This is a genomic window from Williamsia sp. Y844 (assembly GCF_056786475.1).
Map to the genome: position 1 here is coordinate 2,561,954 of NZ_JBXCJB010000001.1, position 54,439 is coordinate 2,616,392.

Genomic DNA, 54,439 nt, shown 5'->3' on the forward strand with positions numbered 1-54,439 from the left:
GCCACCGCGGTCGACTACGCCAAACTGCGCGAGCAATACGGCGCGACAATCGGTTCGTATCAGGCGGTTGGGCATCTGTTGGCCGAAGGTCTGGCGCTGATCGAGGGCTCGATCAGTGTGCTGCGGCACGCGGCCTGGGCCGTCGACGAACTGCCGACCGACGAAGCACTGCAGGCTGCGCGAATCGCAAAGCTCTACTGTGCGCGCACGGCCCGGACGGTCTGTGAGACCTCGATACAGGTGCATGGCGGCATCGGCAATACGTGGGAGTGCGTGGTGCACCTCTACCTTCGCCGGGCGCTGAGCGCCACCGAACTGTTCCCAGTGAGTCTGGAGGAGATCCAAATTGGACTTTCGTGACACCACCGAAGAAGCTGCGTTCCGCGAGCGGATGCGCGCGTGGCTGCAGGAGCGCAAGGGGACGTTCGCGACCTCGGGTGACGAATACTTTTCGCGCATGGGCGAATGGCACCGGGCGTTGTACGAGGCCGGATTCTTCGGGCTGAGCTGGCCGGAAGAGTATGGCGGACAGGGGCTGCCTGCGGTCTACGACGTCATCCTCGATGAGGAACTGGCGCGCGCGGCCTTCCCCGCCCGGCCGAGCCTGGGTTATCTGGTCTTCGGCCTCGGTCACCACGGCAGCGAAGAGATCCGAAAGCGCTTCGTGCCCGGCATGATCAACGGCACCGAACGCTGGTGCCAGGGGTTCTCGGAGCCCGGTGCCGGTTCGGACCTTGCCTCGCTCACCACCACGGCCACTCTCGACGGTGACGAGTACGTCCTCCACGGCCACAAGATCTGGACCAGCTACTCGGACAACGCCGACTGGTGTTTGCTGCTGGCCCGGACCGACAAGAATGTGCCACGGCACAAAGGCATCTCGGGTTTCATCGTGCCGATGAACCAGCCAGGTATCGAGCAGCGACCGCTGAAGATGATCAGTGGTGTCACCACCGAATTCGGGCAGGTGCTCTTCGACGGTGCCCGTGTTCCGGCGGAGAACATGGTCGGCGCGCCCGGAGACGGCTGGAAGCTGGCGATGACGGTGGTCGGGCACGAGCGCGAACCATCCACCCTGGGTTTCGCAGCGCGATACAGCAAGCTGGTCAACCAGATCGCCAAGAAGTCGGAGGGTAAGCCCTCTGCTGACTTGACCTGGGCCGCAATCGAAACCGAGATGTTGCGACTGCATGTGCGGCGCCGGCTCTCGGAACAGCTCGATGGCGTCCAGCACAGCTCGGAAGGTTCGCTCGACAAGCTGTTGATGACGTGGGTCGAACAGGCCGTGGGGCATGCCGCGCTGGATGTGGTCGGTACAACCGATCCCGAACTGCTCGGCGCGTACCTCTACAGCCGGGCGCAGAGCGTCATGGGCGGCACGTCGCAGATTCAGAAGAACATCATCGCATCGCGAATTCTAGGATTGGGAGTTTGACCATGTACGACATGCCCGACGAGATCGACGTCCAGGCCGACGGGTCTCTGCGCATCATCACGCTGAACCGCCCGGACGCGCTCAACGCAGTGAATCATGATCTGCACGTGGGTCTTGCGCGGTTGTGGCCGCAGCTGAGCGCCGATCGTGGTGCGCGCGCTGCGGTTTTGACCGGAGCAGGCAAGGCGTTCTCGGCCGGCGGCGATTTCGCGTACCTCGCGGAGTTGGCCAAGGACGACGAACTACGTGCGCAGACCATCGCCGACGGCCGTGAGATCGTGCTCGGAATGGCGCGTTGCCGGGTTCCGGTTGTCGCGGCGGTCAATGGTCCCGCAGTGGGACTGGGCTGCAGTCTCACCTCGCTCAGCGACATCGTCTACATCGGCGAGAACGCCTATATGGCTGATCCACACGTGCAGGTGGGATTGGTTGCCGCGGACGGTGGCCCGGTCACTTGGCCGTTGCACACCAGTCTGCTGCTGGCCAAGGAATACGCGCTCACCGGCGCCCGGATCACCGCAGAGCGTGCCCGCGAGATGGGATTGGCGAATCACGTTGTCGCCGATCCTCTCACCGAGGCCTTGGCCTGCGCGAAGCGGATCTCTGAGCAACCGCAACAGGCCGTGGAAGCCACCAAGCGACTACTCAACTTGCACCTCGAGCGGGCAGTGCTTGCGACCCTCGACTTCGCGATGAGCGCTGAGCATCAGTCGTTCACCACCGACGACTTCCAGGCGAACATCGCACGGCTGACCGCCAAGAAGTAGTAGGCGGGTCGCTGCAGTCCCATCCAAACGAGCCACTTGTACGAAGACGAGCCACAAATATGTGGCTCGTCTTCGTGTAGGTGGCTCGTTTGCGGGAGGGGCGGTATCAGGCGAGTTTGGAGATGTACTTCTCGGCGAACGCCTCCAGCGGAGCGCGGTACTGCTCGGCAGGTGCGCGGAGATCATCGTGGTCACCGGAATGCGTGCGTTCCCAATTGGCCCAGGGGTTCACCATGATTGCGGCGATACCGAGGTCTTCGGCCTGTCGGTAGACATCCAGTGAGGGTTCTTCCCGCAGTCCGATGATGATCTCGAACGGCTCGTTCTCACGACCGTATTCGCGACGCAGACCGTTGATCCGGTCGATCCACGGCTTGGCCTCCTCCAACGTGTACGCGGTGCCCACCCACCCGTCGCAGTGCCGAGCGGCGCGGCGCAGGGCCGGGCCGGACTCGCCGCCACACAGAATGGGAACGGGCTCCGGCGGATGAGGTTCGATCATCATTTCAGGGATGTCGTAGTACTCGCCCTTCCATGAGACCCAACCGCCCTTCCACAGCACTCGCAACGCCTCGATCATCTCGTTGAGTCGCGGCCCACGATTGTCGAAATCCTGTCCGAGAAGCTCGAATTCCTGACGATTCCAGCCGGCGGACAGTCCGATCGAGACGCGACCGCCTGCGATTGCGGCGGCGGTGCCGACGACCTTGGCCACATCGATGATGGGACGCGCAGGTGCGATGTACACGTTGTTACCGAAGTGGAGATTGGTGGTGACCGCCGCCATCGCGCCGGTGAGAACCCACGGATCGGGCCACTCTGTCTCCGGGTGCCAGAACGGTTTTCCGTCAGGGGTGGCCGGATAGGGGGTCGTGGGCTCTCGTGGATAGACCAGATGGTCGGAGACGAGCATGCCGTGATAGCCCGATTCGTCCATCATCTTTGCCACGGAGGGCATTTCGATTGTGTTCATGAATGCAGTGCCGCACCAGAATTTCATTCTGATAGGTTATGCGAGGATGATTCCCAATGTCGCACAATCCAATTCTCAATTGTGTTAAATCCGATAGTCTGCACACATGACTGATGATTTGGGAGCCGGCGGCCTGAAGTTCAAACGCGAAGGACCGATCGGGTGGTGCACGATCGATCGTCCCGCGGCGCGCAACGCGTTCACCCCCGCGATGTACTACGGATTGAAACGAGCTGTCCGTCTGGTGAATTCGGACCCCGACCTGGCCGCGCTGATCATCACCGGCACCGGTGACGTGTTCGCGCCGGGCGGTGATCTGGGAGGTCGGGCCGAACCGGGTGACAATCTTCCCGAAGGCATCGGCCATGATGTCCTGCCGTTCTTGACGATTCGGGATAGTCGGGCGCCGGTCATCTCGGCGGTCAACGGCATTTGTCAGGCCGGCGGGCTCTTGGTGGCCATGATGTCCGACATCGCCGTTGCGAGCGATCGGGCGACGTTCCGGGTGCCGGAACTGCTCCGCGGAATCCCCGATGCCACCTATGCCGCAGCACTTCCCGCGCATGTGGGTCTGGCGGCAGCGCGTGATCTTCTCTTGTCCGCCCGCAAGTTCGACGCGGCGGAGGCCTTGCGCCTCGGCGTGATCTCCCGGGTCGTGCCTCACGAGGACCTGCGGTCGGCAGCGTTGACCGCGGCGCGTGAGATCTTGCAGACCGCTCCCGAGGCGCGGGCTCAGGTCAAGCGCATGCTCAACGAGCGCTACGGTCTCATCGACTATCAGACGATGTTCGGGGCACTCGAAACCTCGCCCGAGCCCCGAGAAGGCATGCGCGCCTTCATGGAGAAGCGCCAACCGAGCTGGATTCCGTCCAACATTCCCGAATAGCAGCAGAATTCGCGCCGGCTACCGTCATCTGCACCCTTTGCAACAGGAGCGGATGACGGTAGCCGGCGCGAATTTGGTTGTGGCCGGGGGTCAGGACCGGGGGATCAGCGTTTCGGAACGCTGGATCGTCCCGGTGATCCCGGTCGAATCTTGCTGTGCGAGCAGCAGTGCTGCCTGACCCATGGTCTCCGGAGGTTCAATGGCCTCCGGTGGGATCTTCTGTCCGCCACCGGCTGCGGCCCACCCTTCGGTGAGTACCACCCGGGACGGGCTCAGGCAGTTGACCGCGATGTTGTCCGGCAACAGGTCGGATGCGAGTCCGAGATAGAGCCGCTCCACTGCCGCCTTCGAGACCCAGTACGCGTTCGAGCCACGATCGATCATGTCGACACCGGTGGTGGTGACGGCGATCAGTGACCCGCCGCCCCGCGCCCGCAGATGCGGGATGACGGCCTGGGTCATCAGGAAAACGCCCGTCAGATTGACGTCGAGGCACAACTGCCACCGTTTGAGTGGTGTCTTCTCGATCGGTCCGAGCCAGAGCACTCCCGCGTTGGCGATCAGGATGTCGATGCCGCCGAACTCGGCGACGGTCTGATCGACCGCTACGCCGATCGACTCCTCGGAGGTGACGTCACAGGGCACCGGGATCGCCCGGCCGCCGGACGACGTGATCCGCTGCGCCACCGATCCGATGGTGCCCGGGACACGGCCTTCTGTCTCAGATCGTGCCGCAACGGCCACGGAGGCGCCCGCGTCTGCGAGCGCCACCGCGATGGCCGCACCGATGCCCCGGCTCGCGCCGGCCACGAATGCGACCTTTCCGTCGAGCGGCTTGCTGTCAGTCACTTCGGCGGGAACCGCAGTGCACCGTCGAGGCGGATGACATCACCGTTGAGATAGTCGTTTTCGACGATGGCAGCAACAAGTGCGGCGTACTCGGTGGAACGACCCATGCGCTTGGGGTGCGGAACCTGCGGGCCCCAGTAAGCCTCCAGTTGGTCGGCGGCCTTGCCGTACGCGGGGGTGTTGATCGTGCCGGGGGCGATGGCCATCACCCGGATGCCCAGCGGCGAGAGGTCGCGAGCGGCGACCAGCGTCATGCCGATCACGCCACCCTTGGCCGCGGCGTAGGGGAGCTGGCCGATCTGGCCCTCGTAACCGGCGATCGAGGCGGTGTTGATGATGACGCCACGGGTGCCCTCGTCAAGCGGCTCCTGCCGGGCGATCGCGGCCGCGGCGAGGCGGGTCACGTTGAAAGTCCAGGTCAGGTACGAGGCAATGGTCTTCGTGAAGGCCTCGAGCTCCATTGGGCTGCCGTCTTTGCCGACCAGCCGGCCGCCACCGGCCGGACCGCCATGGCAGTCCACGGAGACACGCAACGGGCCCAGGGATTCGGCTTCGGCGATGGCCGCGTTGACCGAGGCCTCATCGCTGGCGTCCGTGTGGACGTAGCGGATGCCCAGCTCGCTCTCGAGTGCTTTGCCCTTCTCGTCGGCCACATCGGCCACGACAACTTTCGCGCCTGCGGCATGCAGACGGCGGACGGTTGCCTCACCGAGTCCGCCGGTGCCTCCGACGACGATGGCGGAACTGCCACTGATTTCCATGGGGTTTCCCTTCTTGCAATTGACGATCTCAGTCTGAGAGAATCATGTTCTCATGAATATCACGATGATCTTGGAAATGGCAGCGTCGGCGGACGATCGGGCCGTCGTGACAGCCGGCGGTCGAACGAGTACCGCCGGGCAGATGTTGGACCTCGCACGCCGGGCGGCGACGGGATTCACCGAGTACCCGGCGGTTCTGTACTCCGGGATCAACCACTTGGCGTATCCGGTTGCCCTGTTCGGCGCCGCGATGGCCGGTGTCCCGTTCGTGCCGCTCAACTACCGGCTCGGAGAAGCGCAGTTGACTGCGCTCCACGAGCGACATCCCGGTGCGCTGGTGCTCGACCAGAATGATCTCGATTCCTGGATCGACTCCCTCGAAGGCAGCGTCCCCATGGACGACGCCGACCGGCCCGCTGCGCACTACGACGGAGATGCCGTCGCGGTGATCATCTACACCAGTGGCACCACTGCGGCACCCAAGGCCGCGATCCTGCGACACCGGCACCTGCTGGCCTACGTGCTCAACACGATCGAGTTCTCTTCTGCTGCGCCGGAGGACGCGACCGTTGTCGCCGTGCCGCCGTACCACATCGCGGGTCTGACCAATCTGCTGTCGAACCTCTACAGCGGACGGCGAATCGTCTACCTCGACGCCTTCGATCCGCGGGCGTGGATCGAGACGGTCCGGCGCGAGAAGGTCACCCACGCCATGGTCGTGCCGACAATGCTGGCGCGCATCGTGGACGCCACCACGGAAGCCGATGCCGGCCAACCGTTCCTGAAGAGTCTGGCCTACGGCGGCGCGCGTACTCCGCGGCCGGTCCTCGAGCGTGCGCTCGCGCTGTTCCCCGACACCAACTTCGTCAACGCCTACGGCTTGACCGAGACCGCCTCGTCGATCGCGGTTCTCGGGCCCGATGACCATCGGACCGCTTTCGCCTCGACCGACCCCGAGGTCAGGGATCGGCTCGGTTCCGTCGGTCAGCCGTTGCCTGGTATCGAGATCGCGATCCGCGACGAAGAGGGCAACCCGACGCCCGATGGCCAGACCGGACTGGTATTTGTTCGCGGCGAACAGATCTCGGGTGAGTACGGCGGGCGGAGTGTGCTGGATGACGAGGGCTGGTTCGCAACCCGAGATCTCGGTCATCTCGACTCGGGTGGCTATCTGTTCATCGAGGGACGTTCGGACGACACGATCATCCGCGGTGGTGAGAACATCGCACCCGCCGAGATCGAGGATGTCCTGCATGATCACCCCGGCATCAGCGAGGCCGCGGTCATCGGTGTGCCCGATCCCGAATGGGGACAACGCCTTGTCGCCGTTGTGGTCGGCACCGGTGACGCCGACGAAATCAAGCAGTTCGTCAGGGACCGGCTCCGCTCGTCCAAGACCCCGGACGTGATCGTGTTCCAGAACGAACTCCCACGTACCGAGACCGGAAAGCTATTGCGCCGCAACCTTGTGGCAGAACTGGAGAACAACAATGCCTGAAGCCGTCATCGTCTCGGCGTTACGCACCCCGATCGGCACCGCTGTCAAGGGAAGTCTGCGCGATACCGACGCCTACGTTCTGGCCGACCACGTGGTCAAAGCTGCGGCCAGCACCCTGGATCCGGAGCTGATCGACGATATCGTCCTCGCCGAGGGCCTTTACGGCGGCGGCGTCATCGCCCGCCACGCGGCGATCACCGCCGGTCTGACCGGGGTACCCGGACTTGCCGTCAACCGGCACTGCGCGGCCAGCCTGTCGGCTGTGACCACGGCTGCCGGAAGCATCAAGTCCGGCATGGACCAGCTGATCCTGGCCGGTGGCGTGAACTCCGCATCGACCTCGCCGAAGGCGCGTTTTCGCGTGGGAGAGGACTGGATCGACCCGTGGATGTCGCCGTCGCACCCCGACCGTCCGGACGCCCCGAACAGGGACATGTCGATCACCGTCGGCTGGAACGCGGCGCAGAAGGCCGGCGTCACCCGTGAAGAGATGGATGCCTGGGCATACCGTTCGCACATGAACGCCATCGCCGCCATCGACGAGGGCCGTTTCGACGACGAGATCGTGCCGATCGAGACGGTCCACGGACTCTTCTCGGTCGACGAGCACCCGCGTCGCGGTTCGACCATGGAAAAGCTTGCCTCCCTGAAGGTTCTGCATCCCGAGATCGAGGGATTCTCGATCACCGCGGGCAACTCCAGCGGCGGCAACGATGCGGCTGCGATCTTGACGGTCGCGAGCAGCGACCTCGGATTGCCTGCGCTGGCGACCGTACGTTCCTGGGCATCGGTGGGTATCGACCCGGCATTCACCGGTCTGGCCCCGGTCGAGGCAATCCCCAAAGCGCTTGCGCGAGCAGGCCTGAAGATCGAAGACGTCGATCTGTTCGAGATCAACGAGGCATTCGCGGCGATGTGTGTCGCCACGATCAAGCTGCTCGATCTCAACCCGGATCTGGTCAACACCAGCGGTAGCGGTTGCTCGTTGGGTCACCCGGTCGCTGCCAGTGGTGCCCGCATGCTGACCACGATCATTCACGAACTCCGCCGTCGTGGCGGCGGTATCGGTGTGGCGGCGATGTGTGCCGGTGGCGGTATGGGTTCTGCTGTTGTGGTCGAGGTCCACGCGTGAGTTTGTGGACTGACAATCACTGCCTCGCATGACAATCGATGAACTGATCGCCGCGGCGCGGGCCGGATCGGAGCGGGCAACGGGCAAGTTGCTCACTCTGGTCGAGGGCCCGCGCCGCGATGAGGTGCTGGGAGTGATCGGGTCGGCAAGGCCGCGTGTTGTCGGCCTGACCGGCCCGCCCGGCGCCGGAAAGTCGACCACCGTCGCGGCCCTGGTCACCGCCTATCGCCGGCGTGGTCTGAAGGTCGCGGTACTCGCGGTCGACCCGTCGTCACCCTATTCCGGTGGTGCGTTGCTCGGTGACCGCATCCGGATGGCCGCGCACATCAACGACACCGGAGTCCTGATCCGTTCGATGGCCACCCGCGGCCATCTTGGTGGGCTGTCGGCGGCGGTTCCGGCGGCGATCAGGCTCCTGGGTGCGATCTCCTACGATCTGATCGTCGTCGAGACGGTTGGGGTCGGACAATCCGAGGTCGAGGTGGCAGCGATCGCCGACCCGACCGTCGTTGTCCTCAATCCCGGTGCCGGAGATGCTATTCAGGCTGCAAAGGCCGGTCTGCTGGAGGTCGCCGACATACTGGTGGTGAACAAGGCCGACCGAGACGGCGCCGATCAGACCGTCCGTGACCTGCGGGCCGAATCGGGTGTCCCGATCCTCAAACTCGTTGCTGTGCGCGGCGAGGGGATCGATGAGCTGGTCGAGGCGATCGATGCCCACCACCGCGACGACAACGCCGGCCGGAAGTCGGCACGGGCCCGGGTGCAGATCCTGTCACTGGCCCAGACGTTGCTTCAGATGCATCCGGATCTGGGGCGTTTGGCCGACGCGGTGGCCGCGGGCCAGACCGACCCCTACGGCGCGGCAGAACAGTTGATCGCCGCGCCGGCGCAGGGTCAGCCCAGTCGCGCGATGATCTGAGGTAGATCGGCGGTGGTCCGTATCCCGGCGGATGCCGCGCAGATATAGGGGATCGCATTGACCGCGCGGTTGGCGGTATACCCGGGGGTCGTTGCGGCCATGTCTTCCAACGCGATCGGGAACTTGATGGTGATCTCGAGTGGTGCGTCGCCTTCGACGGTTACCCGCCAGCCGGTGTCGAGCAGATCCCAGTTCTGATCGAAGTCGGTGGTGCAGTACCAGTTGGCCCGGAACGTGATGAGCGCCTTGCCGTCGCGCATGCCGTTCGCGCTGATCCGCTGCGCTGCAACAGTTCCCTTGTTGATCGTGCCGGCCGCGATCTCGATGTCCTTGGTCGCAAGACCGATTTCGCCGGAGGCCTCTATCGAATCGAGGGTCAGGCCCAGCGCATCTGCAGTATGCCGCAGTGATGGCCCGAAGCTGGTCCGTGCGTGCTCGAGTCGGGCGTCATTGAACTCGCTGGGCGCCTGCCCAAACCCCATGATGCTGAACAACAGGTCCGGTGAGTTGCGTGAGGACAGTTCGGCATATTCATCGATGGTCAGCTTGTCGAGGCGTCGCTGGATGGAAGTCACCGTCAAGGGAAGGGCTTCGGTGATGAACCCGGGACTGCTACCGGTGCTGTGAATGGAGGCGTCGCCTGCGCGACATGCTTCCTCCACTGCGGCCCGCAGTTGCGAATCCATGGTCGCCGGATGGTGGAACTCGCCACGGGTGGTGACGATGTTGATACCTGCGGCAAGTAGCTTGCAGACCTCGTCGGCGTCGAGTGCGGCCGGCATGTACAACACGCAGTCCGGGGCAAGCGCGATCACGTCGGTGATGTCATTGGTCGCGGTGACCCCGATCGGGTCCAGGCCGGCGAGTTCGCCTGCATCTCGGCCGACCTTGTTCTCGCTGTGGACATGGACGCCGGCCAAGGACAATGCCGGGTGTTCGATGATCCCTCGTAGTGCTTTGGTGCCGATATTGCCGGTTGCCCACTGGACAACGCGGTTCGGTGCAGCATTGGTCGCCATGTATGTCCTCAGATCTGTTGTGCTTCTGCGTGTTTCGACCAAATGTGGTCAGGACTTGATGCGTACCATGGCTTCTTGTGCAAATGAGGCAACAAGCTGCCCGCTCTCGGTGAGGATGTCACCGCGGCCGAAGGTTCGGGCGTGCGCCACCAGTGGGCTGTGCTGACGCAGCAGCAGCCACTCGTCGGTACGGAACGGCCGGTGGAACCAGATGGTGTGTGAGGTGACCGCGGAATGGAATGCGGTGCCGTTGCCGATCTGGCTGTAGCCCTCCAGCGGGAGCAGGGCGGTACCGATCAGTGTCAGATCGGTGGCATACGCCGCCAGCGCGGGTGCGAGCGCGGGGTCCACTGTGGGTGTGCGCATCCAGAACTCGAACTCGGGAGCCGAGACCCCGGTGGAGTTCAGGTCGCCTGCGGTCCGGGTCTCCCACGGGATGAGGTTGAAGTCGATGTCGTGGTCGGCCGAGAGCAGGGGCGACGGTGCGCCGATTTCCTGGAGCTCCGGCCCGTCCTCGGACACGTGCATCGAGACCGCCGCCGACGCGATCACGCCGCGTGATTGGTGTGCGGTGATCAGGAGGCTGGCGAACGTACGTCCCTCTTGCTGACGCACCACGTCGTAGGTGACGGGCTCGTCCGCATGGCCTTCCTTGCTGAAGACGGAGTGGATCGATTTGATCGTCTTGCCTGGCGATGTCGCCAGAGCGGCCGAGATGAATTGACCGAGGAGCTGACCGCCGAAGAGACGGTGATATTCGAGATTCTGGTTCTGCCCTTCGAAGACCGCAGCGGTGTTTCCGGGGCCCTGCGCAGGGGTATCGGAATCGTTGGCGGGGGTCAGCGGGCGTAGTTCGAGACAGCTGAGAAGGTCACTCCACATATCGGCCATCTACCGATTGTAAGCAGAATTCTTCAACAGGAGAACAGCATTCTCACTTTTCGGAAGCTGAGAATCCCTTGGCGCAGAACTTCCAGACCTCGTCGGACGTGATCGGTTGCACCGTGGTGTCGTCGGTGGCACCACTCGATTGCGCGATGAACATGACGGTTTGCATCGTCATCGCGGCCGTTCGCTTGGGATGGGCGTCCGGACGCAACTCGCCGGCCTCGTGCGCGAGTTCCATCAACTCGGTGAACAGGGCGAGCAATGGTGCGTGCGCGATCTTGACCTCGGCGGGATGCGTCAGCAGCAGCTGGGGCGCGAAGTCGTTGAACAGTGGGCGTTTGGCGTTGGGGTCGGGGCGGCAGAGCTCGAAGAGCAGCTGAACAGCAACTTGTAGGCGTTCCAAGGGATCGGTCTGCCCGGCGGCGGCGGCCCGGATCTGATCGGCGGATCGGCCGAGTGCATCTTCGAACAGGGCGAGTAGGAGTTCGTGCTTGCCGTCGAACTGTAGGTAGAAGCTCCGCAGCGACTGACGTGATCGGTCGACAACTTCCTGGACCGTGAACTCCGTCGTGCCTTTCTCGGTGATGATCGCTTGTGCGGCGTCGAGAAACTTCTGGACGCGCTGCTCGGCGCGCAGCTTGGCGGTCTTGATCGAGCGTTCGACCGCGCGCTGCTTCCATGCCGGCTCTTCGCTGGGACTGGTCACGATCTGATCGCTCCTGGGCCTTTATCGGACGATGGTCCGCGGCGAAGTGTGGAGAACATGGCTGGCACTCTACCGGACCTGAGCCCGGAAAAGTCCGTTCGGGACGCAAGTCACCAACACTTCCGAGACCGATACTAACGGTATGTGAGAATGATATTCTCACTATGTCGTGGAAACACGACGGAGAAGGAGGCCTGTCGGCATGCTGTTGGAGTTCGACTCGGACCAACGTCTATGGCGCGACACCATCCGCGACGTGGTCGCGAAAGAGTGTTCACCCGCTTTCATTCGAAGTGTCGTCGACGGTGGGGTTGATCCCGCGCCGCTGTGGAAGCTCTACAACAAGCTCGGGTGGACGGAACTGACCGACCGCGCCGATGCTCTCGAACTGGCGATCGTCCTCGAGGAACTGGGCCGGGCGACCGACCCCACTCCATACCTGGCCACGATGACGCAGTTCGCTCCACTTGCGCCCGGCCACGAGCTCGACGGCGGAGCCGGAACAGCGGTCTTCGACGGCGTCAACGCTCGCCGTGACGGAGCCGGTTGGGTGCTCGACGGCACCGCCAAGCACATCCTCGACGGCGATCGCGCCGACCGGATCGCAGTGGCCACCCCGGCCGGAACGTTTGTTGTCCGGGGCGATCAGGTGGTTGCCACCCGTAGCGAGGTCTTCGATCCCGCGCTGCACATCGCCGAGGTCTCGTTCGCCGGAGTTCGGGTCCGGGGTGGTGATCGCGCCGATATCGATGTGTCCCTGGCGATGCCGGTGGCGCTGACCGGGCTCGCGCTGACGACAGTTGGTGCCTGCCAACGTGTTCTGGACATGGTGCTCGAGCATGTGAAATCCCGGCAGCAGTTCGGTGTCCCGATCGGTTCGTTCCAGGCCGTCAAACACAAGGCCGCGGACATGCATGTAGCCATCGAACGTGCGCGCGCTCTCGCCTATTTCGCCGCTCAGACCATCGCGGCCCGCGACGACAAGGCCGTTTCGGTGGCGGCATCGATGGCAAAGGCCTCGGCAGGCGAATGCCAGTCCCTGGTCTTCCGGCACGGCCTGCAGTTGTTCGGCGCAATGGGGTTCACGTGGGAGAACGACCTGCAGTTCGCGCTGAAACGGGCGAAGTCCGGCGAACTCTTACTCGGTGGTGCTGCGCAGCACCGTGCCCGCATCTTCGAGGAGCGACATGCAGTTGACATTTGATCCCGAACTGGAGGCTTTCCGGCAAGAGTTCGTAGCCTTCCTCGATGAGCATGTGCCGGCGGAGGCCGAGACCACCGAACGGTCACATTCGAGTGCGGACATGCCGCAGTGGGCTCGGCGCTGGCAGCGCGTGCAGTTCGAACACGGATGGCTGCTGCCCGGAAACCAGCCGGAGTTCGGCGGCCGGAACGCAACGATCCTGCAACAGTACGTCCATCTGCGCGAGCTGTCGCGCCGACGGATCTACCACAGCTTCAATCCTCAGGGCCTCGGCATCATCGCGGCGTCGATCCTGTCATTCGGTACCGACGAGCAGAAGAACCACTGGGCCGCAAGGATTCTGCGGGCCGAGATCACCGCTGCTCTCGGTATGAGTGAACCGGGCGCTGGTTCCGATCTGGCATCGCTGCGAACCCGCGCCGTACGCGATGGAGACCACTTCGTCGTCAACGGCCAGAAGATCTGGACGTCCGGCGCCCACCACGCCGACGTGCTCCTGACGTTCGTTCGGACCGATCCAGATGTGCCCAAGCACAAGGGGATCAGCGTTCTGCTGATACCGACCGACCTGCCCGGCGTCACGCGACGTCCGTTCGCCTCGGTCTGCCGTTCCGACGACACCGACTTCAACGAAGTCTTCTTCGATGACGTGCGGGTGCCTGCGGAGAACCTCATCGGTCCGCTCAATGGTGGTTGGGGTGTGGCATCCGGATCGTTGGGCCACGAGCGGAATCTGCTGTGGATGGGTTTCGCCGACCGCTTGCAAGATCTCATCGGCGACTTCGTACCCACCACCCCGCTGGACCGTGACCGCTACGCGACCCTGCTCATGGACGCCAAGGCCCTGAGCCTGCTCGGCTCGGCGGCGTTGGCCCGCACGGCGCGCGGTGAAGAGGATGTGGCCGCATTGTCGGTGCTGAAAGTGCTTGGATCCGAGGCGGTTCAGACGGCATCCGAGGTGGCGCTGAACGCGGCCGGGGTCGACGGTCTCATCCATCCCGCAGTCAGCTCACCCCATATGCCCTTGAACAATGACGATTTCAGCGGGAGCTGGTTCGACCGGTACGCGCGGAGCTTCGCAGGCACCATCGCAGGCGGTACATCTGAGGTGCAACGCAACATCATTGCCGAGCGTGTGCTCGGACTACCGAGGGGATGAGACCAATGACGTACATCGACTACGAGGTTGCCGACAAGATCGCGACCATCACGCTCAATCGTCCGGAGGCGGCGAACGCGCAGAACGCCGCTTTGCTCGACGAACTGGATGCGGCGTGGATGCGTGCGGCCAACGACCCCGAGGTCGTTGTCATCGTCCTGCGTGCCGAGGGCAAGCACTTCTCGGCCGGTCACGATCTCAAGGGTGGCGGTCCGATCCCGGACAAGATCACCCTGGAGTTGATCTATCAGAACGAAAGTCGCCGCTACCTGGAGTACTCACTACGGTGGCGCAACATCCCCAAGCCGTCGATCGCGGCGGTTCAGGGTCGTTGTATCTCCGGTGGTTTGCTGCTGTGCTGGCCGTGCGATCTGATCGTCGCCGCCGATGACGCGCAGTTCTCGGACCCGGTGGTGCTGATGGGTATCGGCGGGGTCGAATATCACGGTCACACATGGGAACTCGGCCCGCGTAAGGCCAAGGAGATCCTGTTCACCGGCCGTCCGGTCACCGCCGTGGAGGCGGAGCAGGTCGGCATGGTCAACAAGGTGGTGGCTCGTGCCGACCTCGATGACGAGACGATGAAACTGGCACGGCACATCGCGTCCATGCCGCCGTTCGGTCTGCGTCAGGCCAAGCGCGCGGTGAATCAGACGCTCGACGTGCAGGGCTTCTACGCGGCTATCCAGTCGGTGTTCGACATACATCAGACCGGGCACGGAAATGCGCTGAGTGTCAACGGATATCCGGTTCTGGCCCGCCTCGACGAAATGAAGGCGAAGATCACTTAAGAGCTTCACGATCATCGCAGGTGGGACCGGTCGAATCTCCTCGACAATACGGTTCTGTGGATTTCTTCGAATCCCTTCAGGGCCCTTCGAGAATGTCGTACGATCCATCCGAGAATGCAATTATCAGTCTCAGTCGTCGTAGCGGGTGAGTGGGCGCACATGCGAAATCGCAAGTGCCCATTGATCGGCCGGAGACTTCAGCTTTATTTCAGTGGCCGGAACCTCTGTCCACGAGAAAGGACTCACGCCATGCGTAATTCAATCGTCCGTAGGGCACTCACGGCGGGCGCTTGCGCTGCTGTTCTGGTCGGCCTCGTTGCCGGCTGTAGCGATGACAGCGACGACAGCTCGTCATCGTCCACCGCCGCGTCCTCGGCCGCCGCCACCTCGAGTGCCGCCGCAGCCACCGCCGACCCGGCAACCACCGAGGCGATCACCGTCGCGTACGAGACTTTCTTCAACGGAGCAGCTCCGATCGAAGAGCGAACCAAGTACGTCGAGAACGCCGCGGTCTTCGGACCGGTGCTGCAGGGCATGGTCGCAAACCCCCAGGCCGCGGGCACCACCGCCACCGTCCAGGAAGTCACCCTCGACAGCGAAGACAAGGCAACTGTCTTGTGGGATCTGAACATCGGCGGCGCACCCGTGCTCCCCGGCCAGAGCGGCGAGGCTGTGCTGGTCGACGGCACCTGGGTCGTTTCAGGCACCACCTTCTGCACGATCCTGGCCGTCCAGGGCTCCGGAGAAGCAATCCCGGGTTGCTGATCGGATAGCTGAAACAAGAAGGGCCGGTATCTCTTACGAGATACCGGCCCTTTTTTTGTGGTGTTGCTTCTACAGGTCGACGAGGCGGGGTGCGTGACCCTGCTTGCGAATGATGGCGCCGGCCTCACGGGTGAGTTCCCGTGCACTGCCGAAGAGACCGTCGAGGACCAGAGCACGTTTGATGTGGCGCTGCAGGTCGTGTTCTTCGGTGAATCCGATGCCGCCCAGGATTTGCTGGCAGTGTTTGCTCGCGGTCAGGGCTGCTTGTCCCGCAGCAGCTTTCGCCAAAATCGACCCCAGTTCGTCGGTATTCGATGGTCGAGCTCCGCTCCGCTGCGTCTCCGTGGCCACAGTCAGGGCCGCCTCGGCGCCCTCGATGGCGACGTAGGTTTCGGCGAGCTTGTGGCGGATCGACTGGAAGCCGGCAACAGGCTTTCCGAACTGGGTGCGACTGAGTGCGTGTTCGCGGGCCAGGGACAACATCGTCCGGCTGGTCCCGACCAGCCACCATCCGATCGCACGTTGGGCGGCGGCCAGCGTGGCGACGGGCAGCGGGGTCCCGCTGCACGATCCGACCACCTCCAGCGGCAACTCCGGATCGAGGGTGCTCGAGGTGGCAGTGCTCTTGCGATGCCAGACAACCCAGGAACCGCCCGCAAACGGCAGTGGGATGTATTCGCCGATTACGTCGTTGATCACCGACGCGTGCGCACCGGTCTCGCCGAGGAGCCGGAATACCATCGGCACAGCGACTTCCGGGATCTCGGCGAGCATCTCGTTCCAGCCGAGTGCGACCAGTGCCGCATCGAGCTCAGGGCCTGATGCGCCGGTCATCGCCTTGCGGAAAGTCTCTGTGAGCAAAAGGAGTTCGTCGTCGTCCATCTTCACTCCTTCCCGAGATCGAGTAGTCGTCGCGCGATGATGTTGCGCTGGATCTCCGCGGTGCCGCCGTAGATCGTCGCGGCACGCGAATAGAGGTATTCGATCCGCCATTCCGACTCCGAGAGCTCGATTGCCCCCGGCAGCAGGTCACGTGCGGTGTTGAACAGTTGCTGTTCGGCGGTGGCCAGCAGCACCTTGTCGACCGACGTCTCGGGCCCGAGTTGGGCTCCGTCGGCCAGTCGTTGCTGGGTCATCCGGGAACGGCAGCGAATCGTGTGCAGGGCCAGGTAGGCGGAGCCGAGTTCGGCGTCGTCTGCGGCGGTGGTGATGGGCGCGGACTGGGTTAGCAAGCGGTCCAGCCGGGTGAACAGATAGGCAATGCGGTGCCAGAAGCACGTTGACCGTTCATGGGGGAGGAGATCCATCGCCACACCCCAGCCGTCGCCGGGCTTGCCGAGCATCCGGTTGGCCGGGACAACGACATTGTCGAAATAGACCTCGGCGAACTCGTCGACCCCGTGCATCGTGCGCAGCGGCCGAACGGTGATACCGGGAGTGTCCATGTCGACGAAGAACGCGGTGATCCCGTTGTGGCCGGGACCCGTTCGCGTCAGCAGGACACAACGGGAGGCGTACTGGGCCAGGCTGGTCCAGACCTTTTGCCCGGAGATGACCCAATTATCGCCCTGTTGTTCGGCTTTGGTCGTCAGTGATGCGAGGTCGCTGCCCGAACCGGGCTCGGAGAATCCTTGGCACCATTGCTCGGCGCCGCTGAGCATCAACGGAACCATCTCTGCTGCCAGTTCCGGTGTCGCGTAAGACATCATCGTCGGCACCAGGACTTCGATCATGGAATACAGGCCCGGCTCGGCGAGATCGCGGATCGCGACCTCTTCGCCGAGGACCGCACGCAGTTCTGCGGGTCCACCGAGACCACCGACCGCGGCGGGCCACCCGTAGCGCATCCACCCCGCATCGAAAAGGGCCCGACGCACCCGATTCAACTGCTCGACCTGACCATCCAGAGAATGGTCGGGCCCAGGAGTCAGATCATTGGCGTCGAGCCATTCTCGAACAGCCGAGCGGAATTGCCCGGTGTCCATGTGACCGGTGTCGATGTGACCGCTGTTCATGCACCCGGACGTTCGAACGCGTGCGGGATACCCGAATCATGTTCGCCGCTGCGGCGGATGAACGTCATCTTGCGGGTACTGATACGCCAGCCGGCTTCCGTGCGGACATAGGTGTCGTTGTAGTAGCCGATGCGCATGTCGTGTGTGGCGTCATGAACGAAACACAGTGGCTGCGTGCCGGTTCCGGTATCGCCGTCGATCTCGAGCAGTGGCAGGCCGGTCATGAACAGGCCCTTGGGCGCTGCCGCGACCAGATCGGGGAACTGATCGAGGGGAAAGGCGTCGCCGAAGGCGCTGTAGGTGCCGTCGGGGGTGAAGACACTGACAACGCCTTCGACGTCGTTCTGGGTCATCTTCACCGCGTAGCGAGCCAGCAATTGCTGGAGCTCGAGCAGATCATCATTTGTTGACATAGATCTTGCCGCCTTTCATCACGAACTTCACGTTCTGAGTAACGGTGATGTCGTCCAGGGGATTTCCCGGCAGGCCGACGATGTCGGCGAGCAGCCCCTCTGCCAACCGGCCGCGGTCGGTGACGTTGATCAGATCGGCGGCCACGGTGGTGGCGGCGCGCAGTACGGCCAGTGGGCTCATGCCGCGGTCGACCAGGGCGACGAGCTCATCGGCGTTCTTGCCGTGGGGGATTGCGGGGGCATCGGTTCCGACGGCGATCTTCACGCCGGCGTCGTAGGCCTTTTTCACGGAGATGCGGGCCTGCGGGAACATGATCGCCGCTTTGTCTTTGAGTTCATCGGGGGCATGGGAGATGTCCATGCCGTCGATCAACCGGGTCGTTGGGACCAGGAACGTCCCGTTGTCGACCATCATCTGAATCGCTTCGTCATCAACGAGGAAGCCGTGTTCGATGCAGTCGATTCCGGCCTTGATGGCCTGCTTGACCGCTTCGGCGCCGTGGGTGTGCGAGGCGACCCGCAGCCCACGTCGATGGGCCTCGTCGACGATCGCGACGAGTTCGTCGAATGAATAGTGCTGGGCGCCAGCGGTTCCGGTGTGTGACATGACACCACCGGAGACACAGACCTTGATCAACTGGGCACCGTGCTTGATCTGGTACCGAACGGCCTTCTGGACCTCGGCGACACCGTTGGCGATGCCCTCTTCGATGGTCAGATCGAGGACGCCGGGCATGAACGCCGCGAACATCGTCGGATCCAGGTGTCCACCGGTGGGGGTGATCGCGTGCCCGGCGGGAATGATCCGCGGTCCGTCGACCCAGCCGGCGTCAATGGCCTTGCCGAGTGCGACGTCGAGCAGATAGCCGCCGGTTTTCACAAAGAGTCCGAGGTTGCGGACGGTGGTGAAACCGGCCCGCAACGTGCGGCGGGAGTTGCCCACCGCACGCAACATTCGTAGCGGCGGATCATCCTGGACCATGGATGCGACGGGCTTTTCGCCACGTCCTCCCATGAGCAGGTTGACTTCCATGTCCATGAAGCCAGGGACCAGGATCAGGTCACCGAGATCGGTGATTTCGCCTTCTGGAGTACCTCCTATTCCAACTATCCGTTCACCATCGATCCGGATGACTCCGGGTCGGACGATTTCGCCGGAATCGATGTCGAGAAGGCCCGCCGCTACGAGTGTTTGCATGTCAGAACACCGGCTGCTTCACGGTCTCGACCCAGGCCGCACCGCTGTCGAGCACGCGGGGCTGCTTCCAGACCTCGATCGGGAACGACACCATGATCAGCGACGACAACAGGTGCATGAGGGCGCGGACGTCCTCGGGCAGGTCATCGAGCTGGAACTTGTCGCAGTAATCAAGCGCGGCTTCGATGCGGTCCATGCCGGCGTCGTAGAACACCTGCATCTCGTCCATCGTGGAGTCGAGACGCTTGGCGTAACGCTCCTGCTCGGTGGCCAGAATCCAGTCCGAGAACTTCTCTAGATCAGCGAAGTCACTTGGTAGCTGTGGCATTTTTGTGCTCCCTTACTTCATCTTTGACCACCTTGTGGAGGTGGCGGAGGAGGATTTCCTGATCGCAGAGCGGGAAGTCGCTGACCGTCTTGGTTGCGAGCATCGTCTGCGTTGCTTCGAGGGTGTTGGCGTCCTGGAACGCGTACTCCTTGAAGGTCACCGCGGCGAGTTCCTGAGCCAGGCGCTCCCGTGGGGTCTTCGCGGGTACGAAGTAGAGATTGGCCTCGAAGACGTGCTGGTTCACCGCGGTGGGCCAGTAGTGGTACGTGAGGTACCAGCCCGGAGCCCAGAACAGCAGCGACATGTTCGGGAAGAACTCGAACTCGTCGATGCCCCAGGGCTTTGCCTTGCCGGGGTTGATGCCCGGGGGCAGCGGATCGAGGCCCTCGATGTCGGGACGATCCCATGGTCCGAACAGGCCACTTCGCAGAGCGCGCTCGATCGGCTTGACCATGTTCAGGTCCTTGGGCGGCGACATGCCTCCCCAGGTGGAGATCATCGAGTGCGGGGTGTCGATGTCGTAGTGCAGAGCCTCGAAGCCGTGGTGCAGCAACTTTTCGGCTTCTTCTTTGGTTGCCTGCTTCTGATGCAGCACCGGCGCGTGGTAGAACTCCGCGAACGCGTCGATGAACAGCTTCCAGTTGGCGTTGATCGTCGACTTGTAGCTGTAGACCGAGGTCATCTCGTGGTACGGGTAGCCCTCGACACCTTCGGCGAGCCGGCCGAGGTATTCCTTCAGCGGCTGGGCGTTGTCATCCATGTTGACCCAGATGAAACCTTCCCAGACGTCGCAGTTGACCGAGACCAGGCCGTAGTCGTTCTTGTCCAGGTCGAAGAACTCGCCCTCCTGCTGGACGAAGGTCAGGTCGCCTTCGAGGCTGTAGCGCCAGGCGTGGTACTTGCAGGTGAACTGGCGGCAGGTACCCGAGGTCTCTTCGTTCGGGAAGTCGTTCCAGACCAGCTTGTTGCCGCGGTGACGACAGACGTTGTGGAAGGCGCGGACCTTGCCCTCGGTATCGCGCACGATGATGAGCGAGGTTCCGAGAGCGGCGATCTCGCGGGTGAAGTAGTTGCCCTTCTTGGGGATGCGCTCCACGCGACCGATGTTGACCCACTTCTTCTTGAAGATGGCGTCAATTTCCCCCTGGTAGAACTCAGGGTCGGTCGAATCCGAGTAATCAACCGGTGCGGTGCCGAGCTCCGGCCAGTGCTCGGTCCAGCTGCCTGCAGCTGGTTTTTCAAAGTGGGCCATGATTTACCTTTCCTGTTCGAGCTGTACGTCAAAAGTGTTGATAGCCATTGCGAGCATCCGATACGACCCGACTGTGAAGACGAGATCCATCCGCTGCTTTTCGTCGAGGTGGTCGGATAGTTCCGCCCAGGTCTCGTCCGAGATTCGAGAGTGCTGATTTAGTTCATCGACTGAGCGCAGGGCCACGCTGTCGAAGTCATTGAGTCCCTCGCCGCGGGCTGCCGCGGAGATCTCCTCCTCGGTCAAACCTGCCTGTTTGCCGAGTTGAATATGGTGGTGCGCTTCGTAGTCGCAGTTCGCGACGTGTGCAATCCGCAGGACCATCAGTTCGCGAAGGCGCGCCGGCAGGGTCGAGTTGAACAAGATGTAAACATTGAAGCCGAGGTACGCCTGTGTCAGAGCTGGATGACGTACCAGTGTGGCGAGGATTGTTCCGGCGTTCTCCGGATTCCTACGCCACCTCGGCAGCATGCCTTTCAGGGCAGTGTCGACGGTCTCATCCCATTGGTCCGCGGGTAGCGGGGGCAGACGCATCCACCACCTCCTCTCATTCGGTCGGAGAATCACGTTCTCACTTTCGAATACCTAGATTTCCATGAACCGCCCGGTTAGTCAATCCTGCTGGAAAATTCCTCGACTTTGATGCCGTGGGCGACTGTGGCTCGCGGTTCGGTCTCATCCTGGGGTCCTTGACTTGGACACTTCTATGAGGGTCGCGGTTATCGGGCCGCTCACCTGGATAAACGAGCGGGCCGACCCTGAATCGTGCACGTATGCTGTCCGGTTTGCCGATGGTCACAGTTTCAGTAAGGTGTGACCTGCATCCTACAAAATCTTGATTCTTCAAATGGGAGAAGCTAGTTTCCTACTAGCGGAAGCGCCACAGCCCACAGCGTGCAATCCATCCGCCGTGGGCAGGGTCCACAACCCGTCTCGGATCTCCCCATCCGCAGACGGACGGACGTAGTCGAAAGGAACAATGTGAAACCACAACGCATGCTGATCGCCTTGATGGCGATCACGGTGCTCGTTGCCGGCTGTAGTGGCCGAGACAGCAGTGACACCGGGACCGAAGAAGGCGGTGGTGGCGGCACCACTGCGGCGGCCAGTGCGTCGAGCGACTTCGGCGACCTGTCCGACGTCTGCTCGTCGGGGCCGTCGAAGGGGTCCACCGCGCAGGGGGTCACGGACTCGGAGATCCAGGTCGGGGTCTTCTCCGATGTCGGCTTCACGAAGAATTCGGAGTTCGTCGACACGGCCAAGGTGTTCACCTCCTGGTGCAACGATCTTGGTGGTATCAACGGACGCAAGATCGTTGCCAACACCCGTGACAGCAAGCTCATGGAGGTGCGCCAGCAGATGATTGCCGCGTGCCGTGATGACTTCGCCCTCGTCGGCGGCGGCAGTGCGCTCGACGGACTCGGTGTCAAAGAACGCCTGGGTTGCACCCTTCCGAGCTTCCCGGGTCAGGTTGCCCAGATGCAGTCGGCAGGCGCTGACCTCGAGATCTCCGCCGATCCGAGCATGACAGCGGGCTATGACCCGTACTACGGCTTCCGGAACTGGCTCATCAATGAGGCGTACCCCGATTCCAAGGGCGCGGTCGGCATCATCAACGGCGACTCACCTGTGACAAAGGTACTTGGCGAGCAGGCGGTCGAATCCACCACCGCAGCCGGTGGCACATTCATCTACAACGATCTGTACCCGGCCATGGGTGTGTCGGACTGGACGCCTTACGCACAGTCGATGAAGAGCAAGGGCGTCAAAGGGCTCATCTACTACGGCGATTTCAAGCAACTCGCCAAGCTCGAGAGTGTGCTGACCAGCATCGACTACAAGCTCGACTGGATCGACACCAACAACAACGCCTACGGCGATCAGTTCGTCGAACTGGCAGGCTCCTCGGCCGCCGAGCAGAACAACTACCTCGATCTCGGGGGCAACGCGCCCTTCGGAAGCGATGTTCCGGCGATGCAGCAGTTCGAAGAACTGTGGGCCAAGTACTCTCCGGACACCGAGATGACCCTGCCTGCGATTCGTGCGATGTCATCCTGGTTGCTGTTCGCCAAGTCTGCCGCGGCCTGTGGTGACGATCTGACCCGTGCCTGCCTGGTGGAGAACGCGAAGAGCGAAACCGCTTGGACGGGTGGCGGATTGCACGCTCCGACGAATCTCTCGGCACCCGTTCCCCCGAACGGTTGCTTCAATGTCGAGAAGACAACAGCCGACGGCTGGGAGTCCGTGGACGTCGGTAGTGAGGGCGGAGAGTTCTATCGCTGCGTCGAACCGTACAAGTACACCAAGGATTACGGAGCCCCGATGACCCTGGCCGATGTGGGTAAGAGCATGAGTGATGTGAAGTAATGGACCAATTCCTCACCTTCGGAATCGTTGGACTGACGACCGCTGCGATCTATGCAGTGATCGGCAGTGGTCTGGTACTCACGTACACGACCACCGGCGTCTTCAACTTCGCGCATGGCGCGGCAGGCATGTTTGCCGCGTTCACGTTCTGGCAGATCTCCATCGGATGGGGTTTGCCGGTATGGCTCTCGCTGGTAATTATTCTCGGTGTCCTGGCACCGGGGTTTGCGATCCTTGTCGAACTGGCGATGCGCCCGGTCCAACGATTGGGTGAGGCAGAGAAAATGGTGATGACGATCGCTCTGTTGAGCGGTCTGATCGCCCTGGCACGGTGGATCTGGAATCCGAACGACGCCAAGTCGATTCCCCGGTTCTTCGCCGACCAGTCTCCGATACACATCGGTTCGGCCACCATCACCTGGCATCAGATGGTGACGATGCTGGTGGCGATTGCAGTGGCAATCGGCCTGCGGCTGTTGATGTTCAACACCCGTATCGGCACCGAGATGCGGGCAACCGTGGACGACAGGGGACTGGTCGGCCTCACCGGAGCAAATCCGGTGCGTGCCAACCGCGTGGCGTGGATCCTGGGCACCGAACTGGCCGCGATCGGCGGCATCTTGATCGCCTCGATGGTGGCCCTCGATGCGATGCAGCTGTCGTTGCTCATCATCAGCGCTTATGCCGCAGCAATTTTCGGGCGGCTCAAGAGTTTGCCGATGACCTTTGTCGGCGCAATCGTGGTCGGTTGCATGGAGGCGTACCTCGCCGGCTACCTGCCACAGAACGAGTACCTTCCGGGTCTGCGCCTCGCGGCGCCTGCGCTCCTGCTGCTGTTGGCCCTGCTGTTGTTCCCGCATGGCCGTCTGCGTGGTCGCGACCGGCGTCTGACCAAGGTTCCGTTGCCGACAGTGCGTGGCACCGTGATCTTCGGTGTGGCAATCGTCGTGTTCGCGGTGGTGCTGACGACCGTCCTCAGTGAGGGTGATCTGATCAGCTTCGGATTGATCTTCCCGATGAGTATCATCGCGCTCTCGTTTGTCCCGCTTGCGGGCTTTGCCGGTCAGATCTCGTTGTGCCAGTTGACGATGGCCGGTATCGGCGCGGCTGCGTGCGCCTACTTCGGAGGCAGCGGGCAGTGGTGGGCACTGATCGCCACGGTGTTGGTGTCGGCGATCGCGGGTGCGATCGTCGCCATCCCGGCGCTACGGCTCTCGGGGGTGTATCTGGCCCTGGGAACCGCCGCGTTCGCGGTCATCATGGATCGCTGGATCTTCACCCTCCCGGCGTTCAACGTCTTCGGTGCAGAGATCACGATCTTCGATCAGGGATCGGTCGAGTTGGTGGGGCCCAACCTGTTCGGGTTCCATTTCGACACCACGGCCAGGATCACGATCCTCTCGGCGATATTCCTCGCCCTGGCGACACTCGTCGTGGCACTGGTTCGCCGAAGCCGGTACGGGCGCAGGCTCATCGCGCAACGTGACAGCGAGGCGGCCTACGCCACGCTCGGCGGCAATCTGCTGACGGCGAAGGTTGCGGTCTTCGCACTCGGTGCCGGCATCGCCGGTCTCGGTGGCGCCCTGTACGGAATGCAACTGCAGTCGGTCACCGCCGATCAGTTCAACTTTGTTGCCGGACTGCCGTTGTTCCTGATCGCGACCATCGCGGGTCTGGGCTCGGTGGGTGCCGGGTTCTTCACCGGATTCATGCTGGCCGGTCCGTTTGTCGCAGTGGTGATGATCTGGCCCGATTCCGCCGACCTCGTCCAGGTGATCCCGGGTCTGGCGGGTATCGCCTTCGCAGGCGGAATCCTGAGTTCGGGTGCGATCCCGCAGATGCGCAAGCAGTGGGATCCGATCTTCGCCGATCGCATCGCGGTGTCGGCATTCCTGAGCTGGTTCGTGCTGCTCTGGGCACTGCGCCTCGGCGACGTGTTCGATGGCTGGATCTTCTTCTTCGGCATCGTCGCCGGAGTGATTGCCCTGCAGGTCTGGGCGGCGCTCAAGCCCGCTCCGATCATCGATCCGGACGATCCGGATTTCCCGAACTCGGACACTTTGGGCTCCGATGGGTCGATTGTTGATGAGGACATCCCGGTCGAGTGGTGGGGGCTCAAGCGCCCGTGGCGCGCCGAGGACGAGGAGGTGTTGGACCATGCCATTGCAACTCGAGGTTAGTGGTGTGACGGTGGCCTTTGGTGGCCACCGCGCGCTGGAAGACGTTGCGCTGTCTGCGGAGGCAGGCAAGATCACCGGCTTGATCGGGCCAAACGGCGCAGGTAAGAGCACGCTGTTCGACGTTGTCACCGGATTGCGCAAGCCGGTGACGGGCACCGTGGTGATGGATGGCCACGACGTGACGCGAGAAGGTCCCTCCAAGAGGGCCCGACGTGGTCTGGCCCGGACATTTCAGCGACTGGAACTGTTCGGCCGCTTGAGTGTTCGCGACAACCTGCTGGTTGCCGCGGAACTCGGTCCGCATCGTCGCAACGCGGCAGAGGTCGTCGACGAGATCATCGAGCGACTCGGTCTCAGTGACATCGCCGATGTGAGTTCGGACGAGTTGCCAACGGGCATGGGGCGTTTGGTGGAGGTGGCGCGAGCCCTTGCCGTCAAACCCAGCCTGTTGCTGCTGGACGAACCGGCGGCCGGTCAGGATCCCGAGGAAACGGAACGCTTTGCGCTCCTGCTCCGCACGATCGCCGACCGTGGCGCTGCGATCCTGCTGGTCGAACACGACATGGAACTGGTCATGGAAGTCTGTGACCAGGTGTTCGTGCTCGACCTCGGCAAGATCATCGCATCGGGTCCGCCCGACGTGATCCGTAAAGACGAGAAAGTTCTGGCGGCATACCTGGGGACGGAAGCATGACTCCAATGTTGGAACTGAGGGACGTCCGTGCGGCTTACGACGCCATCTCGGTGCTACACGGCATCAATCTGAGCGTCTCCGCCGGACAGGTCGTTGCGCTGCTCGGACCGAACGGCGCAGGCAAGACCACGACGCTGAACGTGGCGGCAGGCAATCACCCGGTCAAATCGGGGCAGCTGGTGCTCGGTGGTCGAGATGCCACCGGAATGGCACTTGGCGATGTGGCCCGTGCGGGTGTCTGCCTGATACCCGAAGGCCGCGGCGTCTTCCCGAACCTGACGGTCCGGGAGAACCTGCAGATGATGACCTTCACCGGGCGTTCGCGCGCGGAGATCGAAGAGATCGCGTTCAGTCGCTTCCCGATTCTGGGTAAGCGGGCAACGCAGACCGCCGGCACGATGTCCGGTGGTGAGCAGCAGATGCTGGCCCTGTCCCGGGGTCTGGCAACCGATCCCGCGGTGCTGTTGCTCGACGAGTTGTCGATGGGGCTGGCACCCCTGATCGTCGCCGAGCTCTATGAGCAGGTGGCGGAGATCGCCCGGCAGGGTGTCGCCGTACTGGTTGTCGAGCAGTTCGCGGCGGCCGTTCTCGATTATGCAGACCATGCCGCGGTGCTAGTCCGCGGACGGGTCGAACACCAGGGTCGTCCCGACCACGAATTCCGAAAACAACTGGCAGCCCTCTACCTAGGAAGTTCCTCATGACCTCATCCGAATCCCGCGCCGATCGCTTCACCCGCGAATTGTCCGAGCTGAAGATCGCCGATCCGGCGACCGGGCGGTCGCAGCTCTGGTTGCGCATCGGCCTCGCTTTGATGGTGATCGGCCCGGTGCTGGCGATCATCGCGTACTTCATCTCGCATGGCACCGCGAATCCGCTCGAGCAGCGCGACGCAATCGTCATCGCACTCATCGGTATCTCGCTGGCTGTCGTGGGCTCTGCGGTGTTCCTGCGTTACTCGCTCACAGAGTTCCTGCGATTCTGGTTGGCGCGGCAGGCATTTGACTTCAGTAACCTCTCCGAGCAGCTGTCTCCCAACGATAAGATTCTCGTCGAAAAGGATGTTCACGATGACTCAGCAAAGCACGCCGTTGCGCCCCGGTGACCAGCTGGCAAGTACCAGCTGCGCCACCCGCGTCGTGGTGGTGAAGGCGCCGGCAGGCGACGTGGCGGTTGCCTGCGGCGGAGCGCCGATGGTTCCGGCCGCCACCGCGGCAAAGATCGCCGGTGACGGCGGCTCTCCGGCAACACTTCTCGGAAAGCGCTATGTTGACGCAGGCGACACGATCGAACTGCTCTGCACGTCGGCAGGCACCGGATCGTTGAGCGTCGATGGCGCCGAGCTGAGTATCAAGAGCCCAAAGCCGCTGCCCGCCTCTGACTGATCGGGTATCTGAGCGCCAGAAGGTCGTCGTCGCGGGGGGTCGGAATCCGACCTCCCGCAGCGGCGAATCTTCTGCGTTCACGTCGCAGACGTGGTGACTCGATATGGATATCGGCTCGACACGGAATATCGGAAGGAATGCGTTGTGTCCACCGGAATGAACTTTGATTTGACCGAGGATCAGGAGCTGATCCGCAAGTCGGTATCCGAGCTGGCAAGTCGTTTTGATGACCAGTATTGGATGGAAAAGGATCTCGCGCACGAGTTTCCGAAAGAATTCTACAAAGCGATCGCCGATGGTGGCTGGCTGGGAATGACCATGCCGGAGGAGTACGGCGGTCATGGCCTCGGCATCACCGAGGCGACGCTGTTGCTGGAGGCGGTCTCCCGCTCCGGCGGTGCGATGAATGCGGCGAGCTCGATCCACCTCTCGATCTTCGGTATGCACCCGGTGGTCGTACACGGATCCGATGAGTTGAAGGCGCGCACGCTGCCCCGAATCGTCAACGGCGACCTGCACGTCTGCTTCGGTGTGACCGAACCCGGTGCCGGCCTGGACACTTCACGGATCACCACCTTCGCCAAGCGAGACGGTGACAGCTATGTCGTCAACGGTCGCAAAGTGTGGATCTCCAAGGCGATGGAGTCGGAGAAGATCCTGCTGCTGACCCGAACGACGAAGTACGAAGACGTCGAGAAGAAGACCGACGGCATGACGCTGTTCCTCACCGATCTCGACCGCAGCAAGGTGACGATCCGGCCGATCCCCAAGATGGGCCGAAACGCGGTGACCTCCAACGAGTTGTTCATCGACGATCTCCGGATCCCGATCGAGGACCGGGTCGGAGAAGAGGGCCAGGGCTTCAAGTACCTGCTCGACGGCCTCAATCCCGAGCGGATGCTCATCGCCTCGGAGGCCCTCGGTATCGGCCGTGTGGCCCTCGACAAGGCCGTCAAGTACGGCGGCGAGCGGATCGTGTTCAATCGGCCGATCGGCATGAACCAGGGCATCCAGTTCCCGCTGGCCGACGCGCTGGCCCACCTGGATGCCGCAGAACTGGTGCTGCGCAAGGCAACCTGGCTCTACGACAATAAAAAGCCCTGTGGCCGTGAGGCGAACACCGCAAAGTACCTTTGTGCTGAAGCCGGTTTCAATGCGGCCGACCGGGCCCTGCAGACGCACGGCGGTATGGGCTACTCGGAGGAGTACCACGTCGCGCGGTACTTCCGCGAGGCCCGGCTGATGAAGATCGCCCCGATCAGCCAGGAAATGATCCTGAACTATCTGGGTTCACATACTTTGGGAATGCCGAGGAGCTACTGATGAGTGTCAAGAGTGGGATGTTTGATCTGACCGGACGGTCGGCCCTGGTCACCGGCGCTGCCGGTGGTATCGGTTCGGCTGTGGCAGAGGCGTTTGCCGCTGCCGGTGCCGCCGTTCTGGTCACCGACATCAATGGCGAGGCGGCCACGTTGGTTGCCAAGCGCATCGTCGAAGCCGGTGGCAAGGCAGAGGGTTTCGAGCTGGATGTCAGTGATCGCGAAGGTGCCGATGCGGCTGCGTCGGCTGCGGCCGCGCTCGCCGACGGGGTCCTGCACATCGTTGTCAACAATGCCGGGGTCACCGCGCCTGCGATGTTCAAGGACACCACCGCAGAATCGTTCCAGCGCATGCTCGACATCCACCTCAAGGGTGCATTCAACTGCGCGCAGGCGGCATTGCGGTACCTCCCCACCGACGGCACCGGCCGAATCATCAACGTGACCTCGTCGGCCGGTATCACCGGCACGCTGGGGCAGGTCAACTACTCGGCGGCGAAGGCCGGAATCATCGGGCTGACGAAGTCACTCGCCCGCGAGTTGGCCCGCAAGCAGATCCTCGTCAACGCGCTGGCCCCGCTGGCCGCCACGCCGATGACCAAGACGATCCGCACCGACGAAAAGTTCGCAGAGACCATGCTCAACCGGATCCCGTTGCGGCGCTGGGCAGAACCGGAAGAGATCGCAGGCGCGTTCCTGTTCCTCGCCTCGGATGCCTCATCGTTTGTCACCGGCCAGGTTCTGCCGGTTGATGGCGGCATGGTGATGTGATGACAAACGCTGACCTTTCGGAAACACCTGACCAGCCGGGGACAGGTGAGTCGGTGGGCCCGCTCGCCGGTGTCACAGTGGTGACCCTCGAGCAGGCAATTTCGGCTCCGATGTGCACCCGCACCCTCGCAGATTTCGGGGCCCGGGTGATCAAGGTCGAGAATCCGAAAGGCGGCGACTTCGCCCGTCACTACGACGATGTGGTGAAAGGCCAAGCAGCTCACTTTGTCTGGGCCAATCGCGGCAAGGAATCGGTCACTCTGGATCTGAAGTCGGAGGCCGGGATCGATCTGCTACACCGGCTGCTGGATCAGGCCGACGCGCTGGTGTCGAATCTGGCGCCCGGAGCGACTGCACGGCTCGGCTTGTCGGGGGACGTGCTGGCGCAGCGTCATCCGAATCTGGTTGCGGTCGAGATCGACGGGTACGGCAGCGGTGGTCCGTTGTCACACAAGCGGGCCTACGACCTGCTGGTGCAGGCCGAGGCCGGCGTCTGCGCCGTGACCGGATTTCCGGGGCAACCGGCGAAACCCGGTCCGCCGGTGGCGGATGTCTCGACCGGGCTCTATGCCGCACTGTCGATCATCGCGCTGCTGTACTCGCGGGACCGGCGCATTGCGCAGGGCAAGGGTTCTGCCGAGGTCAAGGTGAGTCTCTTCGACACCGCGGCCGAGGTCATGGGTTATCAGCTGAACTACACCCGCCATTCAGGGATCGACCAGCAGCCGTTGGGCATGAGTTCGCCCGCGGTGTCGCCGTACGGTTCGTACCCAACCGCCGACGGGCAGACCGTGGTCCTGGGCACCACCAACGACAGCGAGTGGCAACGTCTGGCGCGCGAGATCATCGGGCGTGACGATCTCGCGGACGACCCCCGTTTCGCGAACAACAGTGGGCGGGTGGAGAACCGCGCGGTCCTCGAAGAGGCCGTAGGAGCATGGTGCGGCAAGCATGATCTGGTGGACATCCAGCGCATCGCGGACAAGGCAGGGATCGGTAACGCGCGGTACAACCTGCCCAGCGAGGTGATCGCGCACCCGCAGCTCTCCGAGCGTGATCGGTGGCGCGACATCGATACTCCGAACGGTCCGATCGCAGCGTTGCTGCCGCCTCCGATCATCTCGGGTTTCGATCCTCCGATGGGCGCGGTACCGGGGCTCGGTGAGCACACCGAGAAGATCCTGGCCGATGTCGGCGTCGGCGAGGCCGATCTGGTGGGATTACGGGCACAGGGCGCGGTCGGTCCGGCGTATGAACGCTGAGCCGGAACTGCTGTGCGCTGACCGCGACGGTGTCCGTACCCTCACCCTGAATCGACCGCGCCGCAAGAATGCGATCAGCAGGGAACTCTGGATTGCGTTGCGTGATGCGCTGATTGCCGCAGGCGATGACCGCAGCGTCCGGGCACTGGTCATCACCGGTGCAGGCGGGGCGTTCTGCTCGGGTGCCGATATCGCCACCCCGGATCCGACCCATCCCACGTACAAACTGCGGAACCTCACCGCGGTTGCCGAGCTGCTGCACAACCTCCCGATGCCGACGATCGCCAAGGTCGACGGGGTGGCTGTGGGTGCGGGCTGGAATCTGGCGCTCGGTTGCGATTTCGTGGTCGCGACACCTGGATCGACGTTTTCGCAGATTTTCGTCAAACGCGGACTGTCGATGGATCTCGGCGGTTCCTGGCTGCTGCCCAAACTCGTCGGCCTGCAACAGGCCAAGCGGCTGACGATGCTGGCCGACACGATCGATGCAGAAGAAGCCCGCGCGCTGAACCTCGTCACCTGGGTTGTCGCCGCATCCGAACTCGACGGATTCGTCGACGACCTCACCGGCCGACTCGCGGCCGGCCCGCCGATTGCGCTGGCACAGACCAAGGCTTTGCTGAACGAGGGCGCCGATCGCACATTGCACGACGCATTGGCCAACGAGGCCCGCGCGCAGGCGGCCAACTTTGCAACCCGCGATGCCCAGGAGGCGTTTGCTGCCTTCAGCGCGCGGCGAACACCGGAATTCACCGGCCAGTGGGCTGTGCCCAGGCCGTCATCGTCAGAACACCGAAGTGGAGAAAAGTAGATGCGCGAAGTAGTCATCGTCGAGGCGGTTCGTACCGCTGTCGGAAAGCGGAACGGTGGACTGGCCGGCGTCCATCCCGTCGATCTTTCGGGTCATGTACTCAATGCGTTGGCCGAACGCAGTGGGGTGAACCCTGAGATCATCGATGATGTTGTGTGGGGCTGTGTTTCGCAGGTCGGCGACCAGTCCAGCAACGTCGGTCGGTACTCGGTGCTCGCGGCGGGATGGCCCGAATCGATTCCTGGCGTCACGATCAACCGGGCGTGCGGATCGAGCCAGCAGGCGCTCGACTTCGCGGTGCAGGCGGTGATGTCGGGTCAGCAGGACGTGGTCGTGGCCGGTGGTGTCGAGGTGATGAGCCGGGTGCCGCTGGGCGCAGCTCGATCCACCGGTGCACCGTACGGGCCCAAAGCCCTTGGCCGCTATGAGGGTTTTGCCTTCAACCAAGGGATCTCGGCAGAGAAGATCGCCCAGAAGTGGGGTTTCGACCGGACCTCGGTCGACGAGTTCTCGGTGCTCTCACATGAGCGGGCCGCGGCGGCGCAGGATGCCGGGGCGTTCGAAAGCCAGATCGTCGCGACCCCGACCGAAGACGGTGTGGTCACCGCCGACGAAGGAATCCGTCGGGGGAGCACGGTCGAAAAGCTTGCGAATCTGAAGCCCGCGTTCTCCGAAGACGGGGTGATCCACGCCGGGAACTCTTCCCAGATCTCTGATGGCGCAGCCGCATTGCTGGTGATGACCCCGGAGAAGGCGCGCGAACTCGGCCTGAAGCCGTTGGTGCGGTACACCGCAGGCGCCGTTGTCGGCGACGATCCGGTGCTCATGCTCACCGGCCCGATCCCGGCGACCGCGAAGGTCCTCGACAAGGCGGGCGTGAAGCTCTCCGAGGTCGGCGTGTTCGAGGTGAACGAAGCGTTTGCCCCGGTACCGATGGCCTGGCTTGCGGAGACCGGAGCTGATCCGGCCCTGCTCAACCCGTTGGGTGGCGCGATTGCTCTGGGACACCCGCTCGGTGGCTCGGGGGCGATCCTGATGACCCGCATGATCAACCACATGCGTGACAACGGAATTCGGTACGGACTGCAGACCATGTGTGAGGGCGGCGGCACTGCCAATGCCACCCTCGTCGAATTGGTTTCGTGAGAGAGGAAGCGAAATGAGACGCGGAGTATTCACCGAGGACCACGAGGAATTCCGGGCGCTGGCGCGCGACTTCATCGGCAAGCGCATCGTTCCGGAGTATGCGGCCTGGGAAAAGGTCGGTCAGATGCCGCGCGAGATCTTCGCCGAGCTCGGATCGCTGGGACTGCTGGGTATCGCGATCCCCGAGGAGTTCGGGGGCGCCGGCCTGCGCGACTACCGCTACAACGTCATCCTCCAAGAGGAAGCGGCTCGAGCGCTGGTCACCCTGAGCACGGTCCGGACCCAGCTCGACGTCATCCTCCCGTACTTCCTCGAGTACGCCAATGACGACCAGCGGGCCCGCTGGTTCCCCGGGCTCGCCAAGGGCACCCTGTTGTCGGCGATCGCAATGACCGAACCCGGCACCGGCTCCGACCTCGCGGGCGTCAGCACCAACGCCGTCCTCGAGGGCGACGAGTACGTGCTGAACGGGGCGAAGACATTCATCACCGGGGGTTTGCTCGCCGACCTGGTGATCGTCCTGGCCCGGACATCGACCGATCCGGACAACCGTCGTGGCGGATTGTCACTGCTGGTCGTGGAAGACGGCATGCCCGGATTTGAGCGCGGCCGGGTGCTCGACAAGATGGGTTGCAAGGTCCAGGACACCGTCGAACTGTCGTTCGACAACGTCCGGGTGCCGGTGTCGAACCTGCTCGGTGAGGAAGGCAAGGCATTCGGTTACCTCGGCCGGAATCTGCCACAGGAGCGCATCACCGTGGCCGTCGGATCGATTGCCCAAGCGCGGGCGGCCGTGGCGACCACCATCGACTACGTGAAGGAACGCAAAGCGTTCGGCACGCCGGTTGCGTCCTTCCAGAACACCAAGTTCGAACTCGCGGCCATGTCGGCCGAGATCGAGGCCGGACAGGCGATGGTCGACCGGGCGGTCCTCGATCTCGTGGACGACGAACTGTCCGGTCCGGACGCCGCGAGGGTGAAACTCTTCTGCACCGAGGTCCAGGCAAGGGTCGTCGATCGGTGCCTGCAGCTCTTCGGTGGATACGGGTACATGACCGAATATCCGATCGCGAGACTCTATCTGGATGCCAGGGTCGCGCGCATTTATGCAGGTACGAGCGAAGTGATGAAGGTGATCATCGCGAAATCGCTCGGTCTGTGATCTGCAACCCAGATCAAATTTGATGAGACCCTTGTCACAAGGCGTAATCCAACCTACTATCTGTTCAGTTGGTTGGCTGTAGCGAAGGAGATCAGTGGCGCGCGATCGGCCGTATGAGGCACTTCTCGTCAAAGGCGAGGAGCGCAAGCGACAGATTCTCGACGTCGCTCAGCGGTTGCTCGCACGTAACGGGTGGCGAAACACGACTCTGTCGCAGATCGCCGCCGAAGCCGGCGTCAGCTCCGCCGGTTTGCTCCACCATTTCGAGTCCAAAGCACAGCTCCTGCATGCGGTGCTCGAAATGCGTGATGCCGACGACGACCAACATGCCGATCGCGCAGGCGATCTGTTGGATGGGATAGTGAGGGTCGCCGAGCGATTCGAACGATCTCCGGAGTTGATTGGAACGTTCGCGGTTCTCCAGATGGAGAACCTCGAACCTGATGCGCCGCTGCATGATCGCCTGCTCGCCAGGTATCACGCCGCAATTGACACCGTTGCCGCTGGTATCCGGCGCGGGCAGGTCGATGGTCGATACCGGACGGACTTCGATGCAGATTTGAAGGCCGTCGAAATAGTCGCCTTTCTCAACGGGATGGAAACATCATGGCTGCTGGATCAATCAATTCCACTGACGGAAGTGTTCAGGGATTACGCAAGATCGCTGGCGAAGGACTTCGCGCAGGTGACGAGTTCGTGAAGTACCGCCTGGTGGTCGTTGCGCCCACGGCAAACGAGGTCATCAAGTACGCGGGCGGTCTGGTGTTCGACCGCGGTATGGCCGGCTGGGACGTCACGGTGCTGGTGCAGGACGATCCGCACGCTCGGGCCCTGCAGATACTCGGCGCGCAGACGGTCGATTTCGAGTCGGCGTTCGAGTGGCGTGGATTGGGCTTCCATCCGCAGGCCGTGGTCACCGCAGGTTCGCTGTACGAGCGTGATGATCGGGTGCGCGAGGGTGTGCAGCAGATCCTCGAAGACGGTGAGACCGAGGTGACCCTGTGGGGAGACAGCCTGCCCTCGGAACTCGAAAGCCGGATCGGTACGGTCCGACATCGTCTCAGCGTCGCCGCCCGGGCCTTCAAGGCGCAGGCGCTCGCGGCAGCGTCTCTGCCTGCTGATGCCGTTGGACTCTCCGAGGTGTTCCGCTGCGGCAAGACCCATGCGTGGGAGGGTCTGTCGGATCTCGTTCCGGCCTGACGACGAACTTTCACCTGGGCCCTGACACGCATGTGTTGGGGCCCAGTCTTTTTTGCGTCTACCGGCACACTCTGTTCAGGCGAGATGCAGCGCCGGCGGCGCCTTGGTCCGTAACTTGTTGCCCAAGAACGTTTCTGTGCGCGCGACATCTGTTGCGGAGGCAGACGTGGCAGAGAGTGCGTGCCGCTTGAAAGCGCGGGCGGCGTTGCTGAGCTGATGTTCGACCGGAGTGACGTCGTCGCCGTCCGCCGCGGGCCGCTCCGGACCCCACAACATTGTGTTGGTGGCACCCTCGTCGAAGGATTGACGGACGGCCTCGCGTAGCCGGGTGTTACCGGCGCACAGGTCGCCGGCGATCACGACCTTCTGGGGCCAAGGCGTGTGGCGGCGTGATGCAAGTGCCGGCTCGAGATCCATCGCCAGAGCCGTGTGCACGTCGAGGATCCGGGTGCCGAGTATCTGCAGCGGTCGCGGATCGGCCTCCGGCGGAACCAAGACGGTGACGATCCAGCCCGCCATGATGTGGTCGAACAGCAGGCCACCGGCATGCTCGACGAGGTCGGCGGTGGTGGTGCCCAGGACGGCCAGCCGGTACGGCAGGTCGCGGCTTCGAGCTCGCAGGCGCTCCTGCTTCACCAGCCGGACAGCGTCGACGAGCTGATCGTTGGTGGCGAAGGCGGGAACCACCGTCATCGTTGCCCGCTCGGGTGTCGAGGACGGTATGGGCCGCCCGGCTGCTCCGCTCACGAGAATATTGTGGCCGGGAACCGCTTCGATGGTCGCGGTTTCGCCAATTCGATGTCCGATCTGCATGTGGTGGACACCGCCACTACTTTCCGGCTTTCCGAAAGTCCCAGCTGACGATCTTCTCCGGGACAACTCGAAGCCAGGCATGCCTTCCGTCGTAACCGAACCTGCCACCGGCGTACTTCGCGCCGAATGCTGCTTCCGGGGTATCGAGCTCCTCGACCGGCTCACCGGTCCTGGGGACCTCACCGACCGGGGTTGCGTAGCCGATGATCTCCACGCCACACAGATCGGAGAAGTCGTCACCCGAGTCCACGAGCACCGATACCCTCCGGTCGCGATCGATGTCGGTCCAACGCTGGCTCTTCACAAGAGAATTGAGCCACAGCACCTTGCCGTCCCAGACGTACCAGAGTGCTGACATGTGCGGGGCACCGTTCACGCCGCTCGTTGCCACCCGGCAGGTGCGGTTCTCGTTCAGGAATGTGTCGCGCTCCTCCGGTGTCATGGCGATGCGTCGCCCGCGTTTCTGCTCCCGCAACTGGTCGCTCAAGGTTTGCCCTCTCGTGGGTGTTTTTGTGGTGCAGCCGGTTCAAGAAAAGGTGACAACGACTTTGTCGGCGGCACCCGGGGTGGATGCGGTGGACAGGGCCTGCTCGACATCGGTGAAGTCGAACTGGTCGCTGACGATCACCGCGAACTTTTCCCAGTGGTCGGCGATCTCCGCTGCGACCTGGAAAATCTCATCGGGGTAGCCCATCGCGGTCACGATGTTGATCTCGGCGCCGAGGAGGAAGCCGAAGTCGATCTCGACGGGCGCTTTGTGCACGGCGACGATGCACACGGTGGCGTTCTGTTTGGCCGACTGCATCGCGATGTGCAGCACCTCGGGAACTCCGGCGGCATCGAGGTAGATGTCGGCACCGACGCGGGGTTTGCCGGTTGCGGTGGTACCCGGACCATGTAGTTCGAGTAGTCGAGTCCCGACGTCCTCGGTGGCGGAGTTGATCACCGCATCGGCGCCCACCGCGAGCGCCTTCTCCAGGCGCGACGGGAGAATGTCCGCCACCACAACGTGTTTCGCGCCGCTGAGTTTGAATCCGATCACTGCGCCGAGTCCGATGGGCCCGGCACCGAAGATCAGAACGGTGTCGCCGGGTTTGACGCCGGTGCGGTTCACCGCATGGCGGGCGACCGCCATCGGCTCATTGAGCGCGGCAACGTGGAACGGGACCTCGGGTGGCACGACCGCGAGATTGCCTCCGACTTCGGCCCGCTCGACCAGGACGTACTCCGACAAGGCGCCGACCGGTCCACCACCACCCATCATGCCGGTGCCGTCGGCCATCGGGTTGATCACGACGTGGTCGCCGACCGTCAGACCGGCAACCAGTTCTCCGACCTCGACGATCTCTCCGGCCGGTTCGTGCCCGAGTGGGGTTTTGCCCTGCAGCGGTGGGATGCCGCCGATCTCGATGTAGAACCCGTCCGAACCGCAGATTCCGCAGGCCCGCATCTTGATCAGGACATCTTCGGGTCCTGGACTGGGGATGGGTATGTCGATGATCGCGGTGGTACCGACGCCGGAAACGATGACCGACTTCACCGGGTGACCTTGACGAGTACCTTGCCGATCGCCTGACCATCGGCGACCAGACGCAATGCCGAGGCTGCCTCGCCAAGTGGGTAGGTCGCGCCGATGTGGGGGACCGCAGTGCCCTTGATCAGGAGTTCGGCGAGTTCGTCCTCATTGCGGCGGTACTCGTCCGGAGGCAGATCCTGGAACTGAAATCCCAGCACGTGCACCCCTTTGACGAGGATGAGGTTGAGCGGGATCCGCGGAATGGTGCCGGAGGCATAGCCGATCGTGACAAAACGTCCGCCTCGGCCCAGCGCCCGCAACGCGGGTTCGGACTGGTCGCCACCAACCGGGTCGATGACCGCGTCGGCGCCGCCCGGGACCAGTTCGCGGAGTGCGGTCCTCAGGTCGGCGCTTCGGTGGTTGATCACGTTGGTGGCGCCGTAATCCTTGGCGACGGAGAGCTTTTCGTCCGAGGATGCGACGGCGGTGACGGTGGCACCGATGGCGACGGCGAGTTGCACCGCCGCCAGTCCGACGCCACCACCGGCACCGAGAACGATCACGTGGTCACCCGATTTCACGCGGGCCACCGAGCGCAGCGTGTGGTACGCCGTGCGGTGCGCCACGCCGAATGCGGCCGCCACCTCGTCGGAGATCGACTCCGGGATCTTCTTGAGTCCGGCGGCTTTTGCACACACCTCTTCGGCGAAGGCGCCGACGATGCCTGTCCCGGTCACCCGGTCGCCGACGGCCACCGATGTGACATCGTCGGCAATCTCGGTGACCTCACCGGCGAATTCGCTGCCCGGCACGAACGGCGTGGGTACCTTGACCTGGTATTCCCCGGCGATCACGAGTACGTCCGGAAAGTTCGCTGCGGCGCAGGCAACTGCAACCCGGGCCTGACCGGCTTGCAATGTCGGCGCGGGAATATCCTGCACCTCAACGATTTCCGGAGGACCCAGTTCTCGACACACGGCGGCGCGCATATGGTTCTACCGTCCCTGCCAGTTCGGTTCGCGCTTTTCGATGAATGCCATGGCGCCTTCTTTGGCGTCGTTGCTGCTGAAGACGATCTTCTGGTGATGTGCCAGACGGGCCTTTGCGGCCGCGGCGTCCGACACCGAGAGACGGACCAGTTCCTTGCAAGCGGTCAGGCTCAGCGGAGCGTTGGCCGCGACACGCTCGGCATAGCCGATCGCTACGTCGAGCACATCTTCCTGTGGTGCAACAGCATTGACCAAACCGATCTCATAAGCACGCTGCGCCGTGATCAGATCGCCGGTCAGAGTCATCTCCAATGCGATGCCCATCGGGATACGGGTTCCGATCGTGGTGCCACCGCCACCGGGGAAGAGGCCGCGCTTGACCTCGGGTAGCCCGAACTTCGCGGCCGTCGACGACACGATGATGTCGCAACCCAGTAGCAGTTCGAGGCCACCGCCGATCGCGGTGCCGTTGGCGGCGCCGATCACCGGGATGGTGAGGTCGCCGGAGGCAAGGCGGGTGAAGCCTTCGGATGTGAAGTCGCCGCCCTCGGCGAATGCTCGCAGGTCCATACCGGCACAGAAGGCACGATCGCCGGTGCCGGTCAGGACGATGGCGCGGATCTCCGGATCGGCTTCGGCTTCCAGTGCGGCGCTGCCGATGCCGCGAAGCAGACTGCCGGTGAGCGCATTTCGGGCTTCGGGGCGGTTGAGCCGCAGGATCAGGACGGCTCCGCGCCGCTCTGCGATGAGCTCGTCGGTTGTTGTGCTCATGATTTGTAGTCGCTCGATTCTGCGAACTCGGCGGCCGAACGCATCAGGGTCTCGATGACGGGACCGTAGGCCTGCAGCTTGATGTCGTCACCGGCACGTTGGAAACCCTGCTCGAGGACGATGGCGAGCTTCCACTTCGCCAGCACCAGGTAGTAGTCCAGATCGTCGACCTGACGGCCCGACACCTTGGAGTAGTGGTTGATCATCTCATCGCGCGACGGCATCCCGGACAGATCGACGTAGCTGGCCGTGGCGGCCTCTGGTGCATTGGTGTCCTCGGGCCAGCCCTGAACCATCCAGGCCAGGTCCAGCTTCGGGTCGCCGACGGTACCCATCTCCCAGTCGACGATCGCGGCGAGCTGTGCCGGAGCGCCCTCTTTGTACATCACATTCGCAAACTGATAGTCGCCGTGCATGATTCCGGGGATGAAGTCGATCGGCTTGTGGGCGTTCAGCCAGGCGGTTGCCTCGGTCATACCCTCGAGTTCACGACCCTTGATCCGGTCGAAGAATCGGGTCCACCGGGACACCTGGCGCTCGTGGAAGCCGTCGGGCCTGCCCAGATCTCCGAGGCCCTGGGCCTTCCAATCGACCTTCGACAGCAGTGCGATGCCTTCGGCCAGCTGATATGCCAGGCCTTTTCGCAATTCGAGGTCGGAGGTGAACGGTTCTTTCCACTGCTTGTTGTCCATCGGCGACCAACCGTCGACGTAACCCATCAGGTAGAACGAGCGTCCGAGGACCGAGGTGTCGGAGCAGGCAGCGATTGCCTTGGTGTGCGGAACCTCGGTGCCGTCAAGGGCTTCGATGATGCGCCATTCCCGCATGATGCCCTCATCGCGGTTGGCCGGCGCGGCAGGCGGCGGCATCCGGATCACCGAAACATTGTCTCCGCGAGTGAGTTTGTAGATCTCGTTCTGCGTTCCGCCGGAGAGGAACTTGGCCTCGAGTGGTTCGCCCTTGCCGGGTAGCCCGGCCTCGTCCATCCAGTCTGCAAGTTTGATCAGGTCCATCAGAGGTTCCCCACTTCGAGTTCGAGATATTCGGCGTATTTTGCTTTGGCTGCAGCTTGTTTGCGCGGGATCCACTCGGTGGGCCACAGGTCGTCGGTGCCTTTGTAGTCGCGCAGGACCTGCTTGGCCACGGTCATCTTGTGGACCTCGGTGGGGCCGTCGGCCAGACCCATCACGGCCGCGCCGTGGACCATGGTCATGAACGGCATCTCGTTGGTTACACCGAGCGCGCCGTGTACTTGCATTGCGCGCCAAGCGATGTCGTGCAGGACCGTGGGCATGACCACCTTGGCGGTGGCAATGTCTTTGCGGACCTTCTTGTAGTCGTTGTACTTGTCGATCTTCCAGGCCGTGTTGAGGACGAACAGCCGGAACTGTGCCAACTGGGCGTACGAGTCGGCGATGTAGCCCTGGATGATCTGTTTGTCGGCCAGAAGGCTGCCCGCGGTTTCGCGGCTGAGCACGCGTTCGCACATCATGTCGACGGCCTTCTGCGCCAAGCCGATTGTCCGCATGGCGTGGTGGATCCGGCCACCGCCGAGGCGGGTCTGGGCGACAGCAAAGGCCTGGCCTTCGCCACCGAGTAGCGCGCTGTCGGGAACTCTGACGTCCTTGTAATGGATCAGGGCGTGGGTGCCCTCGTTGATCGGTTCGCCGTAGAGGCCGACGTTGCGTTCGATGATCACACCCGGTGTGTTGGTGGGGACCAGGAACATCGACATGCCCTTGTACGCGCTCACCTCGGGGTTGGTGACAACCATGACAATGAGGAACGAGGCAGTCTTCGCGTTGGATGAGAAGTACTTGTAGCCGTTGATGATCCAGTGATCGCCGTCTTTGACCGCGCTGCACTTGAACTGGGTCGGGTCTGCGCCGGCCTGCGGTTCGGTCATCGAGTAGCTCGAGAAGCATTCGCCGTCGAGCAGCGGTTGCATGTACTGCTTCTTCTGTTCCGGGGTGCCGTAGTGGGCGATGATCTCGGCGTTGCCGGTATCGGGGGCCTGGCAACCGAAGACGATCGGCGCCCACGATGAGCGGCCGAGGATCTCGTTGAGCAGTGCGAGCTGGAGCTGGCCGTAGCCCTGCCCGCCGAGATCGGGTCCGAGGTGGGTGGCCCACAGGCCCTTCTCTCGCACTTTTTCCTTCAGTGGATCGATCGCTGCGCGACGGCCCCCCTCGAGCGGTACGAACTGCATGTGCGGCCACGCGAGGTCGAGCGGTTCGACTTCCTCGCGGACGAATTCATCGGCCCAGTCCAGTTTTGCCTGGTACTCGGGGTCGGTCTCAAAATCCCATGCCATGGAGGCCTCCTCGTTCCATGTGAGAATATCATTCTGACGAGACGGAACACAATTCTTATTTGTGTGAAGATCGTTCCGAATAGGGTGTCCAAACGGAAGGCGGTTACCACCAATGAAGGCTGAAGACCTGTTTCACGTAGGAATCGTTACGCACGATCTGGAGGCGACCCAGGCGCAGTTGTCGTCGCTCCTCGGCTACGAGTGGGGCCCGGAGATCGGGGCTCCCATCGAGGTCACGCTGCCGACCGGTGACGTGACGGTGGATGTCAGGTGCGCCTACTCGATCACCACCCCGAGGCTGGAGGTGGTGCGCAGCATCCCGGGCACCTTCTGGGAACCGGTCGAAGGCGCAGGCATCCACCACGCCGGCTACTGGTCCGATGACGTGGACGCCGACGTCGCCGAACTCACCGAACACGGTTACGTCACCGAGGTGACCCGCAGCGGCCAGGACGGTTCGCTGTTCTTCGCATTCCTGCGCAGTGACACCGGCTTTCGGATGGAACTCGTGACCCGCCTGGCCGAGCCGTCGCTACAGCAGTGCTGGGCGGTGCGTTGATGGGCACTGTTGGTGTGGTGACAGGTGCCGGACGGGGCATGGGCCTGGACTGTGCGCGCCTGCTGACCGGAGTGGTCGACGCGCTGGTGCTCGTCGATCTCGATGAGGCGACGGTGACAGCCGCGGCGCACGAATTGGCATCGGCGGATGGTGCTGTCGTCGAACCGTATGTCCTCGACATCACCGATGCCGACGGTGTGCAACGGCTTGCCGATCGCGTTGCCGAACTCGGAACCCTGCGGGCGGTGGCCCACGTCGCGGGCATTTCCCCGACGATGGCGGACTGGCGCCGGATCTTCACGGTCGATCTGGTCGCGACCGCAAGACTTGCCGAGGTATTTCGGCCGCTGACCACGGCCGGGACAGCGTGGGTCTACTTTGCGTCGATGGCCCCTGCCATCGGCGGGGTCGAGATCGATGCCGCCACCGCGGAAATACTCGACCACCCGCTGGAGCGCGAGTTCCTGGATCGGATCCGGGAGAGCTTCGGGCCGACGATCGAGCATCCGGGCGCGGCCTACGCCGTGGCCAAACTCGGGGTGAAACGATTTGCGCAACAGGAGGCCGTGCGTTTGGGACCACTCGGCGGTCGCGTGAACTCGGTGTCCCCGGGGCTCATCGACACCCCGCAGGGCCGTCAGGAAGCGGCCGACAATCCTCGGATCTCCGAGTGGATCGGGACGACGCCGGTGGGTCGACTCGGGCAGGCGTCCGAGCTCGCATCGGTGGTCGCATTTGCATTGTCGGACGAAGCGAGCTTTCTCAGTGGTACCGATCTGCTGGTCGACGGCGGACTGTGTGCCGCTGTGCGCGGGCCCGGTTCGCGCTGACCAAACCAGTCGAAAACGATTGAAGGGCAACATCTTATGGCAAAGGGTATCTACTACGTCGAATCCAGGCCGGCGTCGCAGGCGGTCGAGGCCGAGTTCAACCACTGGTACAACGAGATCCATCTGCCAGAGATGGTCGCGATCGACGGCATCGTGTCGGTTCGCCGGTTCGCGCCGGTCATCGATGACGGACCTTACGTCGCGATCTATGAGTTGGAAGGCGACGACCTGCCGAGCATTCTCAAGGCGATGATGGCCGCGGCGCGGTCGGGTGCGCTGACATTGTCGGACCTGCAGCAGACGGATCCGCCCCCGACGATGCGACTGCTCGAGGTCACCACCGAGTACCCGACTGCAGGTGGGCACTAATCTCGTGGTGTGGACAAGCAGATGAGCGAGGATGCGGGCGACGATCTGGCGAGCAGGATCGCCGAGCGCACCTTGGCGAAGCGTGGTGCGAACTACGCCGCCGAGGTACGCCGGTTGCTTGACGCCGCTCTGGCCGTGATCGAGGAGCGGGGGACCGCTTCCCGGCCGCGGGTCGCCGACATCGTCGCGGCCGCCGGGCTGTCGAATGAGGCCTTCTATCGCCACTTCTCGTCCAAAGATGCATTGGTGGCGGCGTTGCTCGAGGATGGCACCCTGCGTCTGCGCCGGTATGTCGATCATCAGATGAGCAAGGAGTCGAGCCCGGAGGCCAAGGTGCGTCGCTGGGTCGAAGGTGTGCTCGCGCAGGCGATCGGTGACACCGCGGATTCCACCCGCGCGGTCTCCTGGAACGCCGGTGGCCTCGCCGGGGACAGTATGCAGGGCACGGTGTCGGCCAACGGCCCCATGGCGTCGTTGCTGACCGAACCGTTTGCCGAACTCGGCAGCACCGATCCCGATTTCGATGCGCTGCTCGCCGCCCATGCCACACTCGGCATGCTCGCCGACTACCTGTGGCGACGCGTCGAACCCACATCGGCAGACATCGACCGCATCTACGAGTTCTGTCTGCGGGCGGTCACCCCTGCGGCATAGGTCGCAGACTGCGCAGGAACAGTTCGACCGCGGCGCGGATGTGCCGGTCCTGCTCGGCGGTGTCCCGGACGATGCCGAACGATGCCAGTCGCGACTGGCCGCCGACCATGCCGAGGAAGAGTTCGGCGAGCACGCCCGGGTCGTCCGCCTCGATCGAACCGGTTGCGGAGTGCCGAACGAGTAGGTCGACAACAAACTGCTTGCGCGGCCAGAAGCCGTTTCCGTATGTACGACGGGCGATTTCGGGATAGCGCGAGGCGTGCGCGATGGCTATCTGCTCCAGCTTGATCATCGACGGATTCGTCGCGCGGCGGATGGCTGCGCGGGCAACGGCTGTCAGTGCCGCTTCGAGGTCGTCGGGATCGGGCTCCGGCGGCTCGGGCTCCGGCCAATCGCGTTGTTGCAGTGCCCACCCGAGTACCGACCGGAAGACATCCTCTTTGGTGGGAAACCGCGCGTAGAGCGAGGGCTTGGTGGTTCCGGCCGCGGCGGCGATCGCGTTCATCGACGTGCCCTCGTAGCCGTGCTGCAGGAACTCCTCCAGTGCGCACTCGCGAATCTTGCGATCGAGTGCACCTGCCTGCGCTTTTGTCGGACGACCGCCGCGGCTGCGGGTTGGGCCGCCGGGTGGTGTGCCGGGGTTGGTCGACGTCACCTGGGAAAGTCTGCCATCTCTGGCCTGGACAGGAAACTTTACCGGCGGGTATGGTTAATCATATCGGTTCCCGCACCCCTCACTTTCCACATTCCACGGAGGCAGCAATGTCAGTGACCACAAGTCCGCGAGATGTCGTCGAGCAACTCGATGCCCGTTTCCAGGAGCGCCGCGAGCAGGTTCCCGTCTTGAGGCAGCGTGCTGACGCCGAAGGCATCACGGAGATCCGGGCCCGAGAGGACCTCATCCCGCTGCTGTTCCCGCACACGACGTACAAGAGCTACCCGGAATCGCTTATCGCCAAGGGCAAGTGGTCACAGATGAATCGCTGGCTCGACTCGCTGTCGACCCGACGGGTGGCCGATGTCGACGTCGACGGGGTCGAAGACGTCGATGGCTGGATCGGCCGCCTGGAAGCCGCGGGACACATGGTGTCGAGTTCCAGTGGCACCAGCGGCAAGGGGTCCTTCCTCAACAAGACCCAGATCGACCTCGACACGAACTCGACCAACATGCTCGACTGTCTGACCGATCTCGGTATTCGGCCGCAGCAGATCTGGAACTTCATCCCGGTGGGTCCGGAGACCAGCCTCACCGCACACGTTGCGTTGAAAGACATGCTGGCCGCGGCCTACGGCAGGCCGGACGGTATCGCGATGCCACCGAGCGCCGCCCCGGCCGGACACCACAAGTACATGGCGCTGCTGCAGGCGATGCGCCGGGCCATGGCCGACGGCACCGCCGCGCCGGATGAGATCGCCGCATTCGAGGCGAAAGCCGCACAGCGCCAGCAGAAGAACGAAGACCGGTTGCACTACCTCGCCGAGCAGATCCTCGCCCGTCGCTCCGAACGTTTCTTCTTCAGCGCGCAGTTCCCGAATCTGTTCCGGCTGACCGAGATCCTGAAGGAGATCGGCGGCAAAGACGGTGACATCACCGGCGAGAACGCGTTGACCACCGGCGGCGGCCTCAAAGGTACGTCGCTGCCCGATGACTACCGGGAGCAGATCTACCGGCTGCTCAACATCGACCCGAGCCGCTTCCTGCACTACTACTCCATGCAAGAACTCAACCAACGTTTGCCGAAGTGTCCGGCCGGGCGGTACCACGTGCCCGCCGAGGTGGTCTTGTTCGTGCTCGACAAGAACGGTGAGTCGATGGCGCCGGTCTCGGACGGGCAGGTCGAGGGCCGCGCGGCGTTCTTCGACACCACGGTCGACGGACGTTGGGGCGGAACAATTTCCGGGGACAAGATCATCGCGGAACTCGATGGTTGTCCCTGTGGACGCGCAGGCACCACGGTCCTGGACCAGATCGCCCGCTACTCCGATCTCAAAGACGACGACAAGATCACCTGCGCAGGCACCATGGATGCCTACGTGCGCGGATTCATCGAGGACTGAGGACCGATCACGTGACCACCACATTGAGCCCGACCAAATCCAAGATCCGGGTGCCGCACTTCGTTCGGGGCAAGCTGATCTGGGGTGAGGACAACGAGTATCTCTCCAGGGACTTCGGCGTCCCGTTTGTCACACCCAAGATCGAGTTCAACGAACTGTTCGTGCCGCGCACCGAGCAGGGACCGGCCTTTGACATGCCGGTGTCGGAGATCATCGACTTTCTGGTCGAGACGGCCTCCCACCTGTCGCTGGAGAAGAACGAATACCTGCAGGAATCGCTGGAGATGACCCTGCAGGTCAGTGCTCTGCCCCGGCGCATCATCGAGAACACTTTTGCCAGGCCGGGACAGTTCCTCACCAGGGAGGCGATGGAATACCGGCTGAAGAAGACCTTCGGAAGCCTCGAGGTGCTCGACGGCTGGGTGGAGAACACCGATCCGAACGGAAGCGTCAGCCGCATCCGGGCTTTCCCGCCGAGGCTGGTGCACATGTTGGCAGGCAACTCGCCGAGTGCGGCGATGACGTCGATCGCGGACGCCGCTTTGACCAAGGCCGTCAACGTGTTCAAGATGCCGTCGGCCGATCCGTTCACCACCGTCGCGGTACTGCGCACCATGGCCGATATCGCACCCGATCATCCAGTGCTCCAATCCATGTCGGCGGTGTACTGGAGGGGCGGTGACGAGAAGGTGGAAAGCGTTCTCTACCGGTCGCAGTATTTCGACAAGCTGGTCGCCTGGGGTGGCGGCGCCGCGATCGAGAACGCGGCGAAATATGTGGGTCCCGGTTTCGGGCTCATCTCCTTTGATCCCAAGGTGTCGATGTCGGTCATCGGCAGGGAGGCATTCGAATCCGAGGACACCCTGCTCGAGGTTGCGGAGCTGGCCGCCAAGGACGTCACGATCTTCAATCAGGATGCCTGCCTTGCTGCCCGGCACATCTGCGTCGAAGGGGACATCGAGCAGGTTGATCGCTTCTGCGAGCTGCTCCACGAACGTCTCGGTGTGGACCGCGATTTCGCGTCGGCCGTCGGACCGAAACCGGCCTCCGATATCCGGGAGGCAGTCGAGGGGATGCGCTTCCTCGAGCCCGAATATCGGGTCTGGGGTGAATTCGACGGCCGCGGACTGGTTGTCCGGTCACCGGAGATGGTGGACTTCCATCCGACCAACAAGACGGTGAACGTCATCCCGGTGGACAACATGCGGGACGCTGCGGCGTTGGCCACGGTGGCCACGCAGACGGTTGGCGTGTTCCCGACGCACCGAAAGGCCGAGATCCGTGATGACCTGGCCACCGCGGGCGTGCAACGGCTGGTGAAGCTCGGAAGTGCCATGAAGGGCAGTATGGGTGGCCCCCATGACGGCATGTATCCGTTGCACCGATTCGTGAACTGGGTGGTGGACGACGATGCCTAGCGGGGTCGAGGGTTCCGGTACTGCGATGCCCGTGCGGATCCTGGGTAAGTCGGGCCTGAGGGTCAGTGAGTTGTGTCTGGGTGCAATGACATTCGGAACCGATTGGGGATTCGGTTCCGAGGAGCAGGCCTGCGCCGAGATCTACAACGTCTTCCGGGAGGCGGGCGGCAACTTCGTCGATACCGCAAACGTCTACACCAACGGGGCCAGCGAAGAGATCCTCGGACGTCTGGTTGCCTCCGAACGAGACAACGTGGTGCTCAGCACCAAATACACGCTGCCGACGGACAAAGACGACCCGAACTCGGGCGGCAGCCATCGAAAGAGCCTGCGTCGCAGCGTCGAGACAAGTCTGCGACGCCTCGACACCGACTACATCGATCTGTTGTGGGTGCACGCCTGGGATCAGTGCACCCCGGTCGAGGAGACCCTGCGTGGGCTCGATGACCTGGTGCGGTCGGGCAAGGTCCTCTCCATCGGCGTGACCAACACCCCGGCCTGGGTGGTCGCCCGCTCGGCGACGATCAGTGAACTGCGCGGATGGACATCGTTCTGCGCCATGCAGGTCGAATACTCGCTGGTTGCGCGGACACCCGACCGGGAGCTGCTGCCCATGGCGCGTGAGCTGGACATCGCGGTCTGTGCGTGGAGTCCGCTGGCGCGCGGGTTGTTGGCGGGCAAATCGTCGGACGACGGTCCGGCGAAGTTGTCGCCGTCGGGTCAGCGGGCCGTGTCGGTGGCAAAAGAGATCGCTGCCGAACTCGACACCACGCCCGCACGTGTGGCACTGGCGTGGGTGATGAGCCAGGGACTGATGCCGTCGATCGGGGCGAGAACCGTTGCGCAGCTGAGAGATAATCTGGGTGCGCTGGCGGTACGGTTGGAACAGGCGCACCTCGAACGGCTGGAGACGGCCACTCGGGTGCGGCTCGGATATCCGCACGATTTTCTCAACAAACGTCGTGCAGTCTTCACCCCGACCAGTTAGAAGGACCTGACAGACGTGCAAAAACTCGACCACTGGATCGGCGGCGCCAACGTGGCGCCGTCGGCAGGCGAATACCTTGGTGTCACAGATCCGGCGAGCGGCAACGAGGTTCGCCGGATCGCCGCCGGGAACACCGCAGACATCTCCCTCGCGGTCACCGCGGCCGAATCGGCTGCCGAGGCCTGGCGTCAGGTGCCGGGTCTGGCCCGCGCCCGGTTGTTCTCCGACCTCGCACGTGCGATGCGCGACAACGCAAAGGAACTCGCGCAGCTGGAGATCAGTGAGACCGGCAAACCCGAGTCGGTCGCACTGGGTGAGGTCGAGGGTTCGGCAACCTACTTCGACTTCTACGGCGGTCTGATCGGGATGCCGATCGGTGACACCCTCGACGTCGCACCGGACCAGCATGTCTACACGCGGCGTGAACCGTTTGGTGTTGTCGGTGTGATCACGCCGTGGAATGTGCCGCTCAACCAGGCGTCGCGAGCATGTGCTCCTGCGCTGGCTGCCGGGAACACGGTGGTGGTCAAGCCGTCTGAGTCCACATCGTCGACCACGGTGCGGCTGGCGCAGTTGGCGTCCGAGGTGGGTTTTGCGCCGGGTGTGTTCAATGTGGTGCTCGGCAACGGGCCCGATGCCGGTGCCTCGCTGGTGGAGCATCCGTCGGTGGCCAAAGTCGCTTTCACCGGGTCGGTTCCGACCGGCCGGGCGATCGGGAAGATCGCGGCCGAACGCATCATTCCGCTGACCCTCGAATTGGGTGGGAAGTCGGCCAACATCATCTTCGCCGATGCGGATCTCGATGCAGCCGTGGCCGGTTCGCTACAGGCCTTCACCGCCAATGCAGGTCAGGTCTGTTCGGCCGGTACCCGATTGCTTGTCCACCGCTCGGTCCATGACGAGGTGGTGCGGAGGCTGGTCGACCGCGCCGCGAACGTGCGAGTGGGCCGCGATATCGGCCCACTGATCACCCGAGATCAGTTCTCGCGGGTGCAGGAGTATTTCAAGGTCGCCGAATCCGATGGGGCGCACCCGGCCGCAGGCGGCACGGTGTCCACCGTTGCCGGCGAGACCGGCGGGTTCTACATCGACCCGACGATCTACACCGGTGTCGACAACTCGGCACGGATCGCCCGCGAAGAGATCTTCGGTCCCGTCGTCGTGGTGATCCCCTTTGACGACGATACCGAAGCCGTTGCGCTGGCCAATGATTCCGACTACGGGCTGGTTGCCGGGGTGTGGACCAAAGATGTCTCCCGCGCACTGACGGTGAGCGATCGTCTCCGGGTTGGTCAGGTATTCGTGAACACCTGGTCGACGGCATCCGTTCAGACACCGTTCGGCGGCTGGAAGAACAGCGGCTACGGCCGCGAGAAAGGCGTTGAGGCACTGCATCACTACAGTCAGGTCAAGTGCGTCACCATCAAACTCTGACCCTGCGCTTCCAACCCTCCCCTCGAGCGTGCCGAACGGCACGCTCGACGGGCGTTGGTCAGCGGAGGAACGTGCCGCCGTCGATGTTGACGACCTGGCCGTTGATCCAGGAACCCTCCTCGGACATCAGGTAGGCGATCATGCTCGAGATGTCGCGGGCTTCACCGAGTCTGGGACTGCGGGTTCCGCGGAGCATGCCCTGCAGCATCTTCGGATCGGCGCCCTGTTTGATCTCATCGGTCAGGATAAGACCGGGTGTGATCGCGTTGGCCCGGACACCGTCCTTGCCCCAGCCCGAAGCCACGTGGCGGGCAAGGGCATTGATGCCGGCCTTGGTTGCGGCGTAGGCGGGACGTTGGGGTTCTCCGGCGAACGATGCGACCGACGACGTGTAGACGAGCGATCCCCCGCCGCGTTTGAGGAGTTCAGGGATGCTGTGCCGGCTGACCAGCATGTGTCCACGGAGGTTGACGGCGATGGTGCGATCCCAGATCTCGAGGTCGATGTCCACAACGTTGGTGTCCTTGGAGACCGCGGCCATGTCTCCGGCATTGACGTGTACGGCGTCGAGTCCGCCGAAGGTGGCGACCGCAAACGCGATGAGCCCTTTCACCGAATCGTCGTCGGCGATGTCGAACTGCGCGGCAACCGCCTGGCCGCCAGCGGCGTTGATCGCGGCGGCGGTTGTGTCGGCACCTTCTGAGTTGAGGTCACCGACAACAACTTTCGCGCCCTCTCTGGCCAGCCGCTGTGCCGAGTCCGCTCCGAGTCCGGTGGCGGCCCCGGCTACCACGACGACCTTGTCCTGCAGTCCCTGCATCAGCTGGCTCCCTTATGAAATATTGATGTGAGAATCACGATCTAAGTAATCAGAATGCTATTCTCGTTGAATGAATGCAACCCCTGCGCCCGGAGCCGAACTCGCTGATCTGTTCTCGTTGGAGGGCAAAGTCGCCCTCGTGACAGGTGGAAGTCGCGGCCTGGGCCGCGAAATGGTGTTGGCCTTCGCCAGGGCCGGAGCCGACGTGGTCATCGCCAGTCGCAAGTTGCCCGCATGTGAGGAAGTGGCAAGGGACGTGGAGGCGCTGGGCCGAAAGGCATTGCCGGTGAGTGCTCACGTGGGCAAGTGGGAAGACGTCGACGCACTGGTGGAGACGGCGTACGCGCACTTCGGCAAGATCGACATCTTGGTCAACAACGCCGGTTTGTCGCCGGTGGCTCCGTCGTCGGAGGAGACGAGCGAGGAGCTCTTCGACAAGGTTGTTGCTGTGAACTTCAAGGGGCCGTTCCGACTTGGTTCATTGGTCGGCCGCCGGATGGCCGATGGCGACGGCGGATCGATCATCAACATCTCGTCGTCAGGCGCCCTCTTTCCGGCACCGAACTTCGGTCCTTACGCCGGGGCGAAGGCGGCGCTCAACACGTTGGCGGGCGTGTTCGGTCGCGAATACGGCCCAACTGTGCGGGTCAACACGATCTCGGCCGGACCGTTCCTGACAGATATCTCCAAAGGGTGGGGGGACGATGCGCGTACCGGTTTGCGCAGCGCGGCGGGGCGTCCGGGTGAAACGTCGGAGATCGTGACCACTGCGCTCTACCTGGCCAGCGCGGCGTCGAGCTTCACCACGTCGTCGTTGATCCGGGTCGATGGCGGGCTGTACTGACCTTTACGAGCTGCCCGGTCATCCTATAAAAGGGGCAGGTCAGCGACGCTGTTTTATCATTCCTCGTTAACCTTATAAGGATAAAGTTTCAAACTGCTCCGCTCCGGTGCTCCTCGGGGATAGGCTCCGCGCTACCGGGGGGTCACGATCGAGGAGGAACAGTTGAAACCGCATCGCATGCTCGTGGCCGTGTCGGCCGCCGCACTGCTTGTTGTTGCCGGATGTAGTAGCGACCGTGGAAGCGGCGACGGTGACGAGGGCGGAGGTGGTGGTGGAACCGCGTCTTCGGAAACCGTGTCGAGCGACTTCGGCTCCCTGACCGACGTCTGCGAGGACGGCTCGGCCACCGGATCGCCGACGCAGGGTGTCACCGACAGCGAAATCAAGGTCGGGGTGTTCTCCGATGTGGGCTTCACCAAGAATCCTGAGTTCGTCGACGCGGCAAAGGTGTTCACGTCCTGGTGCAACGACCTCGGTGGCATCAACGGTCGCACTCTGGTGGCGAACACCCGCGACTCGAAGCTGATGGAAACCCGTCAGCAGATGATCGCCGCCTGCCGCGAGGACTTCGCGCTCGTCGGTGGCGGCAGTGCGCTGGACGGGCTCGGGGTCAAGGAACGGCTGACCTGCGGGCTGCCCAGTTTCCCGGGCCAGACCGTACAGCCAACTGTGACCGGTTCGGAGTTGCAGGTCAGTGCTTCGCCCAGCCAGACCGTCGGCTACGACCCCTACTTCCAGTTCCGGACCTGGCTGATCAAAGATGCCTACCCGGATTCGGCCAATGCAATCGGAATCATCAACGGTGACTCGCCGTTGACCAAAGATATTGGCGCGCAGGCCATCGAATCCACCGAGGCTGCCGGTGGTACCTACGTCTACAACGACCTGTACCCCGCGATGGGTGTCTCGGACTGGACCCCGTACGCACAGTCGATCAAGAGCAAGAATGTCAAGGGACTCCAGTTCTACGGCGATTTCAAGCAGCTGGCCAAGCTCGAGAGTGTGTTGACCTCACTCGATTACAAGCTGGACTGGATCGATACGAACAACAACGCCTATGGACAGCAGTTCATCGAGCTGGCAGCTGATTCTCTGGACTTCCAGAACAACTACCTCGACATGGGTGGCGTGGCACCACTCGACAGTGACGAGCCGGCCATCACCCAGCTCAAGGCACTGTACGAGAAGTACGCCCCGGACGCGGAGATCACGTTGCCCGCCATCCGGGCAATGTCGGCATGGTTGCTGTTCGCGAAGTCCGCGGCCAGCTGTGGCGACGATTTGACACGTACCTGCGTATATAACGCCGCGAAGGCTGAAACCGCTTGGACCGGGGGCGGATTGACCGCACCGCAGAATCTGGCGCAGCCTGCTCCGCCGTCGCCCTGCTTCAACGTCGAACAGGCCACACCCGATGGCTGGGAGGCCGCAGATTTCAAGCCGGACAACGGTCTCTACCGCTGCGACATCCCCGCCTACAAGTACACGACCGACTACGGAACACCGATGACGCTGGCCGACGTCGGTAAGTCCATGGCCGACATCAAGTAGCGTACGAAAGCAAGCTGGGCGAACTCGGACTGATCACGGTGTGATCAGTCCGAGTTCGTCTGGTCCATGACCGAAGCCGGTGCATAGTTGGCCCAACCGTGGTCGGGCCAGTTGAACCATCCCGACGAGGCGAGGGTGCCACCGTCGGGGTGCAGAGTGGTTCCGGTGATGTACTCCGAGAGTCCGGAAGCCAGGAACACCACGCAGTTCGAGACATCGGTGACATGGCCGACCCGCCCCATCGGGATGGCGATCCGGGCGCCGATCGGGGTGGCCATCGCGGGTGTCCCGCCACCGCCCAGCCTGTCCAGGCTGGGTGTCGGCACAAAATCGGGGGCGATGTTGTTGACCCGGATCCGGTCCGGCGCAACCTCCACCGACAGAGTGCGAGCGAACTGCTCCACCGCGGCCTTGGCAGCCGAATACACCGCGAACCCGGGTGCCGCACGATGCGCTTCGATGGTGGTGATGTTGATGATGCTGCCGCCGCGACCGCCTGCCTGCATCCGGGGGATCGCCAACGAGCAGGCGTGGAACACGTGGTGAAGGTTGGTGCGCAGGAGTGCGTCCCAGCCTTTCGGTTTGCTTTCGGTGAAGGGACTCCGGAAGGTGCCGCCCACGATGTTCACCAGGGTGTCCAATTGTCCCCAGCGTTCATCCACAGCTGTGAACAAAGCGGCCAGCGTCTCGGGGTCGCGAGCATCACCGTGGTGCACGATTGCCTCGTGGCCACCGTCGGCGAGACTCTCACGCAACGCCTCGACGGCAGTGGGATCGATGTCGATGACGGCGATCCGAACACCGTTGGCGACGAGGTCGGCGGCGATACTCTCCCCGAGACCTCCGGCGCCGCCGGTGATCACGGCTACGGTTCCCTCGAGGCGGGCGCGTTCTTCGAACCAGGTCATGACAGGTATGTCGATCCGAAAGCGTCGAGGAACTCGCTTGTCTCGCTGTAGGACCCGGCCGGAGGGTGGGAGACAACGATCCAGGTGACACCGGCCTTCTCGAGCTCGGCAAAATTCTCGCGGTGACGGTCGGCGTCGACGGCGGGAGTTGTCAGTCCATCGGCCTGGTAGGAGTAGAGAACGTCGATCGGTTCGGTGCGCCCGGCGGCCGCGGCAGCCTCTCGCATCTCCGAGATCTTATCGCCCAGTTCCGAACTGGACCCCAGCGCCGGGGTGCGGGCGGTGGTGCTGAGTTCGGCTCCACCGGACATCGGCATCCAGCCCTGTGCCCGCTCTGCGACCCGG

At 63.3% G+C, this 54,439-nt stretch carries 59 protein-coding genes (2 of these 59 cut by a window edge); 35 read left to right on the forward strand and 24 right to left on the reverse strand.

What is annotated here, in order from left to right; translation table 11 throughout:
• The 3 genes in view from AC1TQG_RS11775 to AC1TQG_RS11785 are tightly spaced (at most 2 nt apart) and all read left to right on the forward strand, a layout consistent with a single transcriptional unit that may run on beyond the window.
• Nucleotides 1-360: the 3' portion of an acyl-CoA dehydrogenase family protein gene (locus AC1TQG_RS11775; RefSeq protein WP_482137084.1), read on the forward strand. The gene continues 546 nt to the left of window position 1, outside the view; only the last 360 of its 906 coding nucleotides appear in the window; the start codon falls outside the window, past its left edge; it ends in the stop codon at nucleotides 358-360.
• Nucleotides 347-1,435 carry an acyl-CoA dehydrogenase family protein gene (locus tag AC1TQG_RS11780; RefSeq protein ID WP_482137085.1) on the forward strand — a complete coding sequence of 363 codons (1,089 nt, stop codon included), beginning with the start codon at nucleotides 347-349 and terminating at the stop codon, nucleotides 1,433-1,435. Before AC1TQG_RS11775 ends, AC1TQG_RS11780 begins: the two co-directional genes overlap by 14 nt.
• Nucleotides 1,436-1,437: 2 nt before the next feature.
• Entirely contained in the window at nucleotides 1,438-2,202 is a 765-nt protein-coding gene (locus tag AC1TQG_RS11785) for an enoyl-CoA hydratase/isomerase family protein (protein WP_482137335.1), read from the forward strand.
• A gap of 106 nt (nucleotides 2,203-2,308) precedes the next feature.
• Here the strand turns inward: AC1TQG_RS11785 and AC1TQG_RS11790 are convergent, their stop codons facing one another.
• Nucleotides 2,309-3,202 carry a TIGR03619 family F420-dependent LLM class oxidoreductase gene (locus AC1TQG_RS11790; RefSeq protein ID WP_482137086.1) on the reverse strand — a complete coding sequence of 298 codons (894 nt, stop codon included), beginning with the start codon at nucleotides 3,200-3,202 and terminating at the stop codon, nucleotides 2,309-2,311.
• 79 nt (nucleotides 3,203-3,281) lie between these two features.
• Here AC1TQG_RS11790 and AC1TQG_RS11795 point away from each other — a divergent pair, with 79 nt between their 5' ends.
• Nucleotides 3,282-4,061 carry an enoyl-CoA hydratase/isomerase family protein gene (locus AC1TQG_RS11795; RefSeq protein WP_482137087.1) on the forward strand — a complete coding sequence of 260 codons (780 nt, stop codon included), beginning with the start codon at nucleotides 3,282-3,284 and terminating at the stop codon, nucleotides 4,059-4,061.
• A gap of 90 nt (nucleotides 4,062-4,151) precedes the next feature.
• Here the strand turns inward: AC1TQG_RS11795 and AC1TQG_RS11800 are convergent, their stop codons facing one another.
• Nucleotides 4,152-4,910: an SDR family NAD(P)-dependent oxidoreductase gene (locus AC1TQG_RS11800; RefSeq protein WP_482137088.1), complete on the reverse strand. Its 759-nt coding sequence runs from the start codon at nucleotides 4,908-4,910 to the stop codon at nucleotides 4,152-4,154.
• Nucleotides 4,907-5,671, reverse strand: coding sequence for an SDR family NAD(P)-dependent oxidoreductase (locus AC1TQG_RS11805; protein WP_482137089.1), 765 nt, complete (start codon nucleotides 5,669-5,671; stop codon nucleotides 4,907-4,909). Before AC1TQG_RS11805 ends, AC1TQG_RS11800 begins: the two co-directional genes overlap by 4 nt.
• Before the next feature lie 52 nt (nucleotides 5,672-5,723).
• Here AC1TQG_RS11805 and AC1TQG_RS11810 point away from each other — a divergent pair, with 52 nt between their 5' ends.
• From AC1TQG_RS11810 to meaB, 3 genes are read left to right on the forward strand one after another with little or no spacing between them, the layout of a single operon-like run.
• On the forward strand, nucleotides 5,724-7,169 hold the full coding sequence (locus AC1TQG_RS11810) for a class I adenylate-forming enzyme family protein (RefSeq protein ID WP_482137090.1): 1,446 nt from the start codon (nucleotides 5,724-5,726) through the stop codon (nucleotides 7,167-7,169).
• The gene (locus tag AC1TQG_RS11815; protein ID WP_482137091.1) at nucleotides 7,162-8,301 is read left to right on the forward strand and encodes a thiolase family protein; all 1,140 of its coding nucleotides are present in this window, start codon (nucleotides 7,162-7,164) and stop codon (nucleotides 8,299-8,301) included. Before AC1TQG_RS11810 ends, AC1TQG_RS11815 begins: the two co-directional genes overlap by 8 nt.
• A 28-nt stretch (nucleotides 8,302-8,329) precedes the next feature.
• Entirely contained in the window at nucleotides 8,330-9,223 is an 894-nt protein-coding gene (meaB, locus tag AC1TQG_RS11820; protein WP_482137092.1) for a methylmalonyl Co-A mutase-associated GTPase MeaB, read from the forward strand.
• On the opposite strand, the gene AC1TQG_RS11825 is transcribed toward meaB, so the two are convergent.
• Genes AC1TQG_RS11825 through AC1TQG_RS11835 form a run of 3 tightly spaced genes read right to left on the reverse strand, consistent with a single transcriptional unit; the run spans nucleotide 9,199 to nucleotide 11,836 of the window.
• Entirely contained in the window at nucleotides 9,199-10,242 is a 1,044-nt protein-coding gene (locus AC1TQG_RS11825; RefSeq protein ID WP_482137093.1) for an NAD(P)H-dependent amine dehydrogenase family protein, read from the reverse strand. The genes meaB and AC1TQG_RS11825 overlap by 25 nt on opposite strands.
• Nucleotides 10,243-10,290: 48 nt before the next feature.
• Nucleotides 10,291-11,133 carry an acyl-CoA thioesterase gene (locus AC1TQG_RS11830; RefSeq protein WP_482137094.1) on the reverse strand — a complete coding sequence of 281 codons (843 nt, stop codon included), beginning with the start codon at nucleotides 11,131-11,133 and terminating at the stop codon, nucleotides 10,291-10,293.
• A gap of 43 nt (nucleotides 11,134-11,176) precedes the next feature.
• Nucleotides 11,177-11,836, reverse strand: a complete 660-nt coding sequence (locus AC1TQG_RS11835) for a TetR/AcrR family transcriptional regulator (protein ID WP_482137095.1) — start codon at nucleotides 11,834-11,836, stop codon at nucleotides 11,177-11,179.
• 202 nt (nucleotides 11,837-12,038) lie between these two features.
• Between AC1TQG_RS11835 and AC1TQG_RS11840 the strand changes: the two genes are divergently transcribed.
• The 4 genes from AC1TQG_RS11840 (at nucleotide 12,039) to AC1TQG_RS11855 (ending at nucleotide 15,755) form a co-directional block, all read left to right on the forward strand.
• The gene (locus AC1TQG_RS11840; protein WP_482137096.1) at nucleotides 12,039-13,040 is read left to right on the forward strand and encodes an acyl-CoA dehydrogenase family protein; all 1,002 of its coding nucleotides are present in this window, start codon (nucleotides 12,039-12,041) and stop codon (nucleotides 13,038-13,040) included.
• On the forward strand, nucleotides 13,024-14,199 hold the full coding sequence (locus AC1TQG_RS11845; protein WP_482137097.1) for an acyl-CoA dehydrogenase family protein: 1,176 nt from the start codon (nucleotides 13,024-13,026) through the stop codon (nucleotides 14,197-14,199). Before AC1TQG_RS11840 ends, AC1TQG_RS11845 begins: the two co-directional genes overlap by 17 nt.
• 5 nt (nucleotides 14,200-14,204) lie before the next feature.
• On the forward strand, nucleotides 14,205-14,990 hold the full coding sequence (locus tag AC1TQG_RS11850) for an enoyl-CoA hydratase (RefSeq protein ID WP_482137098.1): 786 nt from the start codon (nucleotides 14,205-14,207) through the stop codon (nucleotides 14,988-14,990).
• A gap of 249 nt (nucleotides 14,991-15,239) precedes the next feature.
• Entirely contained in the window at nucleotides 15,240-15,755 is a 516-nt protein-coding gene (locus AC1TQG_RS11855) for an MTB12 C-terminal domain-containing protein (RefSeq protein WP_482137099.1), read from the forward strand.
• A gap of 69 nt (nucleotides 15,756-15,824) precedes the next feature.
• Here AC1TQG_RS11855 and AC1TQG_RS11860 read toward each other — a convergent pair whose 3' ends face one another.
• The 7 genes from AC1TQG_RS11860 to AC1TQG_RS11890 are packed head-to-tail and all read right to left on the reverse strand — an operon-like array spanning nucleotide 15,825 to nucleotide 21,495.
• Nucleotides 15,825-16,637 (reverse strand): acyl-CoA dehydrogenase family protein, encoded by an 813-nt coding sequence (locus tag AC1TQG_RS11860; protein WP_482137100.1) that lies wholly within the window; start codon nucleotides 16,635-16,637, stop codon nucleotides 15,825-15,827.
• A 2-nt stretch (nucleotides 16,638-16,639) separates the two neighbouring features.
• The gene (locus tag AC1TQG_RS11865; protein WP_482137336.1) at nucleotides 16,640-17,740 is read right to left on the reverse strand and encodes an acyl-CoA dehydrogenase family protein; all 1,101 of its coding nucleotides are present in this window, start codon (nucleotides 17,738-17,740) and stop codon (nucleotides 16,640-16,642) included.
• 26 nt (nucleotides 17,741-17,766) lie between these two features.
• Nucleotides 17,767-18,183, reverse strand: coding sequence for a nuclear transport factor 2 family protein (locus tag AC1TQG_RS11870; protein ID WP_482137101.1), 417 nt, complete (start codon nucleotides 18,181-18,183; stop codon nucleotides 17,767-17,769).
• Nucleotides 18,170-19,381 (reverse strand): metal-dependent hydrolase family protein, encoded by a 1,212-nt coding sequence (locus tag AC1TQG_RS11875; protein ID WP_482137102.1) that lies wholly within the window; start codon nucleotides 19,379-19,381, stop codon nucleotides 18,170-18,172. The genes AC1TQG_RS11870 and AC1TQG_RS11875 overlap by 14 nt, the downstream gene beginning before the upstream one ends.
• Nucleotide 19,382: 1 nt before the next feature.
• Nucleotides 19,383-19,709, reverse strand: coding sequence for a hypothetical protein (locus AC1TQG_RS11880; protein WP_482137103.1), 327 nt, complete (start codon nucleotides 19,707-19,709; stop codon nucleotides 19,383-19,385).
• Nucleotides 19,690-20,961, reverse strand: coding sequence for an aromatic ring-hydroxylating oxygenase subunit alpha (locus tag AC1TQG_RS11885; RefSeq protein ID WP_482137104.1), 1,272 nt, complete (start codon nucleotides 20,959-20,961; stop codon nucleotides 19,690-19,692). The genes AC1TQG_RS11880 and AC1TQG_RS11885 overlap by 20 nt, the downstream gene beginning before the upstream one ends.
• A 3-nt stretch (nucleotides 20,962-20,964) precedes the next feature.
• A complete protein-coding gene (locus AC1TQG_RS11890) occupies nucleotides 20,965-21,495 on the reverse strand; it encodes a carboxymuconolactone decarboxylase family protein (protein ID WP_482137105.1) in 531 nt (176 codons plus the stop codon).
• Nucleotides 21,496-21,957: 462 nt separating this feature from the next.
• Here AC1TQG_RS11890 and AC1TQG_RS11895 point away from each other — a divergent pair, with 462 nt between their 5' ends.
• The 14 genes from AC1TQG_RS11895 to AC1TQG_RS11960 all read left to right on the forward strand — a co-directional run bounded on the left by AC1TQG_RS11895 (nucleotide 21,958) and on the right by AC1TQG_RS11960 (nucleotide 35,258).
• Entirely contained in the window at nucleotides 21,958-23,328 is a 1,371-nt protein-coding gene (locus AC1TQG_RS11895) for an ABC transporter substrate-binding protein (protein ID WP_482137337.1), read from the forward strand.
• Entirely contained in the window at nucleotides 23,328-25,508 is a 2,181-nt protein-coding gene (locus AC1TQG_RS11900; protein ID WP_482137106.1) for a branched-chain amino acid ABC transporter permease, read from the forward strand. The genes AC1TQG_RS11895 and AC1TQG_RS11900 overlap by 1 nt, the downstream gene beginning before the upstream one ends.
• Nucleotides 25,486-26,202, forward strand: a complete 717-nt coding sequence (locus tag AC1TQG_RS11905; RefSeq protein ID WP_482137107.1) for an ABC transporter ATP-binding protein — start codon at nucleotides 25,486-25,488, stop codon at nucleotides 26,200-26,202. Before AC1TQG_RS11900 ends, AC1TQG_RS11905 begins: the two co-directional genes overlap by 23 nt.
• Nucleotides 26,199-26,906 (forward strand): ABC transporter ATP-binding protein, encoded by a 708-nt coding sequence (locus AC1TQG_RS11910; protein WP_482137108.1) that lies wholly within the window; start codon nucleotides 26,199-26,201, stop codon nucleotides 26,904-26,906. Before AC1TQG_RS11905 ends, AC1TQG_RS11910 begins: the two co-directional genes overlap by 4 nt.
• A complete protein-coding gene (locus AC1TQG_RS11915; RefSeq protein WP_482137109.1) occupies nucleotides 26,903-27,307 on the forward strand; it encodes a hypothetical protein in 405 nt (134 codons plus the stop codon). Before AC1TQG_RS11910 ends, AC1TQG_RS11915 begins: the two co-directional genes overlap by 4 nt.
• Nucleotides 27,273-27,587 (forward strand): hypothetical protein, encoded by a 315-nt coding sequence (locus tag AC1TQG_RS11920; RefSeq protein WP_482137110.1) that lies wholly within the window; start codon nucleotides 27,273-27,275, stop codon nucleotides 27,585-27,587. The genes AC1TQG_RS11915 and AC1TQG_RS11920 overlap by 35 nt, the downstream gene beginning before the upstream one ends.
• A 156-nt stretch (nucleotides 27,588-27,743) precedes the next feature.
• Entirely contained in the window at nucleotides 27,744-28,910 is a 1,167-nt protein-coding gene (locus AC1TQG_RS11925) for an acyl-CoA dehydrogenase family protein (RefSeq protein ID WP_482137338.1), read from the forward strand.
• Nucleotides 28,910-29,677: an SDR family NAD(P)-dependent oxidoreductase gene (locus AC1TQG_RS11930; protein ID WP_482137111.1), complete on the forward strand. Its 768-nt coding sequence runs from the start codon at nucleotides 28,910-28,912 to the stop codon at nucleotides 29,675-29,677. Before AC1TQG_RS11925 ends, AC1TQG_RS11930 begins: the two co-directional genes overlap by 1 nt.
• Nucleotides 29,677-30,939: a CaiB/BaiF CoA transferase family protein gene (locus tag AC1TQG_RS11935; RefSeq protein ID WP_482137112.1), complete on the forward strand. Its 1,263-nt coding sequence runs from the start codon at nucleotides 29,677-29,679 to the stop codon at nucleotides 30,937-30,939. Before AC1TQG_RS11930 ends, AC1TQG_RS11935 begins: the two co-directional genes overlap by 1 nt.
• Nucleotides 30,929-31,750, forward strand: a complete 822-nt coding sequence (locus tag AC1TQG_RS11940; protein ID WP_482137113.1) for an enoyl-CoA hydratase/isomerase family protein — start codon at nucleotides 30,929-30,931, stop codon at nucleotides 31,748-31,750. Before AC1TQG_RS11935 ends, AC1TQG_RS11940 begins: the two co-directional genes overlap by 11 nt.
• Nucleotides 31,751-32,896, forward strand: a complete 1,146-nt coding sequence (locus AC1TQG_RS11945; RefSeq protein ID WP_482137114.1) for a thiolase family protein — start codon at nucleotides 31,751-31,753, stop codon at nucleotides 32,894-32,896. It begins immediately after the preceding gene.
• Between the two features lie 13 nt (nucleotides 32,897-32,909).
• A complete protein-coding gene (locus tag AC1TQG_RS11950; RefSeq protein ID WP_482137115.1) occupies nucleotides 32,910-34,058 on the forward strand; it encodes an acyl-CoA dehydrogenase family protein in 1,149 nt (382 codons plus the stop codon).
• Nucleotides 34,059-34,152: 94 nt separating this feature from the next.
• Nucleotides 34,153-34,758, forward strand: a complete 606-nt coding sequence (locus AC1TQG_RS11955; RefSeq protein WP_482137116.1) for a TetR/AcrR family transcriptional regulator — start codon at nucleotides 34,153-34,155, stop codon at nucleotides 34,756-34,758.
• Nucleotides 34,755-35,258, forward strand: coding sequence for a hypothetical protein (locus tag AC1TQG_RS11960; protein ID WP_482137117.1), 504 nt, complete (start codon nucleotides 34,755-34,757; stop codon nucleotides 35,256-35,258). The genes AC1TQG_RS11955 and AC1TQG_RS11960 overlap by 4 nt, the downstream gene beginning before the upstream one ends.
• A 75-nt stretch (nucleotides 35,259-35,333) precedes the next feature.
• Here the strand turns inward: AC1TQG_RS11960 and AC1TQG_RS11965 are convergent, their stop codons facing one another.
• The 7 genes from AC1TQG_RS11965 to AC1TQG_RS11995 all read right to left on the reverse strand — a co-directional run bounded on the left by AC1TQG_RS11965 (nucleotide 35,334) and on the right by AC1TQG_RS11995 (nucleotide 41,661).
• Nucleotides 35,334-36,005, reverse strand: coding sequence for a hypothetical protein (locus AC1TQG_RS11965; protein WP_482137118.1), 672 nt, complete (start codon nucleotides 36,003-36,005; stop codon nucleotides 35,334-35,336).
• 82 nt (nucleotides 36,006-36,087) lie between these two features.
• Complete coding sequence (locus tag AC1TQG_RS11970) at nucleotides 36,088-36,546, reverse strand: pyridoxamine 5'-phosphate oxidase family protein (protein ID WP_482137339.1); 459 nt, start codon at nucleotides 36,544-36,546, stop codon at nucleotides 36,088-36,090.
• A gap of 51 nt (nucleotides 36,547-36,597) precedes the next feature.
• Nucleotides 36,598-37,611, reverse strand: a complete 1,014-nt coding sequence (locus AC1TQG_RS11975; protein ID WP_482137119.1) for a zinc-dependent alcohol dehydrogenase — start codon at nucleotides 37,609-37,611, stop codon at nucleotides 36,598-36,600.
• Nucleotides 37,608-38,576, reverse strand: coding sequence for an NADPH:quinone oxidoreductase family protein (locus AC1TQG_RS11980; RefSeq protein WP_482137120.1), 969 nt, complete (start codon nucleotides 38,574-38,576; stop codon nucleotides 37,608-37,610). Before AC1TQG_RS11980 ends, AC1TQG_RS11975 begins: the two co-directional genes overlap by 4 nt.
• A 6-nt stretch (nucleotides 38,577-38,582) precedes the next feature.
• Entirely contained in the window at nucleotides 38,583-39,347 is a 765-nt protein-coding gene (locus AC1TQG_RS11985) for an enoyl-CoA hydratase-related protein (protein WP_482137121.1), read from the reverse strand.
• Nucleotides 39,344-40,360, reverse strand: a complete 1,017-nt coding sequence (locus AC1TQG_RS11990; RefSeq protein ID WP_482137122.1) for a phosphotransferase family protein — start codon at nucleotides 40,358-40,360, stop codon at nucleotides 39,344-39,346. Before AC1TQG_RS11990 ends, AC1TQG_RS11985 begins: the two co-directional genes overlap by 4 nt.
• Complete coding sequence (locus AC1TQG_RS11995; protein ID WP_482137123.1) at nucleotides 40,360-41,661, reverse strand: acyl-CoA dehydrogenase family protein; 1,302 nt, start codon at nucleotides 41,659-41,661, stop codon at nucleotides 40,360-40,362. The genes AC1TQG_RS11990 and AC1TQG_RS11995 overlap by 1 nt, the downstream gene beginning before the upstream one ends.
• Nucleotides 41,662-41,773: 112 nt before the next feature.
• On the opposite strand from AC1TQG_RS11995, the gene AC1TQG_RS12000 reads away from it, so the two are divergent.
• From AC1TQG_RS12000 to AC1TQG_RS12015, 4 genes are read left to right on the forward strand one after another with little or no spacing between them, the layout of a single operon-like run.
• Nucleotides 41,774-42,220 (forward strand): VOC family protein, encoded by a 447-nt coding sequence (locus tag AC1TQG_RS12000; RefSeq protein WP_482137124.1) that lies wholly within the window; start codon nucleotides 41,774-41,776, stop codon nucleotides 42,218-42,220.
• Nucleotides 42,220-43,050 (forward strand): SDR family oxidoreductase, encoded by an 831-nt coding sequence (locus AC1TQG_RS12005; RefSeq protein ID WP_482137125.1) that lies wholly within the window; start codon nucleotides 42,220-42,222, stop codon nucleotides 43,048-43,050. Before AC1TQG_RS12000 ends, AC1TQG_RS12005 begins: the two co-directional genes overlap by 1 nt.
• Nucleotides 43,051-43,086: 36 nt before the next feature.
• Nucleotides 43,087-43,419: a hypothetical protein gene (locus tag AC1TQG_RS12010; RefSeq protein WP_482137126.1), complete on the forward strand. Its 333-nt coding sequence runs from the start codon at nucleotides 43,087-43,089 to the stop codon at nucleotides 43,417-43,419.
• A gap of 9 nt (nucleotides 43,420-43,428) precedes the next feature.
• Nucleotides 43,429-44,073 (forward strand): TetR/AcrR family transcriptional regulator, encoded by a 645-nt coding sequence (locus AC1TQG_RS12015; RefSeq protein ID WP_482137127.1) that lies wholly within the window; start codon nucleotides 43,429-43,431, stop codon nucleotides 44,071-44,073.
• On the opposite strand, the gene AC1TQG_RS12020 is transcribed toward AC1TQG_RS12015, so the two are convergent.
• Nucleotides 44,057-44,728 carry a TetR/AcrR family transcriptional regulator gene (locus AC1TQG_RS12020; RefSeq protein WP_482137128.1) on the reverse strand — a complete coding sequence of 224 codons (672 nt, stop codon included), beginning with the start codon at nucleotides 44,726-44,728 and terminating at the stop codon, nucleotides 44,057-44,059. The two genes, AC1TQG_RS12015 and AC1TQG_RS12020, sit on opposite strands and share 17 nt — an antisense overlap.
• A gap of 107 nt (nucleotides 44,729-44,835) precedes the next feature.
• On the opposite strand from AC1TQG_RS12020, the gene AC1TQG_RS12025 reads away from it, so the two are divergent.
• Genes AC1TQG_RS12025 through AC1TQG_RS12040 form a run of 4 tightly spaced genes read left to right on the forward strand, consistent with a single transcriptional unit; the run spans nucleotide 44,836 to nucleotide 49,971 of the window.
• The gene (locus AC1TQG_RS12025; protein ID WP_482137129.1) at nucleotides 44,836-46,131 is read left to right on the forward strand and encodes a hypothetical protein; all 1,296 of its coding nucleotides are present in this window, start codon (nucleotides 44,836-44,838) and stop codon (nucleotides 46,129-46,131) included.
• Nucleotides 46,132-46,142: 11 nt separating this feature from the next.
• Nucleotides 46,143-47,549, forward strand: a complete 1,407-nt coding sequence (locus AC1TQG_RS12030; protein ID WP_482137130.1) for an acyl-CoA reductase — start codon at nucleotides 46,143-46,145, stop codon at nucleotides 47,547-47,549.
• Nucleotides 47,542-48,537, forward strand: coding sequence for an aldo/keto reductase (locus tag AC1TQG_RS12035; protein ID WP_482137131.1), 996 nt, complete (start codon nucleotides 47,542-47,544; stop codon nucleotides 48,535-48,537). Before AC1TQG_RS12030 ends, AC1TQG_RS12035 begins: the two co-directional genes overlap by 8 nt.
• A gap of 15 nt (nucleotides 48,538-48,552) precedes the next feature.
• Complete coding sequence (locus AC1TQG_RS12040) at nucleotides 48,553-49,971, forward strand: aldehyde dehydrogenase family protein (RefSeq protein WP_482137132.1); 1,419 nt, start codon at nucleotides 48,553-48,555, stop codon at nucleotides 49,969-49,971.
• A gap of 58 nt (nucleotides 49,972-50,029) precedes the next feature.
• Here AC1TQG_RS12040 and AC1TQG_RS12045 read toward each other — a convergent pair whose 3' ends face one another.
• Nucleotides 50,030-50,791 (reverse strand): SDR family NAD(P)-dependent oxidoreductase, encoded by a 762-nt coding sequence (locus AC1TQG_RS12045; protein WP_482137133.1) that lies wholly within the window; start codon nucleotides 50,789-50,791, stop codon nucleotides 50,030-50,032.
• Nucleotides 50,792-50,861: 70 nt separating this feature from the next.
• On the opposite strand from AC1TQG_RS12045, the gene AC1TQG_RS12050 reads away from it, so the two are divergent.
• Both AC1TQG_RS12050 and AC1TQG_RS12055 read left to right on the forward strand, forming a co-directional pair.
• Nucleotides 50,862-51,635, forward strand: a complete 774-nt coding sequence (locus AC1TQG_RS12050) for an SDR family NAD(P)-dependent oxidoreductase (protein WP_482137134.1) — start codon at nucleotides 50,862-50,864, stop codon at nucleotides 51,633-51,635.
• Between the two features lie 177 nt (nucleotides 51,636-51,812).
• Entirely contained in the window at nucleotides 51,813-53,186 is a 1,374-nt protein-coding gene (locus tag AC1TQG_RS12055; RefSeq protein WP_482137340.1) for an ABC transporter substrate-binding protein, read from the forward strand.
• A 44-nt stretch (nucleotides 53,187-53,230) separates the two neighbouring features.
• Here the strand turns inward: AC1TQG_RS12055 and AC1TQG_RS12060 are convergent, their stop codons facing one another.
• Both AC1TQG_RS12060 and AC1TQG_RS12065 read right to left on the reverse strand, forming a co-directional pair.
• Nucleotides 53,231-54,094, reverse strand: a complete 864-nt coding sequence (locus tag AC1TQG_RS12060) for an SDR family NAD(P)-dependent oxidoreductase (protein WP_482137135.1) — start codon at nucleotides 54,092-54,094, stop codon at nucleotides 53,231-53,233.
• Nucleotides 54,091-54,439, reverse strand: partial view of an LLM class F420-dependent oxidoreductase gene (locus tag AC1TQG_RS12065; RefSeq protein ID WP_482137136.1) — the 3' end only. It continues 557 nt past the right edge of the window; 349 of the gene's 906 nt are visible here — the last part of the coding sequence; its start codon lies off the right edge, out of view; it ends in the stop codon at nucleotides 54,091-54,093. Before AC1TQG_RS12065 ends, AC1TQG_RS12060 begins: the two co-directional genes overlap by 4 nt.

What these genes read in the sequence shown, in the direction of transcription:
- AC1TQG_RS11900 (WP_482137106.1), top strand. Translation starts at nt 23,328, where the DNA reads ATGGACCAATTCCTCACCTTCGGAATCGTTGGACTGACGACCGCTGCG.
- AC1TQG_RS11990 (WP_482137122.1), bottom strand. Translation starts at nt 40,360, where the DNA reads ATGGACCTGATCAAACTTGCAGACTGGATGGACGAGGCCGGGCTACCC.
- AC1TQG_RS11980 (WP_482137120.1), bottom strand. Translation starts at nt 38,576, where the DNA reads ATGCGCGCCGCCGTGTGTCGAGAACTGGGTCCTCCGGAAATCGTTGAG.
- AC1TQG_RS12025 (WP_482137129.1), top strand. Translation starts at nt 44,836, where the DNA reads ATGTCAGTGACCACAAGTCCGCGAGATGTCGTCGAGCAACTCGATGCC.
- AC1TQG_RS12035 (WP_482137131.1), top strand. Translation starts at nt 47,542, where the DNA reads ATGCCTAGCGGGGTCGAGGGTTCCGGTACTGCGATGCCCGTGCGGATC.
- AC1TQG_RS11825 (WP_482137093.1), bottom strand. Translation starts at nt 10,242, where the DNA reads ATGGCGACCAATGCTGCACCGAACCGCGTTGTCCAGTGGGCAACCGGC.
- AC1TQG_RS11830 (WP_482137094.1), bottom strand. Translation starts at nt 11,133, where the DNA reads ATGGCCGATATGTGGAGTGACCTTCTCAGCTGTCTCGAACTACGCCCG.
- AC1TQG_RS11795 (WP_482137087.1), top strand. Translation starts at nt 3,282, where the DNA reads ATGACTGATGATTTGGGAGCCGGCGGCCTGAAGTTCAAACGCGAAGGA.
- AC1TQG_RS11810 (WP_482137090.1), top strand. Translation starts at nt 5,724, where the DNA reads ATGAATATCACGATGATCTTGGAAATGGCAGCGTCGGCGGACGATCGG.
- AC1TQG_RS11860 (WP_482137100.1), bottom strand. Translation starts at nt 16,637, where the DNA reads ATGGACGACGACGAACTCCTTTTGCTCACAGAGACTTTCCGCAAGGCG.
- AC1TQG_RS11905 (WP_482137107.1), top strand. Translation starts at nt 25,486, where the DNA reads ATGCCATTGCAACTCGAGGTTAGTGGTGTGACGGTGGCCTTTGGTGGC.
- AC1TQG_RS12045 (WP_482137133.1), bottom strand. Translation starts at nt 50,791, where the DNA reads ATGCAGGGACTGCAGGACAAGGTCGTCGTGGTAGCCGGGGCCGCCACC.
- AC1TQG_RS11865 (WP_482137336.1), bottom strand. Translation starts at nt 17,740, where the DNA reads ATGGACACCGGGCAATTCCGCTCGGCTGTTCGAGAATGGCTCGACGCC.
- AC1TQG_RS11940 (WP_482137113.1), top strand. Translation starts at nt 30,929, where the DNA reads ATGAACGCTGAGCCGGAACTGCTGTGCGCTGACCGCGACGGTGTCCGT.
- AC1TQG_RS11935 (WP_482137112.1), top strand. Translation starts at nt 29,677, where the DNA reads ATGACAAACGCTGACCTTTCGGAAACACCTGACCAGCCGGGGACAGGT.
- AC1TQG_RS11785 (WP_482137335.1), top strand. Translation starts at nt 1,438, where the DNA reads ATGTACGACATGCCCGACGAGATCGACGTCCAGGCCGACGGGTCTCTG.
- AC1TQG_RS11805 (WP_482137089.1), bottom strand. Translation starts at nt 5,671, where the DNA reads ATGGAAATCAGTGGCAGTTCCGCCATCGTCGTCGGAGGCACCGGCGGA.
- AC1TQG_RS12005 (WP_482137125.1), top strand. Translation starts at nt 42,220, where the DNA reads ATGGGCACTGTTGGTGTGGTGACAGGTGCCGGACGGGGCATGGGCCTG.
- AC1TQG_RS11915 (WP_482137109.1), top strand. Translation starts at nt 26,903, where the DNA reads ATGACCTCATCCGAATCCCGCGCCGATCGCTTCACCCGCGAATTGTCC.
- meaB (WP_482137092.1), top strand. Translation starts at nt 8,330, where the DNA reads ATGACAATCGATGAACTGATCGCCGCGGCGCGGGCCGGATCGGAGCGG.
- AC1TQG_RS11890 (WP_482137105.1), bottom strand. Translation starts at nt 21,495, where the DNA reads ATGCGTCTGCCCCCGCTACCCGCGGACCAATGGGATGAGACCGTCGAC.
- AC1TQG_RS11815 (WP_482137091.1), top strand. Translation starts at nt 7,162, where the DNA reads ATGCCTGAAGCCGTCATCGTCTCGGCGTTACGCACCCCGATCGGCACC.
- AC1TQG_RS11925 (WP_482137338.1), top strand. Translation starts at nt 27,744, where the DNA reads ATGAACTTTGATTTGACCGAGGATCAGGAGCTGATCCGCAAGTCGGTA.
- AC1TQG_RS11945 (WP_482137114.1), top strand. Translation starts at nt 31,751, where the DNA reads ATGCGCGAAGTAGTCATCGTCGAGGCGGTTCGTACCGCTGTCGGAAAG.
- AC1TQG_RS11885 (WP_482137104.1), bottom strand. Translation starts at nt 20,961, where the DNA reads ATGGCCCACTTTGAAAAACCAGCTGCAGGCAGCTGGACCGAGCACTGG.
- AC1TQG_RS11995 (WP_482137123.1), bottom strand. Translation starts at nt 41,661, where the DNA reads ATGGCATGGGATTTTGAGACCGACCCCGAGTACCAGGCAAAACTGGAC.
- AC1TQG_RS11880 (WP_482137103.1), bottom strand. Translation starts at nt 19,709, where the DNA reads ATGCCACAGCTACCAAGTGACTTCGCTGATCTAGAGAAGTTCTCGGAC.
- AC1TQG_RS11855 (WP_482137099.1), top strand. Translation starts at nt 15,240, where the DNA reads ATGCGTAATTCAATCGTCCGTAGGGCACTCACGGCGGGCGCTTGCGCT.
- AC1TQG_RS11845 (WP_482137097.1), top strand. Translation starts at nt 13,024, where the DNA reads ATGCAGTTGACATTTGATCCCGAACTGGAGGCTTTCCGGCAAGAGTTC.
- AC1TQG_RS11875 (WP_482137102.1), bottom strand. Translation starts at nt 19,381, where the DNA reads ATGCAAACACTCGTAGCGGCGGGCCTTCTCGACATCGATTCCGGCGAA.
- AC1TQG_RS11920 (WP_482137110.1), top strand. Translation starts at nt 27,273, where the DNA reads ATGACTCAGCAAAGCACGCCGTTGCGCCCCGGTGACCAGCTGGCAAGT.
- AC1TQG_RS11840 (WP_482137096.1), top strand. Translation starts at nt 12,039, where the DNA reads ATGCTGTTGGAGTTCGACTCGGACCAACGTCTATGGCGCGACACCATC.
- AC1TQG_RS11910 (WP_482137108.1), top strand. Translation starts at nt 26,199, where the DNA reads ATGACTCCAATGTTGGAACTGAGGGACGTCCGTGCGGCTTACGACGCC.
- AC1TQG_RS11930 (WP_482137111.1), top strand. Translation starts at nt 28,910, where the DNA reads ATGAGTGTCAAGAGTGGGATGTTTGATCTGACCGGACGGTCGGCCCTG.
- AC1TQG_RS12050 (WP_482137134.1), top strand. Translation starts at nt 50,862, where the DNA reads ATGAATGCAACCCCTGCGCCCGGAGCCGAACTCGCTGATCTGTTCTCG.
- AC1TQG_RS11950 (WP_482137115.1), top strand. Translation starts at nt 32,910, where the DNA reads ATGAGACGCGGAGTATTCACCGAGGACCACGAGGAATTCCGGGCGCTG.
- AC1TQG_RS11790 (WP_482137086.1), bottom strand. Translation starts at nt 3,202, where the DNA reads ATGAAATTCTGGTGCGGCACTGCATTCATGAACACAATCGAAATGCCC.
- AC1TQG_RS11985 (WP_482137121.1), bottom strand. Translation starts at nt 39,347, where the DNA reads ATGAGCACAACAACCGACGAGCTCATCGCAGAGCGGCGCGGAGCCGTC.
- AC1TQG_RS12055 (WP_482137340.1), top strand. Translation starts at nt 51,813, where the DNA reads ATGCTCGTGGCCGTGTCGGCCGCCGCACTGCTTGTTGTTGCCGGATGT.
- AC1TQG_RS11870 (WP_482137101.1), bottom strand. Translation starts at nt 18,183, where the DNA reads ATGTCAACAAATGATGATCTGCTCGAGCTCCAGCAATTGCTGGCTCGC.
- AC1TQG_RS12060 (WP_482137135.1), bottom strand. Translation starts at nt 54,094, where the DNA reads ATGACCTGGTTCGAAGAACGCGCCCGCCTCGAGGGAACCGTAGCCGTG.
- AC1TQG_RS11850 (WP_482137098.1), top strand. Translation starts at nt 14,205, where the DNA reads ATGACGTACATCGACTACGAGGTTGCCGACAAGATCGCGACCATCACG.
- AC1TQG_RS12000 (WP_482137124.1), top strand. Translation starts at nt 41,774, where the DNA reads ATGAAGGCTGAAGACCTGTTTCACGTAGGAATCGTTACGCACGATCTG.
- AC1TQG_RS12010 (WP_482137126.1), top strand. Translation starts at nt 43,087, where the DNA reads ATGGCAAAGGGTATCTACTACGTCGAATCCAGGCCGGCGTCGCAGGCG.
- AC1TQG_RS11895 (WP_482137337.1), top strand. Translation starts at nt 21,958, where the DNA reads ATGCTGATCGCCTTGATGGCGATCACGGTGCTCGTTGCCGGCTGTAGT.